Annotated in this window: 62 protein-coding genes and 1 pseudogene (2 of these 63 cut by a window edge); 32 read left to right on the top strand and 31 right to left on the bottom strand. The window is 72.1% G+C overall.

The window, feature by feature from the left end:
• A protein-coding gene (locus ACZ45E_RS13145) for a carbon-nitrogen hydrolase family protein (protein WP_468220007.1) crosses the window boundary here: on the top strand, window positions 1–188 show its end. 700 nt of this gene lie to the left of the window's left edge; 188 of the gene's 888 nt are visible here — the last part of the coding sequence; its start codon lies beyond the left edge, outside the window; it ends in the stop codon at window positions 186–188.
• A 101-nt stretch (window positions 189–289) separates the two neighbouring features.
• On the opposite strand, the gene ACZ45E_RS13140 is transcribed toward ACZ45E_RS13145, so the two are convergent.
• A complete protein-coding gene (locus ACZ45E_RS13140; RefSeq protein WP_468220004.1) occupies window positions 290–1294 on the bottom strand; it encodes a LacI family DNA-binding transcriptional regulator in 1005 nt (334 codons plus the stop codon).
• Between the two features lie 113 nt (window positions 1295–1407).
• On the opposite strand from ACZ45E_RS13140, the gene ACZ45E_RS13135 reads away from it, so the two are divergent.
• Both ACZ45E_RS13135 and ACZ45E_RS13130 read left to right on the top strand, forming a co-directional pair.
• Window positions 1408–2259, top strand: a complete 852-nt coding sequence (locus ACZ45E_RS13135; RefSeq protein ID WP_468220002.1) for a phytanoyl-CoA dioxygenase family protein — start codon at window positions 1408–1410, stop codon at window positions 2257–2259.
• Window positions 2260–2269: 10 nt separating this feature from the next.
• Window positions 2270–3679: a sugar porter family MFS transporter gene (locus ACZ45E_RS13130; RefSeq protein WP_468220001.1), complete on the top strand. Its 1410-nt coding sequence runs from the start codon at window positions 2270–2272 to the stop codon at window positions 3677–3679.
• Window positions 3680–3682: 3 nt separating this feature from the next.
• Here ACZ45E_RS13130 and ACZ45E_RS13125 read toward each other — a convergent pair whose 3' ends face one another.
• The 3 genes from ACZ45E_RS13125 to ACZ45E_RS13115 all read right to left on the bottom strand — a co-directional run bounded on the left by ACZ45E_RS13125 (window position 3683) and on the right by ACZ45E_RS13115 (window position 5786).
• On the bottom strand, window positions 3683–4636 hold the full coding sequence (locus tag ACZ45E_RS13125) for a YihY/virulence factor BrkB family protein (protein ID WP_468219998.1): 954 nt from the start codon (window positions 4634–4636) through the stop codon (window positions 3683–3685).
• Between the two features lie 210 nt (window positions 4637–4846).
• Window positions 4847–5047: a hypothetical protein gene (locus ACZ45E_RS13120; protein WP_468219996.1), complete on the bottom strand. Its 201-nt coding sequence runs from the start codon at window positions 5045–5047 to the stop codon at window positions 4847–4849.
• A gap of 130 nt (window positions 5048–5177) precedes the next feature.
• Window positions 5178–5786, bottom strand: coding sequence for a TetR/AcrR family transcriptional regulator (locus tag ACZ45E_RS13115; protein ID WP_468219993.1), 609 nt, complete (start codon window positions 5784–5786; stop codon window positions 5178–5180).
• Between the two features lie 171 nt (window positions 5787–5957).
• Here ACZ45E_RS13115 and ACZ45E_RS13110 point away from each other — a divergent pair, with 171 nt between their 5' ends.
• Window positions 5958–6917 carry an alpha/beta hydrolase family protein gene (locus tag ACZ45E_RS13110; RefSeq protein ID WP_468219991.1) on the top strand — a complete coding sequence of 320 codons (960 nt, stop codon included), beginning with the start codon at window positions 5958–5960 and terminating at the stop codon, window positions 6915–6917.
• 80 nt (window positions 6918–6997) lie between these two features.
• Here the strand turns inward: ACZ45E_RS13110 and ACZ45E_RS13105 are convergent, their stop codons facing one another.
• The 3 genes from ACZ45E_RS13105 to ACZ45E_RS13095 form a co-directional block, all read right to left on the bottom strand.
• Window positions 6998–7507: a hypothetical protein gene (locus ACZ45E_RS13105; RefSeq protein ID WP_468219989.1), complete on the bottom strand. Its 510-nt coding sequence runs from the start codon at window positions 7505–7507 to the stop codon at window positions 6998–7000.
• Between the two features lie 31 nt (window positions 7508–7538).
• A complete protein-coding gene (locus ACZ45E_RS13100) occupies window positions 7539–9116 on the bottom strand; it encodes a hypothetical protein (RefSeq protein ID WP_468219986.1) in 1578 nt (525 codons plus the stop codon).
• A gap of 134 nt (window positions 9117–9250) precedes the next feature.
• Window positions 9251–9799: a DoxX family protein gene (locus ACZ45E_RS13095; protein ID WP_468219984.1), complete on the bottom strand. Its 549-nt coding sequence runs from the start codon at window positions 9797–9799 to the stop codon at window positions 9251–9253.
• Between the two features lie 185 nt (window positions 9800–9984).
• On the opposite strand from ACZ45E_RS13095, the gene ACZ45E_RS13090 reads away from it, so the two are divergent.
• On the top strand, window positions 9985–10848 hold the full coding sequence (locus ACZ45E_RS13090) for an ATP-dependent DNA ligase (protein ID WP_468219982.1): 864 nt from the start codon (window positions 9985–9987) through the stop codon (window positions 10846–10848).
• Window positions 10849–10905: 57 nt separating this feature from the next.
• Here the strand turns inward: ACZ45E_RS13090 and ACZ45E_RS13085 are convergent, their stop codons facing one another.
• Entirely contained in the window at window positions 10906–11751 is an 846-nt protein-coding gene (locus tag ACZ45E_RS13085; RefSeq protein ID WP_468219979.1) for a prephenate dehydratase, read from the bottom strand.
• Between the two features lie 201 nt (window positions 11752–11952).
• On the opposite strand from ACZ45E_RS13085, the gene ACZ45E_RS13080 reads away from it, so the two are divergent.
• A complete protein-coding gene (locus tag ACZ45E_RS13080; protein WP_468219978.1) occupies window positions 11953–12402 on the top strand; it encodes a hypothetical protein in 450 nt (149 codons plus the stop codon).
• 182 nt (window positions 12403–12584) lie between these two features.
• On the opposite strand, the gene ACZ45E_RS13075 is transcribed toward ACZ45E_RS13080, so the two are convergent.
• From ACZ45E_RS13075 to ACZ45E_RS13065, 3 genes are read right to left on the bottom strand one after another with little or no spacing between them, the layout of a single operon-like run.
• A complete protein-coding gene (locus tag ACZ45E_RS13075) occupies window positions 12585–13502 on the bottom strand; it encodes a sucrase ferredoxin (protein WP_468219975.1) in 918 nt (305 codons plus the stop codon).
• 10 nt (window positions 13503–13512) lie between these two features.
• On the bottom strand, window positions 13513–14721 hold the full coding sequence (locus tag ACZ45E_RS13070; protein ID WP_468219973.1) for a cupin domain-containing protein: 1209 nt from the start codon (window positions 14719–14721) through the stop codon (window positions 13513–13515).
• A complete protein-coding gene (locus ACZ45E_RS13065; protein WP_468219971.1) occupies window positions 14718–14981 on the bottom strand; it encodes a BatC protein in 264 nt (87 codons plus the stop codon). The genes ACZ45E_RS13070 and ACZ45E_RS13065 overlap by 4 nt, the downstream gene beginning before the upstream one ends.
• A gap of 162 nt (window positions 14982–15143) precedes the next feature.
• On the opposite strand from ACZ45E_RS13065, the gene ACZ45E_RS13060 reads away from it, so the two are divergent.
• Window positions 15144–15653 carry a 2'-5' RNA ligase family protein gene (locus tag ACZ45E_RS13060; protein ID WP_468219968.1) on the top strand — a complete coding sequence of 170 codons (510 nt, stop codon included), beginning with the start codon at window positions 15144–15146 and terminating at the stop codon, window positions 15651–15653.
• On the opposite strand, the gene ACZ45E_RS13055 is transcribed toward ACZ45E_RS13060, so the two are convergent.
• Window positions 15643–16764, bottom strand: coding sequence for an ABC transporter substrate-binding protein (locus ACZ45E_RS13055; protein WP_468219966.1), 1122 nt, complete (start codon window positions 16762–16764; stop codon window positions 15643–15645). The two genes, ACZ45E_RS13060 and ACZ45E_RS13055, sit on opposite strands and share 11 nt — an antisense overlap.
• A 107-nt stretch (window positions 16765–16871) precedes the next feature.
• A complete protein-coding gene (locus tag ACZ45E_RS13050; RefSeq protein WP_468219963.1) occupies window positions 16872–18605 on the bottom strand; it encodes a SpoIIE family protein phosphatase in 1734 nt (577 codons plus the stop codon).
• Window positions 18606–19009: 404 nt separating this feature from the next.
• Here ACZ45E_RS13050 and ACZ45E_RS13045 point away from each other — a divergent pair, with 404 nt between their 5' ends.
• Both ACZ45E_RS13045 and ACZ45E_RS13040 read left to right on the top strand, forming a co-directional pair.
• Complete coding sequence (locus ACZ45E_RS13045; RefSeq protein WP_468219961.1) at window positions 19010–19447, top strand: phage holin family protein; 438 nt, start codon at window positions 19010–19012, stop codon at window positions 19445–19447.
• Window positions 19444–19872, top strand: a complete 429-nt coding sequence (locus tag ACZ45E_RS13040; protein ID WP_468219959.1) for a DUF3618 domain-containing protein — start codon at window positions 19444–19446, stop codon at window positions 19870–19872. The genes ACZ45E_RS13045 and ACZ45E_RS13040 overlap by 4 nt, the downstream gene beginning before the upstream one ends.
• A gap of 110 nt (window positions 19873–19982) precedes the next feature.
• Here ACZ45E_RS13040 and ACZ45E_RS13035 read toward each other — a convergent pair whose 3' ends face one another.
• Window positions 19983–20384: an STAS domain-containing protein gene (locus tag ACZ45E_RS13035; RefSeq protein ID WP_468219957.1), complete on the bottom strand. Its 402-nt coding sequence runs from the start codon at window positions 20382–20384 to the stop codon at window positions 19983–19985.
• A 226-nt stretch (window positions 20385–20610) separates the two neighbouring features.
• Between ACZ45E_RS13035 and ACZ45E_RS13030 the strand changes: the two genes are divergently transcribed.
• From ACZ45E_RS13030 to ACZ45E_RS13020, 3 genes are all read left to right on the top strand, one after another.
• Complete coding sequence (locus ACZ45E_RS13030) at window positions 20611–21024, top strand: ATP-binding protein (protein ID WP_468219955.1); 414 nt, start codon at window positions 20611–20613, stop codon at window positions 21022–21024.
• Between the two features lie 156 nt (window positions 21025–21180).
• The gene (locus ACZ45E_RS13025; RefSeq protein WP_468219952.1) at window positions 21181–22050 is read left to right on the top strand and encodes a SigB/SigF/SigG family RNA polymerase sigma factor; all 870 of its coding nucleotides are present in this window, start codon (window positions 21181–21183) and stop codon (window positions 22048–22050) included.
• Between the two features lie 32 nt (window positions 22051–22082).
• Entirely contained in the window at window positions 22083–22487 is a 405-nt protein-coding gene (locus ACZ45E_RS13020; protein WP_468219950.1) for an STAS domain-containing protein, read from the top strand.
• Window positions 22488–22516: 29 nt separating this feature from the next.
• Here ACZ45E_RS13020 and ACZ45E_RS13015 read toward each other — a convergent pair whose 3' ends face one another.
• The gene (locus ACZ45E_RS13015) at window positions 22517–22984 is read right to left on the bottom strand and encodes an ATP-binding protein (RefSeq protein WP_468219947.1); all 468 of its coding nucleotides are present in this window, start codon (window positions 22982–22984) and stop codon (window positions 22517–22519) included.
• Between the two features lie 214 nt (window positions 22985–23198).
• Complete coding sequence (locus ACZ45E_RS13010) at window positions 23199–23369, bottom strand: hypothetical protein (RefSeq protein ID WP_468219946.1); 171 nt, start codon at window positions 23367–23369, stop codon at window positions 23199–23201.
• Window positions 23370–23914: 545 nt separating this feature from the next.
• Between ACZ45E_RS13010 and ACZ45E_RS13005 the strand changes: the two genes are divergently transcribed.
• Window positions 23915–24337, top strand: a complete 423-nt coding sequence (locus tag ACZ45E_RS13005) for a PPOX class F420-dependent oxidoreductase (RefSeq protein ID WP_468219944.1) — start codon at window positions 23915–23917, stop codon at window positions 24335–24337.
• A 140-nt stretch (window positions 24338–24477) separates the two neighbouring features.
• A complete protein-coding gene (locus ACZ45E_RS13000; RefSeq protein ID WP_468220066.1) occupies window positions 24478–25404 on the top strand; it encodes an NADP-dependent oxidoreductase in 927 nt (308 codons plus the stop codon).
• 39 nt (window positions 25405–25443) lie between these two features.
• Here ACZ45E_RS13000 and ACZ45E_RS12995 read toward each other — a convergent pair whose 3' ends face one another.
• Window positions 25444–25836, bottom strand: a complete 393-nt coding sequence (locus ACZ45E_RS12995) for a VOC family protein (protein ID WP_468219941.1) — start codon at window positions 25834–25836, stop codon at window positions 25444–25446.
• Between the two features lie 196 nt (window positions 25837–26032).
• Between ACZ45E_RS12995 and ACZ45E_RS12990 the strand changes: the two genes are divergently transcribed.
• Window positions 26033–26800, top strand: a complete 768-nt coding sequence (locus ACZ45E_RS12990) for an SDR family oxidoreductase (RefSeq protein ID WP_468219939.1) — start codon at window positions 26033–26035, stop codon at window positions 26798–26800.
• A gap of 109 nt (window positions 26801–26909) precedes the next feature.
• Here the strand turns inward: ACZ45E_RS12990 and ACZ45E_RS12985 are convergent, their stop codons facing one another.
• Window positions 26910–27821: a LysR family transcriptional regulator gene (locus ACZ45E_RS12985; protein WP_468219936.1), complete on the bottom strand. Its 912-nt coding sequence runs from the start codon at window positions 27819–27821 to the stop codon at window positions 26910–26912.
• Window positions 27822–27954: 133 nt separating this feature from the next.
• Window positions 27955–28839, bottom strand: a complete 885-nt coding sequence (locus ACZ45E_RS12980; protein WP_468219933.1) for a sigma-70 family RNA polymerase sigma factor — start codon at window positions 28837–28839, stop codon at window positions 27955–27957.
• Between the two features lie 84 nt (window positions 28840–28923).
• On the opposite strand from ACZ45E_RS12980, the gene ACZ45E_RS12975 reads away from it, so the two are divergent.
• Entirely contained in the window at window positions 28924–29697 is a 774-nt protein-coding gene (locus tag ACZ45E_RS12975) for an SDR family oxidoreductase (RefSeq protein WP_468219931.1), read from the top strand.
• A gap of 179 nt (window positions 29698–29876) precedes the next feature.
• On the opposite strand, the gene ACZ45E_RS12970 is transcribed toward ACZ45E_RS12975, so the two are convergent.
• Together ACZ45E_RS12970 and ACZ45E_RS12965 are read right to left on the bottom strand one after the other, a co-directional pair.
• Entirely contained in the window at window positions 29877–31328 is a 1452-nt protein-coding gene (locus tag ACZ45E_RS12970; RefSeq protein WP_468219928.1) for an amidase, read from the bottom strand.
• Window positions 31329–31484: 156 nt separating this feature from the next.
• Window positions 31485–31961, bottom strand: coding sequence for a spore-associated protein A (locus ACZ45E_RS12965; RefSeq protein WP_468219926.1), 477 nt, complete (start codon window positions 31959–31961; stop codon window positions 31485–31487).
• Between the two features lie 276 nt (window positions 31962–32237).
• On the opposite strand from ACZ45E_RS12965, the gene ACZ45E_RS12960 reads away from it, so the two are divergent.
• A complete protein-coding gene (locus ACZ45E_RS12960) occupies window positions 32238–32918 on the top strand; it encodes a GAF and ANTAR domain-containing protein (RefSeq protein WP_468219923.1) in 681 nt (226 codons plus the stop codon).
• 290 nt (window positions 32919–33208) lie between these two features.
• On the opposite strand, the gene ACZ45E_RS12955 is transcribed toward ACZ45E_RS12960, so the two are convergent.
• The 4 genes from ACZ45E_RS12955 to ACZ45E_RS12940 all read right to left on the bottom strand — a co-directional run bounded on the left by ACZ45E_RS12955 (window position 33209) and on the right by ACZ45E_RS12940 (window position 35273).
• Window positions 33209–33760, bottom strand: a complete 552-nt coding sequence (locus ACZ45E_RS12955) for a GNAT family N-acetyltransferase (protein WP_468219922.1) — start codon at window positions 33758–33760, stop codon at window positions 33209–33211.
• Between the two features lie 50 nt (window positions 33761–33810).
• A complete protein-coding gene (locus tag ACZ45E_RS12950; protein ID WP_468219919.1) occupies window positions 33811–34086 on the bottom strand; it encodes a hypothetical protein in 276 nt (91 codons plus the stop codon).
• A 5-nt stretch (window positions 34087–34091) separates the two neighbouring features.
• Window positions 34092–34652 (bottom strand): DUF5994 family protein, encoded by a 561-nt coding sequence (locus ACZ45E_RS12945; RefSeq protein WP_468219918.1) that lies wholly within the window; start codon window positions 34650–34652, stop codon window positions 34092–34094.
• A 153-nt stretch (window positions 34653–34805) separates the two neighbouring features.
• Window positions 34806–35273, bottom strand: coding sequence for a DUF5994 family protein (locus ACZ45E_RS12940; RefSeq protein WP_468219916.1), 468 nt, complete (start codon window positions 35271–35273; stop codon window positions 34806–34808).
• A gap of 509 nt (window positions 35274–35782) precedes the next feature.
• On the opposite strand from ACZ45E_RS12940, the gene ACZ45E_RS12935 reads away from it, so the two are divergent.
• The 12 genes from ACZ45E_RS12935 (at window position 35783) to ACZ45E_RS12880 (ending at window position 46674) form a co-directional block, all read left to right on the top strand.
• Entirely contained in the window at window positions 35783–36517 is a 735-nt protein-coding gene (locus tag ACZ45E_RS12935) for a D-Ala-D-Ala carboxypeptidase family metallohydrolase (RefSeq protein ID WP_468219913.1), read from the top strand.
• A gap of 196 nt (window positions 36518–36713) precedes the next feature.
• Window positions 36714–37559, top strand: a complete 846-nt coding sequence (locus ACZ45E_RS12930; RefSeq protein WP_468219912.1) for a PP2C family protein-serine/threonine phosphatase — start codon at window positions 36714–36716, stop codon at window positions 37557–37559.
• Between the two features lie 160 nt (window positions 37560–37719).
• On the top strand, window positions 37720–38721 hold the full coding sequence (locus ACZ45E_RS12925) for an MASE1 domain-containing protein (RefSeq protein ID WP_468219911.1): 1002 nt from the start codon (window positions 37720–37722) through the stop codon (window positions 38719–38721).
• A gap of 130 nt (window positions 38722–38851) precedes the next feature.
• Window positions 38852–39850 (top strand): aldo/keto reductase family protein, encoded by a 999-nt coding sequence (locus ACZ45E_RS12920; protein ID WP_468219909.1) that lies wholly within the window; start codon window positions 38852–38854, stop codon window positions 39848–39850.
• Between the two features lie 117 nt (window positions 39851–39967).
• The gene (locus ACZ45E_RS12915; RefSeq protein WP_468219906.1) at window positions 39968–40492 is read left to right on the top strand and encodes a DUF1648 domain-containing protein; all 525 of its coding nucleotides are present in this window, start codon (window positions 39968–39970) and stop codon (window positions 40490–40492) included.
• Window positions 40493–40662: 170 nt separating this feature from the next.
• Complete coding sequence (locus ACZ45E_RS12910) at window positions 40663–42297, top strand: MFS transporter (RefSeq protein WP_468219904.1); 1635 nt, start codon at window positions 40663–40665, stop codon at window positions 42295–42297.
• A 190-nt stretch (window positions 42298–42487) separates the two neighbouring features.
• Window positions 42488–42973, top strand: coding sequence for a MarR family winged helix-turn-helix transcriptional regulator (locus tag ACZ45E_RS12905; protein WP_468219902.1), 486 nt, complete (start codon window positions 42488–42490; stop codon window positions 42971–42973).
• Window positions 42974–43128: 155 nt separating this feature from the next.
• Window positions 43129–44208, top strand: coding sequence for an AvrD family protein (locus ACZ45E_RS12900; protein WP_468219899.1), 1080 nt, complete (start codon window positions 43129–43131; stop codon window positions 44206–44208).
• Window positions 44209–44406: 198 nt separating this feature from the next.
• On the top strand, window positions 44407–44967 hold the full coding sequence (locus ACZ45E_RS12895; protein WP_468219897.1) for a hypothetical protein: 561 nt from the start codon (window positions 44407–44409) through the stop codon (window positions 44965–44967).
• Window positions 44964–45116: a hypothetical protein gene (locus ACZ45E_RS12890; RefSeq protein WP_468219895.1), complete on the top strand. Its 153-nt coding sequence runs from the start codon at window positions 44964–44966 to the stop codon at window positions 45114–45116. The genes ACZ45E_RS12895 and ACZ45E_RS12890 overlap by 4 nt, the downstream gene beginning before the upstream one ends.
• Window positions 45116–45820, top strand: coding sequence for a 3-oxoacyl-ACP reductase FabG (gene fabG / locus ACZ45E_RS12885; RefSeq protein WP_468219893.1), 705 nt, complete (start codon window positions 45116–45118; stop codon window positions 45818–45820). The genes ACZ45E_RS12890 and fabG overlap by 1 nt, the downstream gene beginning before the upstream one ends.
• A gap of 62 nt (window positions 45821–45882) precedes the next feature.
• Window positions 45883–46674, top strand: coding sequence for an AAA family ATPase (locus tag ACZ45E_RS12880; protein WP_468219891.1), 792 nt, complete (start codon window positions 45883–45885; stop codon window positions 46672–46674).
• A 54-nt stretch (window positions 46675–46728) separates the two neighbouring features.
• Here ACZ45E_RS12880 and ACZ45E_RS12875 read toward each other — a convergent pair whose 3' ends face one another.
• The gene (locus tag ACZ45E_RS12875; protein WP_468219889.1) at window positions 46729–47856 is read right to left on the bottom strand and encodes an NADH:flavin oxidoreductase; all 1128 of its coding nucleotides are present in this window, start codon (window positions 47854–47856) and stop codon (window positions 46729–46731) included.
• A gap of 155 nt (window positions 47857–48011) precedes the next feature.
• Complete coding sequence (locus ACZ45E_RS12870) at window positions 48012–48737, bottom strand: GAF and ANTAR domain-containing protein (RefSeq protein ID WP_468219886.1); 726 nt, start codon at window positions 48735–48737, stop codon at window positions 48012–48014.
• 351 nt (window positions 48738–49088) lie between these two features.
• Here ACZ45E_RS12870 and ACZ45E_RS12865 point away from each other — a divergent pair, with 351 nt between their 5' ends.
• Window positions 49089–49868: a DoxX family protein gene (locus tag ACZ45E_RS12865; protein ID WP_468219885.1), complete on the top strand. Its 780-nt coding sequence runs from the start codon at window positions 49089–49091 to the stop codon at window positions 49866–49868.
• A 106-nt stretch (window positions 49869–49974) separates the two neighbouring features.
• Here the strand turns inward: ACZ45E_RS12865 and ACZ45E_RS12860 are convergent, their stop codons facing one another.
• On the bottom strand, window positions 49975–50829 hold the full coding sequence (locus tag ACZ45E_RS12860; protein WP_468219883.1) for an alpha/beta fold hydrolase: 855 nt from the start codon (window positions 50827–50829) through the stop codon (window positions 49975–49977).
• 119 nt (window positions 50830–50948) lie between these two features.
• On the opposite strand from ACZ45E_RS12860, the gene ACZ45E_RS12855 reads away from it, so the two are divergent.
• Entirely contained in the window at window positions 50949–51362 is a 414-nt protein-coding gene (locus tag ACZ45E_RS12855) for a winged helix-turn-helix transcriptional regulator (protein WP_468219880.1), read from the top strand.
• Window positions 51363–51459: 97 nt separating this feature from the next.
• Here the strand turns inward: ACZ45E_RS12855 and ACZ45E_RS12850 are convergent, their stop codons facing one another.
• Entirely contained in the window at window positions 51460–51840 is a 381-nt protein-coding gene (locus ACZ45E_RS12850; RefSeq protein ID WP_468219879.1) for a MerR family transcriptional regulator, read from the bottom strand.
• A 126-nt stretch (window positions 51841–51966) separates the two neighbouring features.
• Here ACZ45E_RS12850 and ACZ45E_RS12845 point away from each other — a divergent pair, with 126 nt between their 5' ends.
• Window positions 51967–52980, top strand: coding sequence for an alpha/beta hydrolase family protein (locus ACZ45E_RS12845; RefSeq protein WP_468219877.1), 1014 nt, complete (start codon window positions 51967–51969; stop codon window positions 52978–52980).
• Here the strand turns inward: ACZ45E_RS12845 and ACZ45E_RS12840 are convergent.
• Window positions 52940–53035 (bottom strand): annotated as a pseudogene (locus tag ACZ45E_RS12840) (SDR family oxidoreductase); the annotation flags it as partial. The gene ACZ45E_RS12845 and the pseudogene ACZ45E_RS12840 overlap by 41 nt on opposite strands.
• 102 nt (window positions 53036–53137) lie before the next feature.
• Window positions 53138–53402 carry the final stretch of a serine hydrolase domain-containing protein gene (locus ACZ45E_RS12835; RefSeq protein ID WP_468219874.1) on the bottom strand. Its footprint extends 920 nt past the window's final position, so 265 of the gene's 1185 nt are visible here — the last part of the coding sequence; its start codon lies beyond the right edge, outside the window — the gene reads right to left on this strand; its stop codon occupies window positions 53138–53140.

Below are 53402 nucleotides of genomic sequence, written 5' to 3'. Positions count from 1 at the left end.
AGCTGGTGCTCACCGATGTGCTCGACCTCGCCGAGGCCCGCCGGGTCCGCTCGTACGGCACCGCCGGCCTCAGCCGCGTGTGGGACCCCTTCGAGGAGGGACAGGCGCCGCTCGAACTCCCCCTGTACGCGGGCCGGATCGACCCCGACCGGTGGCGTGCCGGGCAGGGCGGAAGCGGCCCCCGGTGACAGCGGCGCGCGCTCAGAGCCTGTCTTTGAACCCCCGTCTGCGCCCCGACCGCCGCTGCGCCCGCGCTTCGCGCGGACGACGGGGGTTCAAAGACAGGCTCTCAGGCGGTGCCACGCCTGACCAGCTGGTGCGGGACGATCAGCTCCTGCGGGGGGACCGCGTTGCCGGGGCTGTATATGCGGTCCGCCAGGCACTGCAGGGACCGTTCGGCGATCTGCCGCTTGTCGGGCGCGATGGTGGTCAGGGGAGGGTGGCTGTAACGGCCGTCCTCGATGTCGTCGAACCCGACGATCGCGACATCCTCGGGCACGCGCAGGCCCCGCTCGTGCGCCACGTGCAGGGCGCCCAGGGCCAGTTCGTCGCTGAAGGCGAACACAGCGTCGGGGACGTTGGGCCCGTCGAGGAGTTCGGTCATCGCACGGGCGCCGTCCGCACGGTGCAGGGCGGCCACCGGGCGCTGGGCGCCCGGGAGATGCGGCAGTCCCGCCCGGTCGAGCGCGCGGCGGTACCCCTCGGCCCGCAACAGGGCGGTGCCGTTGTGCAGATGGGGTTGCAGGCCGATGGCGGCGATGTGCCGCCGGCCGAGACCGATCAGACGGGTCGTCGCCTCGTCGGCGGCGGCGACGTTGTCGACGGCGACATGGTCGGCTGCCCCCTGCGGACTGCGCTCGCCGAGCAGGACGAGGGGCACGGCCGGTGCCGTGGCGGCCAGTTCGGCCGGATCCAGCGCCCAGGGGCTGATGATGAGGCCGTCGACCACGCGCCCCCCGCCCTGGGCGAGGAGCCGGCGTTCGGCGTCCGCGTCGCCCCGGGTCTGGTCGATGATCACCGTCCAGGAGCGGCGCTGCGCCTCGTCCACCAGCAGCCCGGCGAGTTCGCCGAAGTACGGTGAGTGCAGTTCGGGGATGGCCAGACCGATGATGCCGGTGCGGCCGGCGCGCAGGCTGCGGGCGGCGAGGTTGGGTTGGTAACCGAGTTCGTCGATCGCCTCCTGGACGCGCCGACGGGTCTCGGGAGCCACCGAGGCGGACCCGCTGACGACGTTCGACACCGTGCGCACGGAGACACCGGCTCGGACGGCCACATCTTTCAGACGACTGCTCACCGCGTCATCCTTTCATGCGACGCCCTGCCCAAAATAGCTGCGCCAGAGGTATTGCAACGTTGCATGCAACGATGCAATCTATGGGCGGAAGCACTGCTTGCAAGGAGGCAAGGATGACTGTGTCCGCATACCCCGGTGTCAGCCCCGCCGACCTGGACGTCGACGTGACGCAGGAGGTGGCGCACCTCTACACGGACGGCATCACCGCGCGGAAGGGGGCCTTCACCAAGGAGTGGGCCGACCGGCTGCGCGAGGACATCGAGGCGGCTTTCGCGGAGGCCCGCTCCCGGCCTGACGGCGCCGTGGGCCGCGGCCCCCACCGCTACTACGTGGAGATCCACCCGGAGCAACTGCGGGGCTTCGTCGACCTCGTCGACCACCCGTGGGTCCGCTCCGTGGCCACCGCCGTCCTCGGCCCCGACTACCGCATCGTCGAACTCGCCTTCGACGTACCGCTCGAAGGCGCGGTGAACCAGCCGTGGCACCGGGACTTCCCGCTGCCCGAGGAGACGCGCGCCGACCGCCGCCTCACCTCGCTGGCCTTCAACGTCACCGCGGTCGACACCGCCGAGGACATGGGCCCCTTCGAGATCGCGCCCGGCACCCAGTGGGACGACGCACCCGACTTCGAACACGGCATGTTCCCGCCGCGCGAGCGCTTCGGCCGCTACGAGGAGCGCGCCGTCCGCAAGTACCCGCAGCGCGGCGACATCTCGGCCCGCACCGCCCTCACCATCCACCGCGGCACGAAGAACGAGTCGGCCAAGGCGCGGCCCGTCCTCGTGCTGGGCCTCGACGGACCCGAGGCGGACAACGCCGACCGCCACGACACCGCCGTCACCCGGGCGTTCTGGGAGGCGCTGCCGGAGCGGGTCCGCCGCCACCTGGACTGCCCGGTCGTCGACCGGCTGACGCCCATCACGCAGAAGCACACCATCGAGGGCCTGGTCATGGGCGATGCCTGAGGCGGCCACGGTGACCGGTCGCCCGCCGGTCCACCTGCCGGGCGCGGGGCGGCCGCCGCTGCTCGTCTACGCGGTCGCCGCCGTCTCGGCGCTCGGCGGGCTGCTCTTCGGCTACGACACCGGCATCATCTCCGGCGCCCTGCTCCACCTGCGCGACGACCTCGACCTGTCCTCACGCGAACAGGAGATCGTCGTCAGCGTCATCCTGCTCGGCGCGATGGCGGGCGCCCTGCTCTCGGGACGCGCCGCCGTACGGCACGGTCGGCGCAGAGTGGTGGCGGCGGTCGCGGTGATCTTCGCCGTCGGCGCGGTGGCGGCCGCGCTCGCCCCCGGCGTGACGACGCTGGTCGCCGCCCGCTTCGTGCTCGGCCTCGCGGTGGGCGGCGCCTCCAACATGGTGCCCGTCTACATCGCGGAGCTGGCGCCCGCGGCGGTGCGCGGCCGGCTCATGGTGCTCTTCCAGCTGATGGTCGCCATCGGGCAGCTCATCGCCTATCTGTGCGGTTGGGCGCTGTCCGGCAGCGGCGGCTGGCGCGTCATGTTCGCCCTCGCCGTCATCCCCGCCGCGGCCCTCGCCGTCGGCATGCTGTTCCTGCCGGAGAGCCCGCGCTGGCTGATCGAGCAGCACCGCGGGGAGGACGCCGCGCGCACCCTGCGGCGGCTCCGGCCCGCCGGAGCGGACGTGGCGGCCGAGATCGCCGAGATCACCGCGGTGACGTCCGACGCCCCGGCCGGAGGGGGCAGTTGGGGACAGCTGCGCCAGCGGTGGCTGCGCCCCGCCCTGCTGATCGCCGTGGGCATCGCCGCCTTCTCCCAGCTCACCGGGGTCAACGCCATCGTCTACTACGCGCCGACGATCCTGGACGACGCGGGCTTCGGCGACTCGGTGGCCCTGCTCACCGGCATCGGGATCGGCGCGATGCTCGTCGTCGCGGGGGTCGTGGGCGCCATCGCGGTCGACAAGGCGGGCCGACGCCGCACGATGCTGTGGTTCCTGCCCGGCTCCGCGCTCGCCATGGGGGTGCTCGCGCTCGCCTTCGCCACCCCGACGGACTCCGCGGCGCAGCGCTGGACCGTGGTCGTCTCGCTGTTCGCGTACATCCTGTTCAACGGCGTGGGGATGCAGGCCGTCGTCTGGCTGATCGGCCCCGAGGTCCTGCCGCTGAGTGTGCGCGGCCCGGCCACCAGCCTGGCCACGCTGTCCGTGTGGGGCTTCGATCTCCTCATCGCCATGACCGCGCTGACGGCGATCAACGCCGTCGGCCGCTCCGGCACCTTCCTGTTCTACGCGCTGATGAACGTCGCCTGCATCGTCTTCGTCGTCCGCAAGGTGCCGGAGACGAAGGGCAGGAGCCTGGAGAGCATCGAGCAGGCCCTGCACAGCCCGCTGCCCTTCCGCGAGGCGCTGGAGAGGCAGTGAGGTTCACACGCCTGGATCGGGGTCGGCGGGGCCCGGGCGCAGGGCGCGGGCGGCTTCGAGCTGGGCTGCGAACGACAGGCCGAGAAACAGCGCGATGGAGGTGAGGTAGGCCCACAGGAGCAGCGACATGAAGGCGCTGAGCGGCCCGTAGACGGTGTCGAAGGAACCGCTGACCGAGAGGTACAGACTCAGCCCCCAGGTCAGCAGGGACCACAGCACCAGATAGACGGCCGCGCCGAACGCCAGCCACGTGTAGCCGGGTTGGCGGCGGCGCGGTGAGCGTCTGAAGATGACGCTCGCCGAGAGCAGGGCGAGCGCGAGGCCGAGCGGCCGGCGCAGGATCTCCCAGGCGGCGTCGGCTCCGTCACCGAGACCGTAGACGGAGACCGCCGCCGCCCCCAGGTCGCGGCCCGCGACCAGCATGATGAAGCCGAGGCCCAGCGGGAGCCCGGCACTGACCGCCATGACGAGCCCGCGCGCGTACTTCCTGAGGAAGGGACGGTCGCGCTCGTTGCCGTAGATGCGGTTGGCGCCGCGTTCCACCTGGCACATGGCGGTGGTGATGTTGGAGAGCGAGAACACGAGGGCGAACCAGAGGGCGACCTGTGTGCCCCCGTCCGCCGTGCGGCGGCTCCTGGCGAGCGCGTCGTCGACCACCGCGGCGCTCGGGCCCCGGGCGATCCGGTGGATGGCCACCTCCGCGAAGCGTCCGATGCTCTCGGTGTGCAGAGTCGTCGACAGGCCGACGAAGACGATGGCGAGCGGGATCAGCGCCAGCACGGTCTGCAGCGCAAGGGCCCGGGCATGGCTGAACCCGTCCGCGTAACGGAAGCGGACGAAGGCGTCGTGGAGCAGTTCGCGGCCGCCGTAGCGGCGCAGTGCCTCGTACGCCTCGTCGCCGGAGAGTTCGTCGCCCCGCATGTCCCGTGTCTCGGGGACCTTCGTCGCGGTCCCCATCTACCTGTCCTGCCGTACCGGGCGGACCCGGCCGGTGAGACCACGGGCCGGCGACGCCCCGTACGCGACGGCTGATGGCACAGTCTGCTCCCCACGTCAGCGCGGAACGCACCCGTGTGCGTTCCGCGCACACCACTGCCCCCGAATGCGTCGGGCAATCGGGGGCAGCGTGCGGCGTGGCGTCGGGCGGGGCCGTGTACCGGCCGGGGTCTACCGGTACTCCTCGCCGCCCCGCGGACGCTCGTAGCCCGTGCGGTCCTCCTCGGGGAGGAGCGGCTGGGTGTCGTCGTCCTCGCGGCGCCTCTCGCGCCCCGGCTCCTGCCGCTCGCGCTCGGGCTCCTGGCGGCCCCGCTCGTCCTGCGGGTCGAACGGGTCCGAGGTGGGGTCCTGGTAGTTGCTCCGGTCAGCCATGTCGACTCCGTCGGTCGTGGGGTTGTGTCGGACAGAACCCACGGTGCGGTGGCCGCCCGCCAAGCGCATTCCGGGGGAGCGGGGGTCACCCGACCGGGTGCACGGGCGACGGCGCGGAACCTCCGCGCGGCTACGGGTGTGGCGTGGCCGGCCCGGGGCCCCGCAGACCCTGGAGGAGCAGGGCGATCAGGCGGCGGGGGTCGTAGCGGGGGTCCTTGTCACGACCGACGCAGAGATTGCCGATCCCGCGCATCAGCTCGTAGGGCCGTGTGCCCGGCTGGATCTCGCCGGAGTCGACCGCGGCGTCCAGCAGTTGGGCGCAGACCGGCATCAGGCGGTCGAGGAAGTAGGTGTGCAGTGCGGCGAAGCGGTCGCTGTCGGACTGCAGGGCGTCGGCGAGGCCGTGCTTGGTGACGAGGAAGTCGACGAAGAGGTCGATCCACTGCCGCAGGGCGTCGAACGGAGTCGCGGCCTCGGTCAGCAGCGTCGGGCCGGCTTCGGCGCACGCCTCGATCTGGTGCCGGTAGACGGCGGTGACGAGCTCGGCCCGGGTCGGGAAGTGGCGGTAGATCGTGCCCATGCCGACGCCCGCGCGGGTCGCGATCTGCCGGATGGGCGCGTCGACGCCGGAGGTCACGAAGACCTCGGCGGCTGCCGTGAGCACCGTCTCCCGGTTGCGCTGGGCGTCGACCCGCTTGCTTCGGGGCGACGTCTCCCCCGTGGGGCTGTCGGTGGTCATGCCATGTCCTTCCTGAGCCGCTTGACAAAGCGGAGCAGTGTTCCGGATATTAGTGGAGCAGCGCTCCGCTTCAGGTTAGCCGAGGCGGACGCTTCCGATCTCCCCACCCCGCCCGCAGGCGCGGCATGCCCGGCGGGCGGGGTGGGGACCGCAGAAGGAGAACCGCACCTCATGAACGCCTCCGCCACCGCCGACCGCATTCTCGGCGCGCCCGCCCCCGTCCTGTCCTACAGCCCGGTGGTGCTGTCCGTACCGGGACGCCCGGTGGACCTCCAGGTACGGGTCTCCGCACCCGCGACCGGGAGCGGCCTTCCCGTCATCCTTCTCTCCCACGGCCACGGCCCCTCCAACAACCTCTCCTCGCTGAACGGCTACGGGCCGCTCGCCCACTTCTGGGCGTCCCACGGATTCGTCGTCGTCCAGCCCACCCACCTGACCTCAAGGACACTGGCCCGGCTGGTCGCCGACGCCCCCGGCGCGCCGTTCTTCCTGAACTCCCGCGCCGAGGACATGACACACATCCTCGACCGGTTCGACGAGGTCGAGAACGCCGTGCCGCAGCTCGCCGGGCGCGTCGACCGCACCCGGGTCGCCGTCGCCGGACACTCGCTCGGCGGATTCACCGCGAGCCTCCTGCTGGGTGCCCGTCTCACCGACCCCGACAGCGGGGAGGACGTGCGCCTCGTCGAACCCCGGATCAAGGCGGGCGTGCTCCTCGCCGCACCCGGCAGGGGAGGCGTGCTCAACGGGCCCATGGCCGAACAGCTGCCGGCCTTCCGGACCATCGACTTCTCCGCGATGACCACCCCCGCCCTGGTCGTCGCCGGCGACAAGGACGACTCCCGGCACTTCACGGACATGGGGCCGGAGTGGCACGCCGACCCGTACACCCTGGCCCCCGGCCCGAAGACGCTGCTCACCCTCTTCGACGCGGAGCACGGACTCGGCGGGATCTCCGGGTACGACGCCGCCGAGACCACCGACGAGAACCCCGAGCGGGTCACCGCCCTGGCCGGGCTCACCGCGGCGTACCTGCGCACTCAGCTGCTGCCCGGCGACCACGCCTGGCAGAGCGCGTGCGAGGAGCTGGCGGCCGGTCCCGGACCGGTGGGCCGCGTCGAGTCCAAGTAGCAAACCTCCCGGCCGCACCGGCATCCGCGACCCGTTCCGTACGGCTCAGCCGTCGCCCAGGAGAGCGACGCGCGTGCGGATCACTTGCGTCGGTGTTTGGCACCGTAGAAGGCCGAACGGGCTGCCCGGACCCGGGCGTTCTGCCGGTCGGTGTCGCGGGCCAGGGCGAGCGCCGAGCGCAGGACGTCCGGATCGGCCAGCAGCCCGCTGCCGTCCGGCGCGGTGCGCCACAGGAGGGAGTGGCGCTGTACGCCCGTGAGGGGATCGGCGTGCGGGGACGGCACGCTCAGCCCTGTGCCGCCCGTCAGGACGGTGGAGGTGTCCGGCTGGTCGGGCCAGCCGGACAGGGCGTCGGGCCGGGCCAGGATGTAGAAGACGGGGCGCCGTTCGACATGCTGTTCGAGCACCGGCACCTTCTCGGCCAGGCCGCCGAGCTCCCACAGCACCGTCAGACCGAGCGGCTGGGCCAGGCGCAGCGCGTCGAAGCAGCGTCCGGTCGGCAGGCACGCCAGATACGGCGGCCGCTCCCACTGCCGCTGCGCTTCCTCCGGATCAGGGTGGCAGGACGCCAACCACGTCTCGCCGTCCATGCGTTGAAGGTACGCCGCCTCGCCGTACCCGTCAGCCGGAACGCGCAGGCCCGACCTTGAAGAGGACCGTGCCGTGCGGCCCTCGGCGCACCTCGCTCACCCCCCGGTCCCGGGCGAACAGGGGCGCCTGCCCGGCCGTGGCGAGGATCCAGCGGACCCGGTACCGCGCCAGGATCGTCCTCCGGGCCGCCGGTGTGGTGCCCGCCGTGAACAGCGTGCGCTGCGCCTGCCATCGGGCGGCGCCGTCCCGGGGGTCGAGCGCCGGATCCGGCCATGCCGGGCTGACGAGGGACATGCCGTAGGCGGGGATGAGGTGGTCGAGGGGTTTCGCGGTGGCCGCGACGACATCCCCGCGGCGCATGTGGACGGCGGCCCAGCGCAGGTGGGGCCAGAGTTCGTAGGGGCGGGGCAGCAACTTCTGGGCTGTCGCCCTGTGCTCCCCGGGCACCAGCCAGACGAGGGGCGAGGACTGGGCCCAGATGCCGACCGCGCAGGCCAGAGCCGTCGCCGCGGCGAGCAGTCGGGTGCCGGCGGACCGGCGCCACCCCGTCATCAGCTCGACGGCGAGCGACAGCTGGAGGGCGATCATCGCGAAGACGAGCAGGCGGCTGAGGGTGTAGGCGCCGCTGAACCATCCGTACGCCACCACGGCCAGGGAGACAGCGGCGAGCAGGGCCAGGGGGTCGAGCCGGTCGCGGCGCAGCCGCGTCAGGGCCGCGAACAGACCCAGGGCGCCGAAGCCGCAGACGCCCCACACGTCCTCGTAGGCGCGGACGTGGACGGAGTCGAGCTGGTGGGAGCCGGCCAGAGTGAGGACGTTGTAGTAGGGCCACAGGGCCACGACCGTCAGCAGGAGGCCCGCCGCGGCGACGACGTGAAGGCGTTGCGCGACGGTCAGGCGCAGGAGAGGGCGGGCGAGGAACGCCGCGCAGCCCAGGAGGGCGCCCGCACCGGCGATCGTGTGGCTGATGAGCGTCACCGCGGCGGCCAGGCTGATGAGGAACAGCGGGACGGGGCGCGGATCACGGGCCCACCGGGCTGTCGCCGCCCACAGGTGCAGAGCCGCCCCGAGGGCGAAGTAGCTGGGGAAACCGCTGCTGAGCGCCACGGCGAACGCCGAGTGGTAACCCGCCCCCAGTTGGCCCACGGGCCCCCACAGGAAGAGCGCGGACACGATGGCCACCGGCGGCGTCCACCGGCCGGTGTCGAGGACGCGGGTCACCCGGCAGACGCCGCTCAACAGCAGCACCAGGTTGAAGAGGGCGCAGAGGTCGAGCGTCGCGAACGCCGACAGCCCCAGGAGCCGTCCCGCGCACGCGGCCGCCACGGTGTAGGGCGTGTAGTAGGGGCTGGAGCCGCCGGGGAGGTCGAGAAGCGGGTTGCCCGGGTGGAGCAGTGAGTGCTGCAGACGGTCGATCACCGAGGCGTGCTGCCCGTAGTCCCAGATCCAGGGCTCGACCTGGCCGACCCTCCAGACGTACGCGACGAGCGGTGCGCACAGGGCGATCGACGGCCACCAGTGCCGCCACCACAGGAGCGCCGCGGGCGCGAGCCGGGCGGAGGGCGTCCCCTGCGGTGGTGGACGGCGCCAGGTGGATGTGACGGACATACGCGCGGCTCCTCGGCCGACCCCATACGGACTCCGCGCAGGCTATGAACGTCCGGCGCGCCGCGTCGGCGCCGCGCCCCGCACGTCATCCGTTCAGCCGTTCGTCCGACAGCCGTCTCACCCCATGGGTGGCGTCAGTCGCGGATGAGCAGGACCAGAGCGGCGATGACGACGGCGAGCAGTACGGCGGCGGCGCCGTAGCTGAGGCGATGGGCGCGCAGGCCGGGCAGGAAGCGGTCCACGGCGAGCCTGCCCGGTCCTGTGAGGGCGAGGCCGGCGGCGCCGGCGAGGAGGAGGAGTTCGTACTCGACGCCCGCCGGGGCGAAGAAGCCGCCGCCCCATTTGACGGCCAGCGCGTTGATCATCGTGCCGAGCACGGCCGCGCCGGCGAGCGGCGTCAGGAGGCCGAGCACGAGGCCCAGGCCGCCGAAGGTCTCGCTGAGTCCGGCGATCACCGCCATCGTCTTCCCGGAGGGGTATCCGCTCTGCGCGAAGAACTGGCCGGTGCCGTCGATGCCGCCGCCCCCGAACCAGCCGAACAGCTTCTGGGTGCCGTGTGCGGCGACCGTCAGCCCGAGCGCGATCCGCAGGATCAGCAGCCCGACGTCGTAGGCGTGGGGCGACGTGCTGTCGCGGGCGGCGGAGGTGGTGGAAGCGGCCGGGCTGGTCAGCACGGGAGTCATGGGGCGCGGGTCCTTCCGAGGGAGACATAGGAACTTGAACTTTCAAGTGCGTCGACGAGCGTAGTCGATGCGTGAAACTTAAACAACGGAGGGTGGTCCTCCGCGCCACGGCGCGGAGGTGCGTGATCTCGACGAACGGCCTAGTCGGGCCTGCGGGTTCCGCCGTCCTCGGCAAGCCTTAGGACGTGGAGTTTCCCGTCGCTGTCGCGCTCGCCGAGTCCGTGTCCACGCTGCCCACCGGCCCGGGCTGGTGGTACGAGCCAAAGTTCGATGGCCACCGGCTCGTCATGTACCGAACCGAGGAGACGGTGAAGTGCCTGGCCCGCTCGGGCCGCACGGTCACCGCCGCGTGGAAGGACCTCGCCGTCGCCGCGCAGGCCGCGCTGCGCCCCGGCACGGTCCTCGACGGCGAGGCCGTCGTCTGGGTCGAGGGCCGTCTCGACTTCGCGGCGGCGCAGGCCCGGGGCAACTGCACCCCCCGCCGGGCGTCCGCGCTGGCGGCGGAGTACCCCGGGTACTACGCCGTGTGGGACTGTCTCGCGGTCGACGGCGTGGACCTGCGCGGCCGACCGTACGTCGAACGGCGCGCGGCCCTTCTCGACGTCCTCGCCGATGTGGGGCCACCCATTCAGCCGGTTCCGGCGACGGAGGACGCGGAGGTGGCCCGCGTCTGGTTCGAACAGCTCCAGGCGCAGGGGATCGGGGGCGTCGTCGCCAAGCGCGCCACGTCGCCGTACCGGTCGGCCCGGGTCTGGAAGACGGCCAGGTACAGCGAGACCGTGGACGCGGAGGTCGTCGGCTACGTCGGGCCCGGGGTCCAGCCGCGGCGGGTCGCGGTGCGGCTGCCGGACGGACGGCACGTGCTGTCGCAGACGCTGATCGCTCCGGTCGCCACCGAGATGGCCCGCCACATCACCGAGGCGGGGCCGGGCCGGCGGGCACGGACGGACGGCGGCGAGGAGTACACCACCACCGGGCAGGGGCTGATGGTGGAGGTCGTGGCGGGGGCGGCGCGGCCCGCCATGGTCACGGTCACCCGGGTCCGCTGACCCGCCCGGCCGATCGGGCGGCGCCGGGACGAGGGGTGGGGGGCGTCACCTCGGTCCTCAGACGGCGCGCCCCTCCAGGCGGTGCGCGTGGGCCGGATAGACGCCCAGGACGCGGACCTCGGAGGAGAAGAACCGCAGCTCTTGCAGGGCGAGTGCGACGCCCGGCTCGTCGGGGTGGCCCTCGACCTCGACGTAGAAGCAGCTCGGGTTGAGACCGGCGCCCATCTGGTAACTCTCGATCTTGGTGAGGTTCACCGCGTTGCTGGCGAAGCCGCCGAGCGCCTTGTACAGGGCGCTCGGGATGTTCCGCACGGCGAAGAAGAGGCTCGTCATCGTCGGCCCGGCGTCGAGCGGCGCGAACGTGGCGTCCCTGGACAGGACCACGAACCGGGTGGTGTTGTCCGGGTCGTCCTCGACCCCGGCCCTGAGCACGTCGAGGCCGTAGTGCGAGGCCGCGGCCGGCGGGGCGAGAGCGGCGTGGCGCGGGTCGCCCAGTTCGGCCACCTCGCGGGCGGCTCCGGCGGTGTCGTCGCTGACCAGCGTGCGCCAGCCGCCCTCACGCAGGATCTTGCGGCACTGTCCCAGCGCGTGCACATGGCTGCGTACGCACTCCACCTGGTCCAGGGCCGTGCCGGGGACGCCCACCAGGTCGAAGTGGATGGCGAGGAAGTACTCCCCGATGACGAACAGGCCTGACTCCGGCAGGAGGTGGTGGACGTCCGCCACGCGTCCGGCCGCGGAGTTGTCCACGGGGATGACCGCCAGGTCGGCGGCGCCGAGCGTCACCGCGTCCAGCGCCTGTTCGAAGTTCGCGCAAGGCAGCTCGGCGCTGCCGGGGAACAGATGCTGGGTGGCGGCCGCCGAGTTGGAGCCGAATTCGCCCTGGTAAGCGACCGTCGTCACTGTCAGACACCTTCCAGCCGGGGACCGGCCTGATCGGGTAGTGAGACGCCTACCGTAGTCCGCTCGCGCCGAGGAGCCGCGGTGCTGTCCACAACGAGAGACGTCGGCGCCGCGCCGGGGCGCCTCGGTGGCCCTCACACGTTCGGTGTGATCCGGGCGCCGCCGCGGTACGCCACGGAGACCGGAGGGCAGCTACGAGCCATGAGCGAGAACCTCGATGGGCCCGACCGCGCGCACCGGCGGCCCGACGGTGTCAGTGACGCGACGGTGGAGGCGCTGGGCTCGGTGTCGAAGGCGCTGGAGACGGTGGAGCAGGCACGCGGCCACCTCTACGCCTTCCACCGGCTGACCGGCACCGCAGACCTCGAACTGGGCCGCGCGGTCGACCTGTTGCGAGCCGCGGGGCACGAGGAGTGGGCGGAGCGGATCGACCGGGAGCTCGTCGGCCGCAACGTGCTGGAGGGGCGGTGGACGTTCCAGGTCGTGGAGGAGTACAACGCCGCCTTTTATGAGCCATACAAAGACCTGGAGCGGCAGGTGCGCGACGACCTCGCCCGGGGGCGCGATCACCTCTACGAGGCGGAGATGAAGGAGGCCCGCCGGACGAAGGGGCGCCCCGGACACAACGCCCGCCCCGCCGACGAGGAATGACCCGGGGGAGCCGACGCGCGAGGACGAGCCGACGGGCCGGGGCGGCCGCGGGGCGCACCGGTTTCCGGCCCAGCGATTATTTCCCGCCGTCTGTAAGGGAGTTGCGGCGAAAGCGGGCCCCGCCCCGGATACGGTGGACGCAGGCTCAACGCCGCATCCCCCCGTATGCGGCGTTGAGCCGCCTACGAAGGGCCTCCCGGCGGCTGAACCCTGGCACACCGTTCCACCTCGTAGACGGCCGCCGAACTCATCGACAGGCCCCGGCAGGTCAGCTGCCTGAGCGGTGTGCGACGAGACCGTACGTCGACGTCGAACGCCGCGGAACCGGGCGGCCGGCCCGTGAGGCGGATCCGCCAGCGGTCCTCGGAGCGGGACGTCGCCTCGACCGCGTACGCGTGCCGCCCGGCCGGGCCGAACCGCCGGAGCACGGCTGCCACGGCGGCCTGCTGGGGCGGGAAGAGATCCGTGTAACCGCGTAGGTGCTCCGCGTGGACACGGTCGGCCAGGTGCTCCTCGACGACGGCGACCGACGACCGGGCGTCGAGATTTCCGTAGTAGACGCCGTCCGGCACGACCACGACATTGGCGGCGAACCGGTCACCACCGACATGCGTGCACTCCCAGACCAGATCCGGCCAACGCTCGCTCAGGGCCCGCCCCACGGGCCGGCCGCGCACCGCGCAGCACGCGTCGTGCATGCCGTGGGCGCAGACGAGGACGACGGGCGGACGGTCCGGTTCACCCGGGGCGCCGAGTGCGTCGACGATCCGGGCCAGATCCTCCGCGCGGTCCCACGTGCCCCAGCTCTGGCGGGCGGTGCCGTCGCTCTCGTGCCGCAGGACGGCCCAGCGCCTGGGCGCACCGGGCCCGCGGCGTCCGTGGCGCCTGATCAGAAGCACGCGGGCCCGCACCGCCCGAGCCGCGTCGAACACGAGTCCCTTGATCTCCGGTGGCAGAGGCAGGCCGTCGAAGCCGTTGGGCGGCCAGCCGCCCTGGTACTCGATGAGGACCCAGATGGAGCCGTACGGCGCGGTGCCCGCGAGCGCGTCGCCGCGCGCGCGGGCGGACTCGGCGCAGAAGAAGCGTGCTGCCGCGGTCACCGAGGCCACATCATCGTTCGGCGGGGACCAGGACACCCGCCCGCAGGAGCCTGTCGACCAGGTCGAGGCCGAGTCGGCCGGCGCTGTGGGTCCCACCGTCGAGCAGGCTGGCCACCGAGGGCAGGTCGGCCTCCGCGAAGTCGAGCCAGCCCACGCGCGTGGTCAGGCGCCGGCCGTCCAGCCGCGCCGCCAGGGCCTCGCGCAGCCGCACCGGTGAGCCGGGGGCGAGGGCGTCGACGGCCGCGAGCTGAGCCAGCGGTCCCAGCGGCGCCGGGCGGGACTGGCCCCGCCGGGCGCGGTGGAACAGCGGCGCGGGGTCGGCCTCCGTGAGCGCGGCGACGAGACGTTCGCGGACGAACCCGAGCTCGTCGGCCGGCTCGTCGACGCCGAGCGGCAAGGAGGCGCGCATCCGCGGGTCGTCACGCAGCAGCGCCAGCGCCGATCGGGCGAGCTGCTCGGCCAGCGCGTGGCGCGTCCAGACGTGGACCCCGAGCGTCAGGTGGATCGAGACGGCCCCCTGCGCTTGGGCGGCGTGCAGCCAGCCCCGCGGCAGGTAGAGGACGTCACCCGGCTCGAGAACGGTGTCGATGCGGGCCGTGCCCCTCGCGGCCTCGGCCACCGCGGCGCGGTGGCCGGTCCAGGGCTGGTCGCGCAGCGGGTCGGCGTGGACGGGTTCGTGGACGCTCCAGCGCTTGGTGCCGGCGATCTGCAGGACGAACACGTCATGGACGTCGTAGTGGTCGTCGAAACCACGGTTCTGCGGGGGAGTGACGTACGCGTTGGCCTGTACCGGATGCCCCAGCTCCGTGCCGAGCCGCTCACCGAACTCGGCGATCGGTTCCCACGTGCGCTGCAGCGCCTGCAGGACCAGCGTGGCGCCGTCGGCGAAGCTGCGCCACAGAGCCGTGTCGTCGAGTTGATCGGAGACGGTGGCGCCGACGCCGCCGGGCGCTGTGTACGACGACTCGGAAAGCGTGGAGCCGTCCTTGGCGACGCGCAGGAAGGGCGTACGCAGTCCGCGCCGCGAGATCAGCTCGTCCACGGCCGCCGCGGAGAAGAGGTCGGAGAAATCACTCGCCCCGCGCGTGAGCAGCGGTGCGCGCCCCCATACGTCGCGGGCGAACTCCTCGCGGCTCACCGGGCCGGTCAGGCGCGATTCCAGGACGCCGGCGCCTGGGCGGGCACCGGCGTCCCGAAGGGCGATGGGGGGAGTGCTCAACGGCCGCTGCCGGATCCGTCGGCGCCGCCGTCCGCGCCGCCGTCGTGGACGCCGGGGGTGCCGGCCGCGCCTCCGTCCGCGGGGCCTTCGGCTCCGCCGTCCGCGCCGCCGTCGTGGACGCCGGGGGTGCCGGCTGCTCCGCCGTCCGCGGGGCCTTCGGCTCCGCCGTCCGCGCCGCCGTCGTGCACGCCCGGCGTACCGGCCGCGCCACCGTCCGCGGGACCCTCGTGCTGGTTCGAACCCTGCTCGGGGTTGGTCATGGTTCCTCCTGAGAAACGAACAGCTGGCAGTGAGCGGGTGGCACCTTTTCGAACCCCCTCGATCACTAACAAACTCGCTCACACCCCGCGCACCGGCAACCGGAGAGGACCGGGCCCGCGCCGGACGCGACGCATGGCATGCTTCCGGCGGAAGGAGGGCCGATGGCTCGACCAGGAACGACGGCGCTGCTCGCGATGGTGCCGGCCGCGGAACCCCTGCTGGAACTGGCGGCGGGGCTGGACCCGCGATCGGTGCGGCCGGGGGTGCCCGCGCACGCCGCGCTGCTCTACCCGTGGCTGCCGGCCGACCAGGTCGGCGGGGCGGAGCTGGAGCGGCTACGGGCCGCGCTGCCCGTCGGCCGCGTCCCGATCCGGCTGGCCGCGACCGAGCGCACCTTCGGGTTCGTCTCCGTCCCTGTGCCCGAGCTACGCGCCCTGGCCACGGCCGTGCGCGGCGCGTTCCCGGCGCAGGCCCCGTACGGAGGCCGGTTCGGCCAGGACCCGCCGGTGCACGTCACCGTGGCCCTGGACAGCGAGCCGGAGACCGCCGCCGGCATCGCCCGCCGTGCCGCCGCCCTCCTGCCGATCACCACCGAGATCAGCACCCTGCACGCGGTCGCCCTCACCTCCACCGGCTGGCAGCACCTCGCCGCCCTGCCCCTCAGTGACTAGGACCGGTGCGCAGGACCCGGAAGCGGCCGGGTCCCGCCGGGTCCCGGTCGACGACCTGGACGGGCGTACGGGCCCACTGCCACACACCGAGGCCGGGCACGCGGGAGAACTCGATCCGCCCGCGCGTCCCGTCGACCGCGACCTCTCCCCACGCCCCGGCGACGCGCGCCCGGTCCGTGCCGTGTGAACGCAGCACGTCGGCGAGGACGGCGATCGTGTCGTAGCCCTCGAAGGCGACGAACGACGGCGCTGCGGCCAGCCGTGCGCGCAGGGCCGCCTCGACTCGCGCGCCGAGGGGGCTGAAGCGTTCGGGCAGATAGCGCAGGAACGGGACCCCGGCACCGTCCTTGTCCAGCGCCGTCGCCCACTCCGCGGACTCCGGTTGCCCGGCCGGGGCGCCGATCAGGAGCCTGCCGAGGCGCCGGTCGCGGCGGGCGGCCCTGACGATCGACACGGCCGGTTCCGGATGACCGACCAGAAGGAGCAGCGCTGTCGCGCCCTGCTCCACGAGCGCGTCGCACACGGCGTCAGGGGTGAGCGCCGTCGTGTCGAGTTCGGTGACGGTGCCGCCGTGAGGAGCGAGGCAGTCCCGCAGCACGCGGGTGCCGGTCGCCCAGTAGAGGCTCGGCTGGGCGGCCACGGCGATGTGGCTGTGGCCCGCCGCGAGGAGGAAGTCCGCGTAGACCCGCCAGCCACGCGACTGCGGCGGGCAGAGGCGCGCGACCCACTCCGTCGGCCCGTCGGTGAGCGCGTCGAGCACCGCTGACGAACAGAGGAACGGCAGGCCGATCGCGTCGGCCCGGGTGGCGGCCGCGCGGGCGACGACGCTGTGGTACTCGCCGGCCAGGGCGGCGACGCCCAGGCCGGCCAGTTCGTCGACGGCTGCCTCGGCCTTCCGCGGATCGGCCGCGGTGTCCCGGACCAGCAGTTCGAGGCGTCTTCCGTCGATCCCGCCCGCCTCGTTGACGTCGTGGACGGCCAACTCGAGCCCGGCGAGCAGGTGGTGACCCGCCTCCACCCAGCCGGGCCGGGTCAGCGGAGCGAGAGCGCCGATCCGCACGGATGCCCCGTCGCCCCGTACGGCATCGGTCGGGGAAGGTGGCGTCTTCATGCTGGGTCGTCTCCCGGGCGGGGTCGTCGAGTGCGGGACCGCCGGTCGATCGTAGGGGAGCGTCCTTTCCGTCGTCCCGGGTGGGGCGGCGGGACGAGGTGACGGCGTCAGCCCTGGGACGTCGGTGTGCGCAGCGCGAGCATGGCGACGTCGTCGTCGTTGTCGCCGGGACGGACCTGCTCGAGCAGGGAGTCGCAGAAGGAGTCCAGGGGGCGACGGGCGAGGGACGCCGCGTGCCGGCGCAACCTGTCCAGCCCCTGGTCGATGGAGCGGTGCGGGCTCTCGACCAGGCCGTCGGTGTAGAGGAGGAGCGTGGAACCGGGCGGCAGGACGGTGACGGCGTCGGGGCGGACCCGGGTGACCCCGGTGCCGAGCAGGAGGCCGTGCGCGTCGTTGAGGAAGTGGGCCTGTCCGTCCCGGTGGACGAGGAGCGGGGGCGGGTGACCGGCGTTCGTCCAGTGCAGGCGCCACACGTGGTCGTCGCCGCGTACGAGTCGGCCCAGGACCATGGTCGCCATGGACGCCTCGGCGATGTGCCTGATGGCCTCGTCGAGCTGGGTGACGATGGCGCTGGGCGAGGCCTGCGCCCGGGACCACGCGAAGGCGCGCAGCATGTTGCGGACCTGTGCCATGCCGGCCGCGGCGTCCAGATCGTGGCCCACGACGTCGCCGATGGCCAGCGCGTGCGCCCCGTCGGCCAGGGTGAACGCGTCGTACCAGTCACCGCCGACGGCGGAGGCGTCGGGCGCGGGCACGTAGCGCGCCCGCATCTCCACCCCGGGCACGGTGGGCAGCTGGGGCAGCAGGTGGCGCTGCATGGTCTCGGCGACCTTGCGCTGGCGCTCGTAGAGGCGGGCGTTGTCCAGCGCGAGACCGGCCCGGCGGGTGATGTCCTCCAGCAGCGGCAGGTCGGCGCCGGTGAAGGCGCCGGGGCGCCGTGAGCGGCCCAGGGTCAGGGCGCCGAGGATGTCGCGCAGGCCGCGGATGGGGGCTATGGCGGCGCTGTGCATGCCGGTCGTGATGAACAGGCGGCGCTGCTCGACCGCGATGCCCGAATCGGGCGGGCCCTGATAGGTGGCGGGGGTGGCCAGGGACGAGGCGGCACCGCGCAGAGCCCGCGAGAGGGGCATCGGGGACTCCTCGGGCACGGGGGGCATGGGGCCTTGCAGGTCGTCGCGTTCGACCAGGCCACTGCCCGCGTGCTCGATCACCAGGGCCCGCCGCACTTCGCCGCGATCGGTGACCAGGTCGATCACCGCCCAGTCGGCGAGGCGCGGCACGGTCAGAGCGGCAAGCCGGTGCAGGGCGTCGCCCACGTCCAGGGTGGAGGTGAGCTGCGTGGTCGTCTCCGCCAGCAGGGCCAGCCGGTCCAGCTCGGTCAGCGGCGCCGGGGCGTCGTCCTTCCCGCCGTGGACGGGGTCCCCCTGCCGCGGCCCGTGGAGCAGCACCAGCGCGCCCGCCGTCTCCGCGCCGAGCGTGAACGGTGTGACCACCCAGGACAACTGCAGGACGGTGCCGTCCTTGCAGGCGAACCATTCACCGTCGCCGTGCTCCGTGCTTCCGGCGAGGAGCGCCTTGCGCAGGCGGCAGCGGGTGCGCGGCACGGCCTGCCCGTGGTCGTCCCGGTGCAGCAGGTCGTGGGCGTCCTGCCCCACCAACCCGTCGAGCGGGGTACCCAGCAGGGTCTGGACCGCGTCGTTGACCGCGACGATCAGCCCGTCGTCGTCTATGACGAGAGCGGCCGCCGCCAGATCCTCCAGATAGGTCCCCCGCAGGGCGCCGGGGAGCCGTCGATACCTGCTCCCGGTAGACCCTTCCGTGCCGTCGTCGGCGACGTCCATGCGTGTCCTCGTTGATGGCTGCGACGCTGCTTCGAGACAACATTGAGTACCCGGTCCAGGCTAGGTCAAGCCGCGGCGCCTGTCGTCTGCCCGGCGGACACCGAGCAGTGGGTTCCGGGCTCGTGCCGCGTCGTGACGCTCCGCGCGCTCCGGACCACGCCCGTGAGGGCAGCGCCATCCACGTCGGCTCACGCTTCGGCGCCGAGCCGCCCACCGGCCGGCTCCGGATCACGGACAACACGACCGTGCGCGCCGGCACGTACGGACTCCACCCGGGGCGTAGTGACCCGGCCCGGCGGACTGCCCACCGGGTCACCGCTGAAGATCCTGTGAATGGTGACTCGGTGTGAGTGTCACTCCGGCGCAATCGGGGGTACGCGGTGGCCACGGAAAGGAGGCCCAGGATGGATGAGACAGCCAGGCGAACAACCGTCCACGCGCCCGGCCGCCCCGGCGAGGCCGAGGAACCGGTCGGCGAGCTGGTCCAGCGCGCCTCGCAACAGCTGACAGAGCTGGTACGCGGCGAGATGCGGCTGGCGCAGGCGGAGATGAAGGAGAAGGGCAAGCGGTACGGCAAGGGCGGCGGCCTCTTCGGCGGGGCGGGACTGGTCGGCTTCCTGACGCTCCAGGCGCTGGTCGCCACCGCGATCGCCGCTCTCGCGGTGCCGTTGCCCGTATGGGCCGCGGCGTTGATCGTGACCGGCGTCCTCGCAGCGGTCACCGCGGTACTGGCGCTGACCGGGAAGAAGGAGGTCAGCCAGGCCGCGCCGCCCACCCCTGAGCAGACCATCGACAGCGTGAAGGCCGATGTGGCCGAGATCAAGGAGAGTGCCAAACGATGACGCAGCCGCCCCACGACGAGCCCACCGCCACCAGCACCGAGGAACTGCGCGAACAGGTCGAGCAGACCCGGCACGAACTCGGCGACACGGTGCAGGCGCTGGCCGACAAGACAGACGTGAAGGCCCGTACGCAGCAGAAGGCCGCCGCCCTGAAGGAGCAGACGGCGACGAAGGCCTCCGAGCTGACGGCGCAGGCCAAGGCGAAGGCGTCCGAGGCGGTGCACGCGCTGCAGGACCAGCTGCCCGACGAGGCCAAGGACAAGGCAGCCGTGACCGCCGAGCAGGTGAAGGCCAAGGCGGCGCAGGCGCAGCGGGTGTGGCAGGACAAGGCGCCCGAGCAGGTACGGGACAACCGCGCCGCGCTGGTTGCCGCGGGCGCGGTCCTGCTGACCGCCTACGTCGTGCTGCGCCGCAAGAAGAAGTAGAAGCGGCAGGACATCAGGGAGACACAGGGGAGAGGTGCGCGGGGCGGAGGTCCTTCAGGACCTCCGCCGCCCGCCGCCTGCTGCCGGGGGACCGGCGGATCGCCACCGGTTCAGGGCGCGGGTTCGTCGGGCGCGGCGCTGTCGGCGTCGAGGAGTCCGTGGGCGCGCCGCAGGCTTTCGCCGCGGTCGGCGGCCAGGTGCAGGACCCCGGTGACGCCGGTGATCTCGAAGAGCCGCTGGACGCCGCTGTGGTACGGACCGGCCAGGACGAAGGGCCGCGCCGTCTGCTGATGCTCGGTGTGCGCACGCAGGATCACGTTGAGCAGCGTGCTGTCGGCGAAGGTGAGTCCGGCCAGGTCGAGCACGGTGGCCGCGGTGCTCGTGTCGGTCCGCGCTCGGGCGAGTACGGAGGTGGCCTCGTCCTGCTCCTCCAGTTCGATGGTGTTGCGGAACGAGACGACGGCCACCCTGTCCTGGTGGGTGAGTTCGATGCTCTGGCTGTCGGGAACCATCCTGTGACCCTCCCACATCCGCGACCCGCCATGGCAGGCGGCTCCGTCCACGGACGGTGCCGAAGCAGCAGGTCGCGGCCTGTTTTCGCTGCTGTGAACGCTCTGTGAGAAATATTGCGGCATTGGGGGGCCGTGGAGTGTGGGGGCTGGAGCGTTGGGCACGCGGAAGAACAGGGACGGCAAGAGAGCAGGATTTGCACGCGTGCAGAGAAAGGATCACGCCGTGATGAGCGTTCCCGAGACACGTGAGACGAGCTTTCCCGAGGCAGTCGAGGGGGAGGACGCCAGCTGTGCCGGGGCTCGGTCCGTTGTCCGGTCGGTGCTGATGGAGGCCTGTTGCGGGCTGCCGGGGGCCGCGGCACGGCGGTTGCGTGACGATGCGCTGCTGGTGGCGAGCGAGCTGACGGCCAACGCCCTCCTCCACGGCGGCGGGGTGACCCGCTTCAGCGCCTGCCTGCGCGCCGACGCGCTGGAGTTGCGGGTGAGCGACCGCAGCCGCGAGGTACCGGAGCAGGCACCGACGGCGCGCGGCCGCCCCGGTGGGTACGGCTGGATGGTCATCCAGCGTCTCAGCTCCCGCCTCGGCGTCGAGCTCGAACCCGGCGGAAAGACGATCACCGCCGCCCTCGCACTGCCCTGACCGAGCACTCCCTGACCAAGCACTGCCCTGCCCGAACCGGCCGCCGGCGCGATCCCGGAAAAAGTCGCCTGTCTGCCATGCATACGTCGCCGAAGGCGGGGTACTGGCACGCCCACGGGGAGAGAAGGTCGAACCGACATAGGTAGGGCGGGATACATGAACAGCGTGGCAGTTCGCGAGCAGACCCGGGAGACGGCCGCCGCGGCCGAGGAGAGTCTGATCCAGCGCGCTTACACGGATCCTTCTTCCATCGCGCCGAAGGATGCGCGTGAGGTCGGCCGGCACTTCTTCGACCGGCTCACCCAGCTCGAAGAGGGCACGCGCGAGTACAGCTACGTGCGCAACGTGCTGATCGAGATGAACCTCTCCCTGGTGCAGTACGCGGCTTCCCGGTTCAAGCACCGCGGGCCGCAGGAGATGGAGGACATCGTCCAGGTGGGCACGATCGGTCTGATCAAGGCGATCGACCGGTTCGAGCTGACCCGCGAGGTCGAGTTCACCTCCTTCGCCGTCCCCTACATCACGGGCGAGATCAAGCGGTTCTTCCGTGACACGTCCTGGGCCGTGCACGTGCCGCGCCGCCTTCAGGAGGCGCGGATCGAGCTGTCCAAGGCCACTGAAGAACTCCGTACGCGCCTTGGCCGTTCCCCCTCCACCGCCGAGCTGGCGGAGCTGATGCAGCTGGAGCCGGCCGAGGTCGCCGAGGCGCAGCGGGCTTCCAACGGCTACAACAGTGTCTCCCTGGACGCGGCCGTCAACGGCAAGGACGACGAGTCCGACACGATGCTCGCCGACTTCATCGGCATCGACGAGGACCGCTTCGAACTTGTGGAGAACTTTCACTCCCTCGCGCCCCTCGTCGCCGGCCTCGACGAGCGTGACCGCCGCCTGATCCACCTCCGCTTCGTGGAGGAGCGCACCCAGCAGGAGATCGGTGAGGAGCTCGGCTGCTCGCAGATGCACGTCTCCCGCCTGATCACCCGCGTGGTGAAGACGCTCCGTACGGGCCTCATGGCCAACGACTGAAACCATCGGGCAGAACAGCGACAGCGGAGTGCATGGGGAGCGGGACGTGTGCGAGGGTGCCCCTCATGACGTCTGACAACGAAAAAATACGCGTTGACCAGCAAGAACGTGTGACGGTGGTCACCGTGTGCGGGGCGTTGGACCTCAACGATGTTCCGGAGGTCGTGGACGCGTTCACCCAGGCCCTGTCCGACGGGTCGACCGAGGCGACCTTGATCGACCTGTCGGGGGTCACCTTCGCCGACAGCGCCTTCCTCAACCAGCTCCTGGTCACCTACTCCGGCCACGGCCTGAAGCACAGGCCGCTCGTCCTGTGCGGGCCGCTGACGCCGACCCTGGGCCGACTGCTGGAGATCACGGGCACCGATACGATCCTGCCGCTCGCCGCCACCCGGCCGGAGGCTCTGGCGCGCCTGCGGACACCGTCGGACAGGTGAGCCGCGGCGCGTCACGCGCCGCGGCCGGGTCAGGCGGCGAGACCGTTCGCGCTCGGGTCGAGGTCGAGGGTGGCGGTGATGCACTTGCCGACGGCGGTGGCCCGGATGGTGAGGGTCCGGGCGAGGATCGTGACGATCTCCAGCCCGTGCTGGCCGACGCGCTGCGGGTCGGCGGAGCGCGCCTCGGGAAGCGTCGGGTCGCTGTCCCACACCTCTACGTGGACCGACCCGTCGCTGACCCGCAACTGCAGCAGGGCGGGCCCGGGCGCGTACTTGACGACATTGGTGACCAGCTCACTGACTATCACCTGGGTGTCCTCGACCGTCCGGGAGGCCACCTCGATCCGGTGCCGCTCGCGCGCCTCGGTGAGGAAGCGGGCAGCGGCCTTGCGGGCCTGGGCTATACAGGTGGTGTCCCCGTCCAGGGCGACCGCCACCTCGAGCGGTCCCGCGTCCGCCGCCGCGGCGTCCGCACCCGAGTCAGGTTCTTCCGGCATGCACGGCCCCCGCTGCTCTCGCCTGCTGACCGGCGCCTGAACGAGCCACCGGCTTATCCCCTAGACGGTACCCGCATGGTCGGCCGGGTGTGCGGCTGCGTGCGCAAGCGGGCCGTCGGGGCGAACGATCAGTTCCGACGGAGGCCCGTCCGGTGCCACGGCACCCGCGGGGCGGATGGCGCGGCACCGGACGGGCCGGTGCCTATCGTGCTGATCAGTCAAGCACCATGTCGCCGAACCCGGTCACCAGCGTGGTGTCGTGGATGACGTGGACGTCGTTGTCGTCGAACCCGTCGGAGACACCGTCGGCGGACGCGAATCCCGCGCCACCGAGGACGGCGATGGCGGCCAGAACCGTGGCGGTGACAGCTGTACGCAAGCGCATGAGGCAGTCCTTTGCTTCGTGGGTGGAAAATGCAAACCAAGGCTTAACCGCATTGCTCGCGACCTACGCGGACCTGCGGCAACCCCACCCGTCTGTGTGTTCCATACGGCCGATGCGCGGAACGGTTCCAGAGACGCGAAAGCGACCGGGCACGGCCGTCCCGGGGCGTCTTCGGCCCCTCAGGACCGTTCCGAAAACCTGCTTCCCGTAAGAGCGCCCGCGTCTTCGGTCACGCCGCTCACCTGGTCATTCGCCCGGATCCGGGACGACTCGCGGCTCGTCACGCGCTCCTCCCGGAGGCGCCGCCCCGCAGGACGCTCGCGCGGCCGACCGGCGTCCTGGCCGCCGCGGCAGGGAGAGCGTTCGCCGGAGCGTCACGCTTGCGGGACGCGTTGGATGCGTATATGGCGGGCAGGCGGACCGCTGCGAGGGCCGACGGCCGACCGGCCGGGGTGCGCCGCCTCTGGCAAGCTCGGAGCTGATCACGTCGGACGGGGCGCGGCCCCCGCACAAGCCGCTCACCCGAGAACGCGAGGAGCACACGTATGTCCAAGCCGCCGCTGACACCCGAGGCCGTAGAGCTGCTGCGCCGCCCCAACCCGGCCGTGATGGCCACGCTGCGCTCCGACGGCACACCGGTCTCCACCCCCACCTGGTACCTGTGGGCGGACGGCCGCGTGCTGATCAACTTCGACGAGGGCCGGGTCCGCCTGAAGCACGTCCGGCGGGACCCGCGCGTGACCCTGACCGTCCTCGACGGCGACGACTGGTACACCCACGTCACCCTCATCGGCCGGGTCGTCGAGGTGTACGAGGACGAGGGCCGCACCGACATCGACCGCATCTCCACCCACTACACCGGCGCGCCCTACCCGGACCGCGTCCGCACCCGGGTCAGCGCACTGATCGAGATCGACCGCTGGCATGGCTGGGGCGCGCACCGGGACAGCGACCAGGCGACCGTGTGAACGCGCGGCCGGGCGCCGTCGGCACGGGTGGCCGTGTCGACTGTCTGCGGCAAACATGGGTACCGGGAGTTCCGCACTGAACCGCACGACGCGTCCGGCCGGAGTGAGACATGGGCAACGAGCAGAGCGAGACGGCCACGATGAAGGCCATCACCTACGACAAGTACGGGGACAGCGGTGTTCTGTCGCTGACCGATCAGCCCGTCCCGAAGGTGGGCCCCGGTGAGGTCCTCGTACGGGTGCGGTACGCGGCGGTGAACCCGGTCGACTGGAAAGTGATGTCCGGTGGCCTGGACGCCATGATGGAGACCGTTTTCCCGGTGGTCCCGGGCTGGGACGTCTCCGGAGTGGTGGAGCGCGTGGGCATCGACGCCCCGGAGTTCACGGCGGGGGACGAGGTCTTCTCCTACGCCCGCAAGGACTTCGTGCACGGCGGGACGTTCGCGGAGTTCGTGACGGTCCCGGTGCGCAGCCTGGTCGCCAAGCCGCGCTCGCTGAGCTGGGGCGAGGCGGCGGGCGTGCCGCTGGCGGGGCTGACCGCGTACCAGACCCTGACGCGGCTCGACACGGGCAGCGGCGACACGGTGCTGATCCACGGCGGCGCCGGCGGCGTCGGCACGTTCGGCGTGCAGATCGCCAAGGCGCTGGGCGCCCGCGTCATCGCCACGGCGTCCGAGAAGAACCACGACCGGCTGCGGGAGCTGGGCGCGGAGCCGGTCAGCTACGGGGACGGGGTGGTCGACCGGGTCAAGGCACTCGCGCCCGAGGGCGTGGACGTGGTCGTCGACTACGTCGGAGGGGTGCTGGACGTCACGCGAGCGGTGCTCCGCGAGGGCGGCAGGCACGCCTCGATCGCCGACCCGGACGTCACCGGGGCGGGCGGCCAGTGGATGTGGGCGCGCCCCGACGCCGCGGGCCTGCGCGCCCTGGCGGAGCTCGCGGACAAGGGGCAGTTGCGGGTGCCGGTGGCCGAGACCTTCCCGCTGGAGCGCGTCGCGGACGCCTTCGAACTCAGCCAGACGGGGCATGTGCACGGCAAGATCCTCATTCACGTCTCCGACGAGTGACGGACGAGGAGGCTGCGGCGCCGCGGACCCGCCGGTGACCTACCGCGGTGCGGTCGTGATCTGCAGCAGGTTGCCGCAGGTGTCGTCGAGGACGGCGGTGGTGGCGGGGCCCGTCTCCACGGGCTCCTGCGTGAAGCGCACGCCGAGACCGGTCAGACGCGTGAACTCGGCTCGCACGTCGTCGACCTCGAACTGGGCGAGCGGGATGCCGTCCTCGACGAGCGTGTCGCGGTAGGTCCTGGCGGCCGGGTGGGCGGCGGGCTCCAGGAGGAGTTCGGTGCCGCCGGGCTCGTCGGGGGAGACCACGGTCAGCCACCGATCCTTCTCGCCCAAGGGCACGTCGTGCTTCTTCACGAACCCGAGGACCTCGGTGTAGAAGCGGAGCGCCTTGGCCTGGTCGTCGACGAACACGCTGGTCAGGTGAATTCTCATGGGTGCTCTCCTCAGGGGGGACCGCAGCAACCGCAGCATAGGCAACCACTCACTTGCCCAACAAGCGGCCTAGCGGGGCGTCATAGGAGTCTCCTATAGCACCTGCTGCGATTTCGTCTTTGCCTCTCGTTCTTTTCCGGGTCTACCGTGAAGCGGCCGGTTCCGGACGGGACCGGAACGCGAGAGGACCGATGGAATGACCACGAGCGAGAATGTATCGACGCCGGGAGAACTCGCGGGCAAGCGCGCCCTCGTCACGGGCGGTTCCCGCGGAATCGGAGCGGCTGTCGTGCGGCAACTCCTGGACGCGGGCGCCGACGTGCTCACGACCGCGCGGTCGGCGACGGACACGGTGCCGGACGGGGCCACCTTCGTGCAGGCCGACGTGCGGACCCGGGCCGGCGCGGAAGCGCTCGCCGCGGCCGCGCGGGAAGCCCTCGGCGGGGTGGACGTCGTGGTCCACAACGCGGGCGGGGCGCGACCGCACGAGAGCGGCACGGCCATCCCCGACGAGGAGTGGCAGGACGCGCTGGACCTGAACTTCCTGGCGTCGGTGCGGCTCGACTCGCTGCTGGTACCGGGGATGCGGGAGCGGGGTTCCGGGGTGATCGTGCATGTCTCCTCGGCCGCGGTCCCTCTCGTGCCGCCCCCGTTCCTGCACTACACGGCGGCGAAGGCGGCGCTGGAGAACTACAGCCGGGGACTGGCCGCCGAGCTGGCCCCGTCCGGGATCCGCGTCAACACCGTGACACCCGGCAGGGTCGCCACGCCCGGCGGCGAAGCGACGCGGGAACAGTGGGCTCGCCTCGACCCGACGCAGGGTCCGGGCGCCCCCGTGCCGCTGGGGCGCGACGGCCGACCCGACGACATCGCCCACGCGGTGCTGTTTCTCGTCTCCGAACGGGCGAACTGGCTGACCGGAAGCAATATCGTTGTGGACGGCGGCGAATTCCCCCGCGGTTGACCCGCAGAATACGACCGGGAAAAGAGAAACCCGGGAAAAGGGAAACCCGGAAAAAGAGAAACAGGGGGGCGCAGGGCGCTCGCTCAATGGCCCGTTCTGCTTCCCTGAACTATTTCTCGGACGCCACCGCCGGCGGCGGCAGGAGAACGGGTTGGGACCAGGTCTCTTCCCGCAGGAGCCCGAGCAGGGCCGTCTCCGCCGGGCCCGCGTCGTGCCGGAGCACCCCGATGACCGGCTGGGACACGAGCGGGGAGACCGGGCGCACGAGGTGCTCGTGACCGGGGGGCACCGCGGAGGCCGGGACCAGCGTGACCCCCAGCCCCTGGGCGGCCCAGCGCACGGCCGTCGCGGTCTGGGACACGCGGGCAGCCGTGGTCGGAGTCAGACCGTTGCCCCGCAGGACGTTCAGCAGGATGCCGTCGAGCGCGCCGTCGCGGTCGAACCTCACCCAGGGCTCGCCCTCCAGCTCACGCAGTTCGACCCGGTCCGCGCCGAGGAGCCGGTGCCCGGCGCCCAGCACCACGACGAACTCCTCGTCGCCCAGGTGATGGGCGTCGGCCGGACTCCGCTCGCACGCCGCCATCAGGGCGAGGTCGAGGACGCCCCGGCGGCACAGCCGCTCCAGCTCGGCGGGGCTCGGCTCCTCGAAGACGGTCACCTCCAGCCGCGGGAAGCGGCGCCGCAGCGCACCGAGCGCACTGGGCAGCTGCCGCGAACCGAAGCCCAGCTGCGCCGAGACCACCAGCTCGCCCACCAGCTCGTCGGCGCCGGCCCGCGCCGTCGCCGTCGCCCGCCGGGACGCGCTCACCGCGACGGCGGCCTCCCGCAGGAACGCGCGGCCGACCGTGGTGGGCACCAGCCCGGTCGGCGTGCGGGCGAACAACTTCACGCCGAGCTCCCGCTCCAGGCCGCGGATCTGCTGGGACACCGACGGCTGAGCGACGTGCAGCAGCTCCGCCGCCGCGGTCACCGAGCCCTGCTCGGCGACGGCCAGGGCGTACTCGTACTGGCGAAGGCTCATCGGTTCCGGTCCTCTCGGCAATGGGCCGCGGCCCGCCCGCTGTGATCGTCGCCATGGTAGGTCGCGGGAGGGGTGCCTCCCGGTGGGGGAGACAGCGGCGACGGACCCGGCGGACCGCGGTGTCCAGGCCCGATCAGGCGACCGTCAGCTCCAGGGCGGCCAGCCGCTCCGGTTCGGCGATCACGTCGACGGCCGTGATCAGCCCGTCCTCGGGGTCGACGGTGAACGCGAGGACCAGGCGCAGCCTCCCCTGCGGAGCCATGACCAGACCGACCGCCCCGTCCAGGAACGCCGGGCCGGTGAACTGCGCGCGCCCGGTGGCTGCCATCGCGCCCTTGGCGACCGTGTGCGCGCCGAGGACGACGACCGGCTCCGCGGACGGGATCACCGCCGGATCCGCGGTGAGGACCACGTCCGGGTGGAGGAGGGCGACCAAGGACTCGAAGTCACCGGCGCGGGTCGCCGCGAGGAACGCGTCCACGGCCTGACGCCTGCGGGTGGTGTCGGGTGCGCTCGGAGCGGTGCCCCGGACCCTGCGCCGGGCGCGGCTGGCGAGCTGGCGGGCGGAGGCGGGGCTGCGCTCCAGGATCGCCGCGATCTCGTCGAAGGGGACCGCGAACAGGTCGTGCAGGACGAACGCGAGCCGCTCGTCGGGAGTGAGCGTGTCCAGTACGACGAGGAGGGCGATGCCCACCGCGTCGGCTGCCTCCACCTCCTCCTCGGGGCCGGGGCGGCCGTCCGGGCGGCCGGGCGCGGCCGTCTCCCACTCCTCCTCGCGGCGCGTGGCACGCGACCGGAGAGCGTTGAGGCAGGTCCGGGTCGCGATGGTGGTGAGCCAGCCGCCCGTGTTCACCACCTCGCTCGTATCGGCGGCGGACGCTCGCAGCCACGTCTCCTGCACCGCGTCCTCGGCCTCCGCGAGGGAGCCCAGCATGCGGTAGGCGACCGCCCGCAGGTGTGAGCGGTGGGCCTCGAAATCCTCGGCCCGAAGACTCTTCTCAAGATTTTTTCCGAGCATCTGTCACATCCCCCCTCCGTGGCGTGTCAGAGCAGCAGAACCGAGGCCCACACACCACGCGAACAAGTAACTGAGGGGTACATCATGACTGTTGACACGACGATCCTGGTCACCGGTGGCACGGGAACGCTCGGCCGCCACGTCCTCCCGCTGCTCCGGCAGGCCGCCCCCGGGCGCCCGGTGCGCGTCCTCAGCCGGAGCGAGCGGCCGGACACCGAAGGAATCACCTACGTCACCGGTGACCTGAAGAGCGGCGACGGCGTAGCGGCGGCGCTGACCGGTGTGGGCACGGTGCTGCACCTGGCGGGCGGGGCCAAGGGCGACGACGTGGTGGCGGCCAACCTCGTCGCCGCGGCCCGCGAGGCGGGGGTGCGGCACATCGTGCACATCTCGGTGATCGGCGCGGACCGGATGCCGATGGCCTGGTTCGCGACGCAGCGCGCCGCCGAGGAAGCGATCACGGGCTCCGGGATCCCGTGGACCCTGCTGCGGGCCGCCCAGTTCCACGACCTGGTGCACATGATGGTCTCCAAGATGGCCAAGATGCCGCTCGTCCCGGCGCCCGGGATGCGACTTGAGCCGGTCGACGTCCGCGATGTCGCCCAGCGCCTGGTCGAACTGGCCCTCGGTGAACCGGCCGGCCTGGTGGCGGAGCTGGCCGGCCCGAAGGTGTACACGATGGACGATGTGGTGCGCTCCTACCTGGGCGCCACCAAGCGCCGCCGCCCGGTCCTCGGGATGCGGATGCCCGGCAAGGCGGGCCGCGCGTACCGCGAGGGCGCGAACCTCGCCCCCGCGTCCCACGCGGTCCACGGCGACCGGACCTGGGAGGAGTTCCTGGCCGAGCGGGCCGCCTGAAGGGCGGGCGGCGCCCGGACGCGATGTGCGCGGTCGTGGCGCGGCCGTCGTACACCTGGCGGTACGCGCCCCTGGCCGGCGCGGCGACATCGACGGGCCCGGGCGGTAGCCGACATCGCGCGATGTTCTCAGCGACGGTTCCCCGGGACAGCTCTACGGGTGAGGACCCGGAGGCCGCTCTACCGCGGCGCCCGGAAGCCGCCGATCTCCCGCTCCAGCAGCTCGGCCAGCCGCAGCGGCGTGCGGTCCTCGTACATCGGGCCGATGAGCTGCACCCCCACCGGGAGACCCTCGGGGGACAGGCCCGTCGGAATGGCGGTGGCGGGCAGGCCGGGCATGGTGGCCAGGCCGGCCCAGACGAGCTGGTCGAAGTACGGGCGGCGGACCCCGTCGATGTCGATGAGGCGTTCCAGCAGAGCGGGATCGTGGTCGTGCGGGAAGGCGGGAGTGGGCGTGACGGGACAGACCACGGCGTCGAACTCGGTGAAGAACCGCCGCCAGACGTGCCGGTGGAGTTCGCGCCGGCCGTGCGCCTCGACCCAGTCGCGGTGGCTGAACACCATGCCGCGCAGTCGTGCGGCGGCGAGACCCTGGTCGTCCGGGCTCAACTCCGCGGCGCGGGCGCGAAGCTGCTCGTACGCATCGACGGGAAAGCGCGCGACGGACCCCGAGAACAGCAACTGCGTGTAGAGCGACGCGGCTTCGGCCAGGTCCGGCAGCAGCGCGCTGTGCCGTCGTACGCGGGCCCCGGCGTCGACCAGCGCGTCCGCCACCCGGTCGACACCCGCGCGTACCGCCGCCCCGGTCGGAACGGACGGATGCTCGTCGAGGACCAGGACCCGGAAGTCACCGAGCAGTTCGTGGCGCGCGGCCGGCAGCCTCAGGTCGTACGCCGTCCCGGACGTCAGCGGGTCAGGACCGGCCATCACGTCGAGCAGGAGCGAGAGGTCGCGGGCCGTGCGGGCCATCGGACCGACGACGGCGAGGTCGGGTTCGGTCGGCAGGACCGGTTCGGACGGCGGGACCATCCCCCGGGTCGCCGCGAGGCCGAGCGTCGGCTTGTGCGCGTAGACGCCGCAGAAATGTGCGGGGGTGCGCAGCGAACCGCCGATGTCGGAGCCGATGGACAGCGCGCCGAAGCCGGCCGCCAGAGCCGCCGCCGACCCACCGGACGAGCCCCCCGCCGTGCGGCCGTGGTCCCACGGGTTGTTGGTGGTGCCGTACAGGTCGTTGAAGCTCTGCACGTCCTGCAGCCCCAGCGGCACATTGGTCTTTCCGAGCACCACCGCGCCCGCGGCCTTGATCCGTGACACCTGCACCGCATCCTCGGCCGGTACGTGGTCACGGTGCTGCGGCATGCCCCAGGTCGTGGGCAGCCCGGCGACGTCATAGGACTCCTTGACGGTCACCGGGATGCCGAGCAGCGGCCGGTCCTCGCCGCGGGCGCGCGCCCGGTCGGCGTCGCGTGCGGCGGACCGCGCGCGGTCGAAGTCCCGCACACAGACCGCGTTGATCGCTTTGTCGTCCCGCTCGATACCGGCGATCGCCTCGTCGGTCAGCTCCGCCGAGGTCACGTCACCGGCACGTAAGGCAGTCGCGAGTTGTCCGGCCGTTCGCAGATTCCAGTCCATGATCCCGACCGTAGTAGCCCGTGAGAGATGCCAGGAAATGTCTCTTCGCACAAGGAGCTCGGGGCGGCGCCGGAGAGCTGCCGGGGCTCTGACGACGGCCGCCGTCGCCCGAAGGGGGCCCCGCGGCGTCCGGTGCGTGCGTCGGCCGGTGGTACGTCAGCGGGCCCGGTGGCCGGTCTTGAGCGCGCCGCAGTGACCGGTGGCCTTCGTGGAATAGGTGCTGATGCCGCCTTCCCACGTGACGCACTCGCTGCGGGCCTGGAGGTAGACGGGCCCGGCGTACGTGGTGAACTTGCCGCGGTCGGTGGCCGTACCGCCCTTCTCGGAGCTGAGCCGGGCGAACATGCTCACCGGGGCCCCGGGCTTGGTGCGTACGGTGACCACGCAGTTCTCGCCGGTCGTCGCGTTGTAGGTGAGGAAGGTCGTGCCGAGGTTCTCCATGTTGGCGGAGTCGATGACCTGGTGACCGGCTCCGCAGGCGCCGTTGTACCGGGCGACCGGGGCCTCGGGCGCTGCCGCGACCGCGACCGCCCCGGCCCTCGTGGGTGCGGCGGCGGAAGCGGGCGCCGCGAGGGTGAGAGCGCCTCCGGTGACGATGACGGCGACGGCGGCTGCGTGACGGACGAGCTGCATGGCTGTGCCCCTGAGATGTGATGGTGCTTCGGGTCGGAGGGAGCGTCCGGCCGGTCGATCGCCGTCCGCCCCACAGTGGGCGGGACCAGGAGATCCGGAGTTCGGTTGTGGTCCCACCGGTCAGCATTCTGTCACCACTTGTCACCTTTCTGTCACTGCGCCGCTCCCGCATGCCGTGATCGTCACGGCGCCCGCACGGAGCGGGGGAGAGGGCAGAACACGGGAGGGCGGCCTGTGGGAGGGTGAGGGCGATTCACCTTGGAGGTGGGCGGGGCCATGGCCGAACTGCCGCACGAGGAACAGTTGGCGGCGGCTTTCGTCGACCTTGCCGACACGTCGGTACGGGACTTCGACGTCATCGACTTCCTGCACACGCTGGCCGAGCACTGCGTGCACCTGTTGGACGTACGCGCCGCGGGCGTCCTGCTCGTCACCCCCGGTGGCGACTTGGTGGACGCGGCCGCGTCCGACGAGCGCACCCGCAAGCTGGTGACGGAGAGCATCGAGTGGGACGAGGGCCCGTGCCGGGACTGCTGTCGTACCGAGGCGCAGGTCCCTGACGTCGCGTTGGATTCACCTGCCGCGCGGATGCGGTGGCCCCGGTTCGCGCCGCGGGCCGCGGGACTCGGCTTCACCTCGGTCGTGGCCTGCCCCCTGCGCCTGCACGACCAGGTGATCGGAGCCCTGAACCTCTTCCGGGACCGGCCCGGCCCCCTGAGCGCCTCGGAGTTGCGGCTGGGGCAGGCCCTGGCCGACACCGCCACCATCGGCGTCCTGCACCAGCGGGCGGTGAGCGAACAGATGACGGTGAACGCGCAACTCCAGGCGGCCCTGGACTCCCGCATCATCATCGAACAGGCCAAGGGCTACCTGGCACACCGGCTCGGCACCGACGTCGAGGACGCCTTCGCCATCCTGCGCGGCCACGCACGCCACCGTCGCGTACGGCTCACCTAACTCGCCCGGCAGGTGCTGTTGGGCACGACCGATCCCGCGCTGCTCCGCCGTCCCGATCGGTGAGGTGGCCCCGCACCGCCGGGGGCGGGCGGTCATCCGCTTCCACATCACGTCCGGAAGGGGGCGGCCACGGTGACGCATCCGGTCATGACCGCCCATCTGTGTGCCCTCGGTTCGCATCGCCGAGGTCCACCAGGCCACCGGTCGCCGACCCTCCAACGCCAGCCTCAGGCACCCGGGTTCGCCGAGTCACCGAACCCCCAACTGTCTCCGCCCCCGGGCTTGCCCGGTCACCGCACCGGCCTGCGGGCCCACACCTCGCGCCCCGATTCCTCCGCGCCCGGCCCCGAGGCGGTCAGTTCCTTCCAGCCCCAGGCGCGGACCAGCTCCCTGACCCCGGCCGCCGCCCGGTCCCGGTCGACACCGATCACCACCAGGTCATGGGCGAGGCGGGAGAGCAGCAGCTCACCGAGGCGGGTCGCGACGCCGCCGCGGCGGTGCGTGGGCAGCACCATCAGTTCGGTGAACACGAACACCCGCCCGGACGCGGTGAGTTCCTCCGTCTCCGGCGACACCTCCACGGGATAGTCGGCCCACCATGCCCCGTCGCGATCGACACGGTGCCCGTACGCGCAGCCGACGAGGCCGGTGGCGTCGGCGACGGACATGTCGAAGCCCTCGTGCCGCACGTCCTGCTCGAAGCGGCGCAGGAACCCCGTCCGGTCCCGGTACTCGGCGCCGGCGGCGGCGGCGCGGTACGCCATGACGTACAGATCGGCGACGGCCTCACGCTGCTGCTCGGCCTGCCACCGGGTGAGTCGGCGCAGGTATACCTCGGCCATCCGGACTCCCTTCGCTGTCCCCTCGGTACAGCCCGGCTCAGCGGGTCCTCCTACGGCTGGTGCGGGCGCGGCGACGGTGCGACGAGAACCGGGCCGCGGCCCCCGTCACGGTGGTCGTGCCGGTCGGCGGAGGCAGCCGTAGGGACGGGCTGTCGGGGGAGCGTACCGCTGTTGCCCGGGTCGGCGTGAGCCCGTCGGCCGGGCAGGACGCGGACGCGGGAGCGCGACGCGGGTCTCCCGGCGTGCCGGGTGGCGCGGCGCTGGGTCACGTGCGCGGCGATGGCAAACAGCGTCAGGACGCCGGCCATGGTGAGTGCTGCGGCCACGGCCCTCACCGCCCGGTGGCGGTGGGGACGGCGCGGGTGGCCCGGACGGGGGGCGCGCCGCCCTCGTCCTCCCACTCTTCCCGGGCGCCCGGGACGCGGTCGTCCACGGGCGCGTCGTGCTGCCCCGCGGTCTCCGCCGCGACGAGATCGGTGGCGGTCAGCGGGGGCCCGTCGGGGTCGCAGGCGGCGGCCATGAGGTGGGCGGCGCTCGCGGCATCCGTCTCGGGCGGGATGATCAACAGATCCCAGCGGCCGGTCCCGTAGGAGAGCAACAGGAGCTTGTGCGGGTCGAGTTCAGGGGTGAACCAACCGATCTTGAGGACCCTGCCGTGGACGGTCGCCCGGCGCGGGACGACGGGCCAGAGCATCGGATTGACGGCGACGCGGGTGATGCGGCCCCACAGCGGGTCGAGTACGTCGGCCAGCGCGGGGAGTTCGGCGGCCAGATCGCGTGAACGGGGCCACCAGGCGCCGTCCAGCAGACCGTGACCCGTCGGGGTTTTCAGCGAGACCCGGGCGGCGGGATGCGCGGGGGTGGCGGAGGTGGGCGTGGTGGTCGCGGTCATGATGCGAACCTGTCTTCGGAGCGACATGACGGTCGTCCCCGAGGCCATGACTCACCGAGGACGAGACCTGCGCGGATGCCGGAATACGAAGGGCCCTGGGTGCTCCCATGCTACTCCCGCGGAAGGAATCGGTGACGCGTCCGGCGCCGAACGTCACTGCCCGGGCGGGCTTTCCGTCGCCATCAGGGCGGTGCCGTCGAGGCGCAGGGCGGGGTCGGCGGCCGCGGCCATCAACCGGGCGGCCACGTCGGCCGCGCTGTGCGGCGGCACGACGAGCAGGTCCCAGCGTCCGGCACCGTAGGAGAAGAGACGGATCGTGTGCGGGTCGAGGCCAGAGGTGAGCCAGGTGATGGCGACCGTGCGGCCCGTCACGGCGAGGGTGTGCGGCTGCGTCGGCCAGCTTCCGCGGTGGGACGACACGCGCGTCACGCGTCCGCGCGCCGCGTCGAACGCGTCGGTGAGGGACGCCAGTTCGACGGTCAGGTCGTCGCTGCGGGGCCACCACGCTCCGCACACCGGGCCCGCCGGAAAGGTCGGCGGACGCAGGGCGAGCCGGGCGGGCGGGTGCGGGGCGAGGCGCTCGGGGATGCTCGAACGGCGTTGAGGCGTCGGTGCGTTCAAGACGCACGTCCTTCCAGGGGTCGCCGTGACGGCGGAGCCCGGAGTCGTGGTGCGCCGGAAGCGACGTCGAGCCAAGTCGGCGTGCGAGGAGCACCCGGCACTCCCAGCGTACGGCCCGGCCCATTCCGCGTCGGCGGAAGTACGGTGAGGGGCCGAGGACATGCGTATGCCGGTGCCCGACCGCGGCGGCAAGGCGCCCTTCCCGGCGGGCGCCGACGTCGTCGGCCGGGCGCGCCGGGACCTGCTCGCCGCCCCTCGGACACGACCGCGGAGGCCGCGGAGGCCGCGGAGGCCGCGGCGCCGATCATGGCCCGCGCGGCGGGTGCTGGCTCTCGCACCGGCCGCGTGTGACGTGGACCGAGACGGCCGCACGGACGCCTCGGCGGGGCGTGCGCGGCCCCGCCCCGCACTCAAGTCGCTTACGCACCGGCCCTATTGACGCGCGTAGCCGGATCCGGGCAGTGTCGGGGTCTCTTGCATCTCCTCCCCCCTTCGCCCCAGGAGGCACTGTGCTCGGACGGCACTTTCGCGCCCTGCTCTCATTTGTCATGCTCGCGTCTTTAACGGTGCTCGGGACCGCGGTCACCACCGGCACCGCGCACGCCGACGACTGCTACACGTGGAATCGGACCCTCGGTCAGGGCGCCAGTGGCGAGGACGTCCGGCAGCTGCAGATCCGGGTCGCCGGATACCCCGGCCAAGGAGCTGTCCTCGGCGTGGACGGCGCGTTCGGCCCGGCGACCAAAGCCGCGGTCACCCGTTTCCAGAAGGCGTACGGCCTGTCGGCGGACGGCATCGCGGGCGCCCAGACCTTCAACAAGCTCTACGCCCTCCAGGACAGCGACTGCACCCCGGCCCACTTCACCTATGCCGAGATGAACCGCTGCAACTCCGACTGGTCCGGCGGCGCCGTCTCCGCGGCCGCCGCCAGGGCGAACGCGCTGCAACAGATGTGGAAGCTGGAGGCCCTGCGGCACGCCCTCGGCGACCGCGCCCTGACCACCAGCAGCGGCTTCCGCTCCACCGCCTGCAACAACGCCGTCGGCGGGGCCGCGAACAGCAACCACCTCTACGGCCGCGGCATCGATCTCGTCGGCACACCGTCCTACTGCGAGATCGTCAAGCAGGCCCGGAACCACGGCTTCAACGAGATCCTCGGCCCGGGCTACCCCGGCCACAGCACCCACGCCCACCTCGGCAGCCAGAGCGGGCGCTACTGGTCGGCGTCCTCCTGCGGAATCTGAGAGCAGACGGGGGTTCAAAGACAGGCTCTGAGGGCGCGCACGAGGCGACGGGCGGGCCCCGCCACAGCCGGCGGGGCCCTCTCCTGGTGCGGTCGGCGCCGGCCCCGGGCAGGGTAAGAGGGGAAACATTTCCGTGCGGCTCGCGGGCGACATGGAAGAACGCATGCGGGGGCCGCTCGCTGAACCGGAGTGATCAATGGTCCGTGGCGGCTCGTCCGGCGACGGCGAGGAGCTGCTCGACAGGCTCGGGACGATGACGGCCCGGGCGCGGGAGCTGGCGGAGAGCCAGCGGTCCCGGGTCGAGTTCGCCGTCGAGCTGCAGCGCGGCATGCTGCCCCGGGACCTCCCTCACCCGCCCGGCGTCCGCGTGGCCGTGGGGTACACGCCCGCCACGCACGGGCTCAACGTCGGGGGTGACTGGTACGACGCCTTCACCCTGCCGGACGGCCGCGTCGGCATGTCCATCGGCGACGTCCAGGGCCACAACATCAAGGCGGCCGCCTTCATGGGACAGGTCCGCGTCGGACTGCGCGCGCTGGCCTCCGTCACCGCGGACCCCGGGGAGCTGCTCCGCCGGACGAACGACCTCCTCACCTCTCTGGGCGCGGACCTCTTCGCCACCTGCACGTTCCTGCGGCTCGATCCGGTCACCGGCGTCCTGGAGTGCGCGCGGGCCGGTCACGTCCCCCACATCTGGGCGACCGCCGACGGCCGCTCCGGCATCGACGACGGGGAGGGCGGCCCCCCGCTCGGCGTGCTCGAAGGCGCGGAGTACCCCGTCACACGCCACCAGCTGACCGTCGGAGGCGTCTTCGTGCTGCTCACCGACGGCGTGGTGGAGGGCCCTTCGCTCGCTCTGGACGACGGGCTCGGACAGGTCGCGCGGCTCGCCGAGATCGCCGTCGTCGCGGGTCTGGGCATCGACGCCCTCGCCGCCGCGGTCATGAGGATGGCGGACACCGTGGGACACGAGGACGATGCCGCCGTCCTCGTCGTCGGCCACGACGGCGGCACCCGGGGAAGACTCCTGCCGGACACCTGAGACACGCGGGCCCGCCTGTCCCCGCCGGGCCAGGGACCCGCCCCCCGAGGCGGCTCGGGCCGTCCGCCGCACGCCTGTGCGACCGTGCCCGCCCGGGGGCTTCGTATGGCCGAGGCGGCCGGAGCGGTGTCTCATAGCTGCTGTGGCGGACGGTGGAGGGTTGCGACAGCCCGCGAAGGCGGCCCTGGAGACGCTGGCCGTGGCCGCGCTCTACTACGTGGCCGGGCGCCTCGGCCTGCTGGGCCGGCTCGGCATCGGAGGCGTGGTGGTGACACCCATCTGGCCGCCGACCGGTGTGGCCGTCGCCGCACTGCTCGTGTACGGCGTACGGGTCTGGCCGGGTATCGCGGTCGGTTCCCTCCTGGTCATCGCCTCCTTGACCACTCCACAGCCCATCACGCTGGTCAACGTGGCGGGCAACACCCTCGCGCCGCTGTGCGCCTTCCTCCTGCTGCGCCGGGTCGGGTTCCGGCTCGACATCTCGCGCCTGCGGGACGGCCTCGCCCTGGTCTTCCTGGGCGGACTCTGCGCCATGCTGATCAGTTCGACGATCGGCGTCGGGGCACAGGTGCTGACCGGGGCGCTGGACACGGAGGACTTCTGGTCCCTGTGGCTGGCCTGGTGGGTCGGCGACGCGATGGGGGTCCTGCTCGTCACCCCGCTGCTCCTCGTCCTCCTGGGCGCGGCGGGCCCGCTCCGGGTCCGGCGCTGGGTGGAGGGCGCCTGCCTGCTCCTGGCGGCCGCCGTCCTCGTCCCGCTGGCCGCCCTCAGCGCCATGAGCCTGCTCTTTCTCGTCTTTCCCCTGCTGATCTGGGCCGCGCTGCGCTTCCAGCTGCTCGGCAGCATGGTGTGCGCGCTGTTCGCGTCCGTCCTGACCACCTTCGAGGCGAACACCGGCAACGGCGCGTTCCTGCACATGAGCGACGTCGAGATCATGGCCAAGCTCCAGGCCTTCAACGGCGCCGCCGCCCTGACCGCCCTGCTGCTGTCCTCCCTGGTCACCGAGCAGCGCGCCACCCGCCGTTCCGTGCAGCGGGCCTGCGACGAACTCGCGGAGGTCCTCGACCACCTCACCGCGGGGGAGAACCCGCCCGGCGTGAGCGGCAAGCACGCGAGGGACGGGGAGAGCGAGACCGGCGATCCGAGTGGCCCGCGGATCTGAGGGCGGACGCAACCCCGCACGAACCGCCCCCCCCGTGCGGCAGGCGCCTTCCTGCCCGGCGCCCTGTGGCACTCCGGCATCGGCGGGTACCCATCCCCTGGTCAACCTTCGACGAAAACAAGGAGCATTCATGCGCTACCGCACCCTCGGCAGCTCGGACCTTCAGGTCTCGGAGATCTCGCTGGGATCCTGGCTCACCTACTCCGGCGGCGTGGAAGCGGACAAGACCCGTGCCTGCACCGAGGCGGCGTTCGAGGAGGGCATCAACTTCTTCGACACCGCCAACGTCTACGGCCAGGGAGCGGCCGAGACGGCGTGGGGCGAGATCCTCTCGGCCCGGCCGCGCGACTCCTACGTCCTGGCCACGAAGGTCTTCTTCCCGATGTCGGACGACCCGGCCGACCGCGGGCTGTCCCCGGCGCAGATCGCCCGGCAGATCGACGCTTCCCTCAGCCGCCTGAAGACCGACTACGTCGACCTCTACCAGGCGCACCGCTTCGACCCGTCCGTGCCGGTCGAGGAGACCATCGAGGCGTTCCAGAAGGTCGTCGAGCAGGGCAAGGCCCGCTATCTCGGCTTCAGTGAGTGGACCCCCGAGCAGATCCAGGCCGGCATCGACATCGCCGGGCCCGACCTGTTCGTCTCCTCCCAGCCGCAGTACTCCATGCTGTGGCAGGCCCCCGAGGCCGAGGTCTTCGGGCTGTGCGCCGCCAACGGCATCTCGCAGATCGTCTGGTCCCCCCTGGCCCAAGGCGTCCTGACCGGCAAGTACAAGCCAGGCCGGCCCGTCCCGGAGGGCAGCCGGTTCGCCTCCGCGGACATGGCGGTCTCGAAGGACCTCGTCTACAACGACGCCACCCTGGAGGCCGTCCAGCGCCTCGGGCCGATCGCCGAGGAGGCCGGACTCAGCCTGCCCACGCTGGCGTTGGCCTGGATCCTGCGCCGCGGCGAGGTCGCCTCCGCGATCACCGGCGCCTCCCGCCCCGAGCAGGTGCACGCCAACGCCGCCGCCTCCGGCGTCGAGCTCCCGGACGACCTGCTGGCGGCCGTCGACGAGGCCCTCGGCACGGCCCCCGTCACCGAACCCACCCTCGCGCCCGGCGCCCAGGCCGAGATCAAGCACCGCTGACCCGCACGCTCCTGGGCGCGGGCGGGCCGTTCGCCCGCGCCCGGCCGCCTCCGCCCGCTGCCGTGCCCGCGCCCACCGTCCTTCTCAAACCCGCGCTGCCCTCGCATGATCGGTCTCATGGCATTCCTCTCTCCTCCTCTCCGGCCGTGGCTGATCCCCAACGCTCTTCTCCTCGTCGTGCTGGCGGTCTGGGGTGTGCTCCGCTACCCCCGCCTCCCGGCCCGGATACCGAAGCACATCGGGGTCGACGGAGTGGACGCCTGGACGGACAGGTCGGTCGGCAGCGCGTTCGTACTCGTCTTCGTCTACGCGGGGGTGACGGTCCTGATGGCCTGCTGCGCGGAGTGGACGCTCCGGGTGACACCGCGCGATGAGCTGGCGCAGACCGGCTCCGCGCCGTTCGCCGCCATGTCGTCCCTGACGAACAGGCCCGCCACCCGGGCCTCGGCACGCCGGGTCGCGCGCTCGCTGCTGGTGTGCAGCGCCTGCATCGGCGTCTCGTTCCTCGCCGGCTGCGGAATGCTCTGGCGTGCCACACCGGATCCGCGTGTGCCCGAGTGGTTCTTCGTGGCGATGATCGCGCCGATCCTCGTCGGCAGCGCCGTGACGGTCGCCGCTGCCGTGAGCGACCGGAGGCGATGAGTCCGATTCGCGTCGTTCCCGCGGATCGGGCCTGATTTGGATGGTTTCCGGTCGGATCATGGCCGAGATGTGAACCCTCCATTGACAGGCTTCCGGACACTTCGTAGCTTCTCGAATCATCGGTAATTCCGATGATTTAATTTCTAGATCATTTAGATTTCGGGGGAACGATGTCCGGACGAACGACAGCGACCGGCGGGCGGGGGTGGACCCTGGCCGTGGTGTGCGTGGCCACGTTCATGCTGCTGCTCGACCTCACTGTGGTGAATGTGGCCCTGCCCGACATCAGGGACGCCTTCGACGCGAGCTTCACGTCGCTGCAGTGGGTGCTCGACGCGTACGCCCTGGGGCTCGCCGCGGTCCTTCTGACGGCCGGGTCCCTGGCGGACCGCCTGGGGCGCAAACGCGTCTTCAACGTGGGCTTCGTCGTCTTCGTCCTCGCGTCGCTCGCCTGCGGCCTCGCGAACGACGTCGCCGTACTGTCCGTGTCCCGGGGGATCCAAGGGCTCGGCGGAGCGGTGCTGTTCGCCGTCGGCCCCGCCCTGATCGGACAGGAGTTCCAGGGCAAGGACCGGGGCAAGGCGTTCGGGATCTTCGGCGGTGTGGTCGGGCTCTCCATCGCCTTCGGGCCGCTCATCGGGGGCGCGCTCACCGACGGGCTGAGCTGGCGCTGGATCTTCCTGGTGAACGTCCCGGTCGGACTGGTCGCCATGGCCGTTAGCGGGCTGCGGATGCGCGAGTCCCGCGACGGGTCGGCCCCGGCCGTCGACTGGTGGGGTCAGGTGCTCTTCACCGGTGCGCTGACCCTGCTCGTCCTCGCGCTGCTGCGAGGAGAGGCCGAGGGCTGGGGGAGCGCGCCCATCGTCGGCATGTTCGTGGGCTCCGCCGTACTGCTCGGGGCGTTCGGCGTCGTGGAGCGGCGCCTCGGCGAACGGGCCATGTTCCAGTTGTCGTTGTTCAGGAACAGGACGTTCAACGGGGTGTCCGTGGTGACGCTCCTCTGTGCCGCCGCGACGATGTCGGCGATCTTCCTCCTGGTGTCGTACGTGCAGAACGTGCTGGCGTACTCGCCGTGGGAGACAGGACTGCGGTTCCTGCCGCTGACCGGCACGCTGTTCGTCGCGGCCGCGATCGCGGGGTCGCTGACCACGCGGGTGCCGCAGCGACTGCTGATGGGGTCGGCCCTGGCCCTCATCGCGGGCGGTCTCGCCCTCGTCGCGCTGACCGGCCCGGACACCTCCTGGACCGCGCTGCTGCCGAGCATGTTCGGCATCGGCCTGGGGATGGGGCTGTTCAACCCGCCGCGTGCGTCGCTCTCCATCGCCGTGGCGGAACCGTCCAAGGCGGGCATGGCCTCCGGGATCAACGAGACGTTCCAGCAGGTCGGTGTCGCCATCGGGATCGCCGGTTTCGGCGCCGCGTTCCAGAGCCGGGTGACCGACCTGTTCGCCCAGTCCGACGCGGGACGTCAACTCGGCTCGTCCGCCCATGAGTTCGGTGAGGCGGTAGCGGCGGGCGGCGGCGCGGAAGCCGTCGGCCGGGCGCCCTCGGGGCTCGCCCCCGCGCTGGACGCGGCGGCCCGCACCGCCTTCGTGGACGGTCTGACCGACGTGATGTGGGTGTGCGCGGCCGTCGCCCTGGTCGGTTCGCTCGTGGGATTCCTCTTCATCCGCACCCGGGACCTGCACGAGAGCGCCAGGGGCGAGGCCGTGCCCACCGTGGACGTGGCACAAGGGGCCCCGGACGGGGAGAGCGCCGGCCGGCTGACCGTGGTGGAGCCCGCGCGCGCCGGAGGAGAGCGGTAGGCGGCCGGACCCGATGTCCTGGCGGTGGCACCGGCCTTGGAGGCCGATGCCACCGCCAGTACGCTTTGTGGCACCGACGATCGGCGCCAGGAATGTTCGGCAGTGCCGAACATCAAGCACCGCGTGCCGAGCACCGTGCCCGGCGCGAGCGGCAGCGAGCAGTAGCGAGCAACAAGGGGGAACAGCCCGTATGACACACGCGACGCCCACCCCGGCGCACCCCGCCGGGCTCGACTTCCCCCTCGTCCGCAGAACCGGCTACCTGCTGAACAAGGCCGGGTCGATCCTGATGGAGGACGCGGAGCGCGCGCTGGCCGAGCAGGGCATGCGCCTGCGCTACTTCTACGTACTCGCCGCGCTGGAGAGTGACCTGAGCCTCTCCCAGCAGGACCTCAGCAGGCTGCTCCACCTCGACCCCACGACCATGGTGGCCCTCATCGACGAGATGGAGCAGGCCGGCCATGTGGAGCGGCGGCGCAACCCCTCGGACCGCCGGCGGTACATCCTGCGCCTGACCGACGAAGGCCGTGCGGCACTCGCGCGCGCGGGCGGCGCCGTCGACGCGGTGGAGCGGGACTTCCTCGCGGCCGTGCCCGCGGAGGACCGCGAACGGCTGCGGACACTCCTCGGTAATCTGCTCGCCGACCGCTGGCCGCGCGTGATCGCCTGCGAATGAATGGAATTCCTGAATCCCTTTATGGAAAAGCCTTTGGGTGGATCTGTGGAGGGCGTCACACCTCCCTTATGAAGCGCTTTCTCCGTAGCTTGTCGTGTTAGTCTTTTTTCTGTCAGGGTCGCGCGACCCTGACACGGGGGAAGGTTTAACGGGGAATGAACTGCAAAGAGAGTGAAAAGAACGGCAAAGCTCTATTCTACGGATCTCTGGACAGCTGTGTCGGACCGGGCAGCACCCGTTTCTTCGGGAGCGGGTACAAGCGCGTCACTCAAACCCTCAGGGACATCGCGACCGACGGCAGTGACCGGCCGGGCGCACGCGTCACCGCACGCGGGGCGCTCACGTATCCGCAGGACTGGTCCCGCAAGACGGGCACCGGTGACCTGCGGCCGCACCTGAGCAGCATCGACGCGCTGGTGCTCGCCGCCAGCCTGGCCGAGGTGCACATCGCCCAGGCGTTCGGCCTCGGTCCGGCGCAGCGGCGCCGGGTCTGGCTGCGCCACGCGGACGTGCGGGCCGGCAGCAGTCCGCACGAGGAGCTCGCGGACTTCCCCGTACGGGGCAGGCTCCTCGACGTCGTCGACGCGGGCGTCCACGACGAAGCCGCCGAAGCCGAAGCCGAAGCCGACGGGTCGACCGGGGGAGTCCCCACGCTGGCCAGTACGTTCGAGTGCCGGGTCGGGCGGCTGAAGGTGCGCTGCACGCTCGTGCACGAACAGGGCGACGGCGCGGGGAAGCCCGCCACGTACGCGGACGAGAAGCAGGCCCTCGGGCCGGCGCGGACGCGTCACTACGGCACCGGCTACAAGCAGCACGACCAGCACGCCGAGCAGGTCCGCGTCGACCTGGAGCGGCAGGAGGTCCGGGTGCTCCAGCACGTCGTCGCCGCGGACGCGGAACCGCTCACCTGCGGGGCAGAAGCGGCCTACAGCCCGTCGGTCTCCCTGGTCGACGCGCTCGTCGGCGTGGCCCAGCTGGCCCAGATCCTGCTCTACGCGCAGGACGGCCTGTCCCGCGGCAACAGCGACACCCTCTGGATGCGGCGCTTCGTCATCAGCGCGCGCACACCGGTACGGCCCCTGGGGCGCAGCTTCGTCCCGACCGTGAGCACCGCGAGCAGCAGGGTGCTGTCCATGGACGACGCGCGCTGGCGCACCGCGGAACTGGCCGTCGACGACTTCGCGGGCATCGGCGGCCGCTGCTGGCTGGCCCACCGCCTGCCCGCCGCCGCGTAGAACCGCGCGGCGGAAACCGGAATTCGTCACCTCGATTCCTTTTACCGACCGAATTCATGTGTCGGGCCGGTATGTGCGGAGCGATGCCTTTACGCGCACGTTTCACGTCAGTAACACCAACGGGGGAAACACGTCATGCGCTTTACACCCACGCTCCGATTAGGAGACGTGCTCGTCATATTGGAAGGACCGGCCCGAATGCTCTGGGATGATTCCGGCGCCGGGCCCGGAAGGAGGAACTGGACACCGACGGGGCTGTGGCCCGACGAGGCACAGCGCGCCCTGGTGCGCGAGCACCTGGCCGGGCAGCGGCCGTTGCTCGTCCTTCTGGACGACGCCCGCCGCCGCGTGCCCCTGCTGCGGGAGGAGTGGCAGGCCGCGCCCTATCGGCTGGTCCGCGAGCTGATGGGGGCCCGCCGTGGAGAGCACATGGAGGACACGGACGAGCTCGTCGAGGTCCAACTGCCCTTCCTCGACTGGCTGCCGGAGGCGCACCGGGGGCGTGCCGAACGTTTCCTGGCAGAGAGCGACGCGGCGCTGTCCCGCACACCGACGGCGCTCCTGCCGCCGCTCCTGATCGAGGAACGGCGGCCAGGAGTACCACCGAGTCCGCGCTTCGCCCGGCGGCTGCTGCCGAACGCGCTGACGGCCGACCGGTTCGAGGCCGCCGTGCGGCATCTGTTCGCCGACGCCACGCGCCCGTGCACGGCCTCGGCGGCATCGACAGCGGGAGCGACAGTCTGCGAGGCGGCCCGATGAAGCAGACACCGCCCCACGACGAACCGCTCCAGCTCTTCCTCAGCCAGCGCGAGATCGGCCGGCTGCTCGCCGAGACCGCCGCACGGAACCTGGCCCGCACCGGACGACGCCCGTACGCGCCCGGCACCACTGCCCCGAGGAGCCATTGATGGGACGCTCGGTCATGGTCACCGGAGGAAACCGGGGCATCGGACTCGCCGTGGCCACCACCCTGGCAGCCGACGGCGACCGCGTCGCCGTCACCCACCGCGACAGCCCCCCGCCCGACGGACTGCTCGGCGTGCACGCGGAGATGACCGATCCGGCGAGCATCGACGCGGCCTTCGCGAAGGCGGAGGTCGCTCACGGGCCGATCGAAGTGCTCGTCGTCAACGCGGGCATCACCCGGGACGGCCTGCTCCTGCGCATGGACGAGAAGGACTTCACGGACGTCGTCGACGTCAATCTGCACGGCGCCTTCCGTACCGTGCGCCGCGCGGTACGCGGGATGATGCGGGCGCGCTGGGGACGGATCGTGCTGATGTCCTCCATGACCTACGCGTACGGGGCGCCCGGGCAGGTCAACTACGCGGCGGCCAAGGCCGGGATGCTCGGCATGGCCCGCTCCCTCGCCTGGGAGCTGGGCCCGCGCAACATCACGGTCAACGTCGTCGCACCGGGCCTGATCGACACCGCCATGAGCCGCGAGATCACCGATCGCCGACGCGAACACCTGCTGTCCATCACCCCGTTGGGGCGCGTCGGTGAACCGGCCGACGTCGCCGCCGCCGTGCGCTACCTCACCGGTGAGTCGGGCCGCTTCGTCACCGGAGCGGTCCTCCCGGTCAGCGGCGGCCTCGGACTCGGCGGCTGAGCGCCCCGCTCCTTCACACCCCGGCCGCGGCCGGGCCATCCACGACGGGAAGAGAACCCACCATGGGGAACACGAGCACCCCCGCCCCGCAGCGCGGTCTGCACCTGGCGATCTCGGGCACGTACTCCAGCGGCAAGAGCACCACGACGGAGACGCTGTCGATGGCGACGGGCATCCCCCGCACCCACGCGATGACCTCCCGGGAGATACTCCTCGACCTCGTCCCGGGCAAGCAGGTCCAGGAACTCAGCGCGATGGAGCTCACGATGCTCGGGCTGCGCCGGCTCGAGGAGCGCATCCACAACGAGGCGGGCGACGGACCGTTCATCTCGGACGGCTCCGTGATCCACGAGTGGATCTACGGCGAGGCCCGCATGCGGGTCGGGATCAACCCCGGGGCGAACCTGCTGCTGCGGACGGTGAAGAACGTCGCCGGGCTGCCGGTGAAGCGGTTCTACCGCCAGTACATGGACGCGTACGGCGCCGTCACCAAGGCCCGCGCCAAGCGGATCTACGACGCCTACGTGCATCTGCCGGTCGAGTTCGAGATGAAGGCCGACGGCCACCGGCCCGTCTCCGAACCGTTCCGCAAGATGTCCGACGAACTGCTGATCGAGACACTGGAGGAGCTGGAGATCCCGTACCACGTGGTCCGCGGCAGCGTCCGCGAACGCGTGGAGCGGATCGTGGACCTCTTCGACCTGCCCCTGGTCATGCCGCTCGACGAGGCGATCGAGCGGGCCGGCACGAAGGTGGTCCAGGCCACCCGGGTGCTGGAGCAGGACGCCCGCTTCCACGAGGCCCAGCGGGTCAAGTCCCTGCGGCGGCGCCTGTCGTACGCGATCCGCTTCTGACCTCGGCGGACCGGCCGGTGGGCGACGTGTTCGCCCACCGGCCACCGGCACCGGCTAGCTCAGGGTCTTGAGCGCCGCGGTGTCGTACGGCTTCAGCTCGTCGAAGCGGCCCTGGAGCACCTTCGCCGCCCACTGCGGGTCCTGGAGCAGGGCGCGTCCGACGGCGACCATGTCGAACTCGTCGCGCTCCAGACGGTCGAGCAGGTCGTCGATGCCCTTGGTCTGCGACCCCTCGCCCATGAACGCACTGATGAAGTCGCCGTCGAGACCGACGGAGCCGACCGTGATGGTGGGCTTGCCGGTGAGCTTCTTGGTCCAGCCCGCGAGGTTGAGGTCCGAACCGTCGAACTCCGGGTTCCAGTAACGACGGGTCGAGGCGTGGAAGGCGTCGACGCCGGCCGCCGCGAGCGGGTTCAGGATCGCCTCCAGCTCCTCCGGGGTCTCCGCGAGCCGCGCGTCATAGGCCTCCTGCTTCCACTGCGAGTAGCGGAAGATCACCGGGAAACCGGGGGAGACCTTCGCGCGGATCGCGGCGACGATCTCGACGGCGAACTTCGCACGTGCCACGGGGTCGCCGCCGTAGGCGTCGCCGCGCCGGTTCGTCCCGGCCCAGAAGAACTGGTCGAGCAGGTAACCGTGGGCGCCGTGCACCTCGACGCCGTCGAAGCCGATGCGCTCGGCGTCCTCGGCGGCCTGCGCGAAGGCACCGATGACGTCGTCCAGGTCGGTCCGGGTCATCGCCCTGCCCGTGCCCTCGGTGCCGTCGATGCGGAGCCCGGAGGGGCCGACGGGCGAGGCGTCGGCGAAGGGCGGCTGCCCCGGCTTGCGCACCATGCCGATGTGCCACAGCTGCGGCACGATCGTGCCGCCCGCCGCGTGCACGTCCTCGGCGACCTTCGCCCACCCGGCCAGCTGCTCCGCACCGTGGAAGCGCGGCACCCGGTCGCTGTCGCCCGCCGACGCGTGACCGACGTACGTGCCCTCGGTGACGATCAGGCCCACACCCCCGGCGGCACGCCGGGAGTAGTACGAGCGAACGTCCTCGCCGGGGATGCCGTCCGGCGAGAACATACGCGTCATGGGCGCCATCGCGATGCGGTTCGGAACGGTCAGGCCGTTCAGGGCGACGGGCCGGGACAGGATCTCGGCGGCGCGGGAGACGGGCGGCACAGCGGCAGTCACAGAATGCTCCTAGTAGGTACCGGTCGGTATGTGCACAGGAAAGTAATCACCTGCGCCAACCGACTCACCTGCCACGGCATTCCGTCGCCCCCGGCGAACCGCCCTGTGATCCCCGCCACGACGTCCGGGGCCGGTGGCGAGGTGCGGCCCTCGGGTCAGGGGCGGGGCCGCAGGGTGGGCGCGGAGGGGGGCTGCCCGGTCAGGTTGGTGAGCAGTTCGGTGCACAGATCGCGGAGTTTGATGTTGCGGTGCTGGGAGGCGGACCGCAGGATGCCGAAGGCCTCGTCGGCGGTGCACCGGCGCCGGTCCATGACGACGCCGAGGGCCTGGTCGATGACGCTGCGGTACTTCATGGCCTCCTGCAACTGATCGGCGAATTCCTGCGCGTCGGTGAGGCGCTTGGCCAGGGCGATCGCACCGGTGGCCTGGGCGGCCAGCGCGCGCAAGGCGGTGAGATCGGCTCGGGCGAACGCGTCGGGCGGGGCGGCGTACAGGTTGAGCGCGCCGGCGGTGTGGGTGTGGGCGGCGATCGGCAGGGAGTAGGAGGAACGGATTCCGCAGGCGGCGGCGTAGACGGGATAGTCGCCCCACCTCGTCTCCGCCAGCATGTCGGGGACGCCGAGTTCTTCGCCGCTGCGCAAGGACTGGAGACAAGGGCCGTCGTCCTGGCCGTACTGCTTCTCGTCGAGCTTCGACGCCGAGGTCCCGGAGCTCACCACGGTCAGCGGGCGGCCGTCGCGCTCCAGCGTGAGACCCGCGCCCTGGGCGTGGGACAGCTCGAGCGCGGCGTCGGCCAGCGTCTGGAGAAAGTCTTCGAGTGAGTCGGTTTCCAGCAGCCACTGGGTGATGTGGCTGCTGTCGTACGCGTCATCGGCGCTCATCAGCGTTCCTTCGCACGGCCGGCGGCTTCTCGGACGTCGTCTTCGCGGTAATCGGCCTCCTGCTTCTTCCCAGGAGTACCACCTCGCGCTCGGCCGGGACCGATGGAGGGCGCATACACAGAGGTCGGCCGCGCCCGGTATCCGCGGCGTGGATCAGCGGCATCAGTACTCGCGATGGGCCGGGGGATTCCGCCGGGGGCCGAGTCGACCGCACAGTGTCGCGTACGTCATCGGCCGGTACACCGTGACGGCACGCAGCCGTGGTCCGCCAGGGCGCCGCCGTGCCCACGGCGCCCGGCACCTGACGGGGCGGCGACGCCCGCCCTGTCACCTGTGCGAGAGGACCCCTCCATGTCCGGACCCTGGTCAGCCACGCTGCGGCGCACTCTCGGCATTGCTCCGGTCCACCGCTTCCGGCCCGTCGCCCCGACGGTGGTACGCATCGTCGGCGGGGCCGTCATGGCGGTCCACGGCATCGACAAAATGATCGACGGGCCCGCCCGGTTCGGGGCGTTCCTGGACAGCATGAGCGTTCCCGCGCCGACCTTCGTGGGGTGGGCGGTGGCGGGCGGGGAGACCCTCGGCGGGTTGCTGCTCGCCGTCGGGCTGCTGTCGCGGTTGACGGCCCTGGTGCTCATCGCCCATCTGTGTGTGGCGACCGCGCTGGTCAACGCGGATACCGGGTTCATGACGCCGCAGCAGGGTCCGGCGAGCGGAGCGGGGGCGGAGTTCCCGCTGATGATGGTGGCGGCACTGCTCGCCGTCCTGCTGGCCGGGCCCGGGCCGCTCGCGCTCGACCGCGCTCTCGGCATCGAGGCCCCGCCCGCACCGACAGCCCGCCGCTCCTCGGACGCCGTGCCGCCGTCAGCGGTCCGCGCGTCACTCGTCAGCGGCGCGACCGGGGGAGCCGTCGGCGCGGGAATGAGCGGGCTGGTCAACTACCTGTTCGTCGGAGTGCCCGCCGGCGCCGGGGCGAACGCCGCCAACCATGCCGTCTCGGGGCTGATCAGCGGGTTCCTCGCCGGGTTCCTCGGGTTGCTGATGCACCAGCGCAGGTACGGCGCCGCCCCGCTCCCCGGGACGGGCGGGACGGACACCGGCGATCCCTTGCCCGGGCGGGCCGGAGGCTGACGAGGCCCGGCGGGGTTCGATGCGCCGACCGGGACGGTGACCGAGGTTCCTGTCCGGCGACGCCCGGGCGGTCCCCGCAACCCGGTTCGGGGCGGCGGCGGCCGGGTCACGCCGTCCTTGTCCCCCTCTCCGCGGCCAGGAACGGATGCAGCAGCGTGAGCAGCGCGCGCGGCCGGTGCAGCGGGATGATGTGGCCGCAGTCCTCCATGACGTGTCCGGTGAGATCGTCGCTGACCGGGCGGAGCTGGCGTTCCAGCGCCGCGCCGACAGGCCGGGCGCCCAGCGCCAGCGTCGGCACCGTGAGGCGGGCCCCGGCGACTTCCCGTTCGATCAGCGCCGCGCTCTCCGGCAGCGCCCGGTAGTACGAGAACGCGCGGCGCAACGCCTGGCGGCCGGTGTACGCCCGCACGAAGGCGTCCCGGAGGGCGGGGCGCACCCCGTCGCCGAGCGTGCCGGTGCGCAGGAACCAGTCGACGTAGTCGGCCTCGTGCCCCTCCAGTACGGTCTCGGCGAGGCCGGGCGCGGCGGAGTGGAAGCCGAACCACCACGGCGGCCCGTCGGCGAGGAACTCCTCGGCACCGGGCAGCCTGCCCAGCAAGGACTCCATGACGACCAGGCGGCGCACGAGGCCGGGGCGGCGCAGCCCGAGGAGGAAGGCGGGCGCGGCACCCGCGTCGATGCCCACCACCGCCGTCGAGGAGACCCCGAGCGCGGCGAGGAGCCCCGCCGCGTCCTCGGCCAGGGTGCCCGCGTCGTACCCCGTGGCGGCTTGGCCGCTCGCGCCGAACCCGCGCAGGTCCGGCGCGATGACGCGGTAGCGGCCGGACAGGTCGGCCATCACGTCCGTCCACACTTCCCAGGTGTGCGGGAAGCCGTGCAACAGCAGGACGGCCGGGCCGGATCCGGCCAGGGCGACGTTCAGTTCGACCCCGTTGACGGGGACGCGGCGCAGCTCGGGCATGGAGCACTCTCCAGGTGTGCGGGGCGGGGCGGTTCGGTGACGAAAGGTGACGTGGTCACCGTAGGGAACTAGCCTGGTCCGCCCAAGACGGCACTTTTCCTTCAGGAGGTGAGCCGCAGGTGACCACGTCGAGGTCTCCCGGCCGGGACCGAAAGACCGGTGAGCGCGGTGACGTGCTGGATCCGCGCTGCCCGACCCGCCAGTTGCTCGACCGCGTCGGCACCAAGTGGACGTCGATGACGGTCAAGGTGCTGGCCGAGGAGGACCCGGACGAGCTCCGCTTCGCGGAACTGCGGCGCCGGATCCCGGGCATCTCGCAGAAGATGCTCTCCGTCACCTTGCAGAGCCTGGCCCGCGACGGCCTGGTCGCACGCCGCGTGGAGCCCACCGTCCCGCCCGCCGTCCACTACCGGCTCACCGAACTCGGCCTGTCCCTCGAACGACCGCTGGCCGCGCTGCGCGTCTGGGCCGAGACACATATGCCGGAGATCGACCGCAACAACCGGCGCGCCGCCGAACTCCCCGCCGACTGAGGCCCGCACCGTCGCCGACGACATCCGGCGGTGGTCACACGTTTTTACTTCCAGTGCTTCGCCAGTAACCCGCCCGGAGACGGCATCACGGGTTTCCTCAGGCAGGGGGACCCGGTCGGCAGGAGCGCCCGGTGAGCAGATTGTCGGTCGCGGCGGAGACGACGGAATCGAGCCGGTCCCGGGCGTGCGTCAGCTCGGCGATGCGCCGGTCGGCACTGTCGCGCTCGGCGGCCAGCCCCTCCAGCAGCTCCGGGGTGGCCTGACCGTCGACGACGCGCGGAAGCAGTTCGACGATCGTCTTGCTGGAGAGCCCCGCGGCGTACAACCGCTGCACCAGCAGGACCCGGTCGACCGCGGAGCCGGCATAGCGGCGCTGACCGCTCGGGCTGCGCTCGGAGGTCAGCAGGTGCTGTTCCTCGTAGTACCGCAGGGCCCTGACACTGACGCCGGTGCGGGCGGCGAGCTCTCCGATGCGCATCGTCTCTCCTCGGCGAGGCACGCCGGGCGACGGGCCCGCTTGCCTCTGACGTCGACGTCAGGTTTTAGCGTAACTCGGGCCCCACCTCGGCCCGTACCGCCCCGTACTACGTGGAAGCGCAGCCTCATGAGCCAGCCCGCACCCGCGAGGACCGGCGTCCCGGACGCCCTCGCCCTCGCCCCCGCTCCGATCGTCTCGGTGAAGCCGATCGCGCTGCCCGCCCCGGAACGCGGCGCGGACCTGCACGTACGCGTGTCCGCCCCCGCCACCGGGTACGGCCTGCCGATCGTTCTCCTCGCGCACGGATTCGGCTCGGACCTGGACGGCTACGCGCCGCTGGTCGACCACTGGGCGGCCCACGGCTTCGTGGTGATCCAGGCGACCCACCTCGACTCCAGGAGGTCGCACCTCGCCGCGGACGACCCCCGCAGGCCCGACCTGTGGCGCCACCGAGTGCGGGACATGAAGCGCATGCTCGATGATCTAGACACGCTGGAGGCGGCCGTTCCCGGCCTGGCCGGACGGGTGGACCGACGCCGGATCGTCGCGGCCGGGCACTCCTTCGGCGGGCAGACGGCGGCCGTCCTGACAGGTCTGCGGGTCACCGACCCGCGGACCGGGATCGCGGAAGACCTCTCCGACCCCCGGGTGCTGGGGAGCATCCTGCTGGCCACCGCGGGCAGCGGCGGCGACCATCTGTCGCCGTTCGCCCACGACAACCTCCCCTGGCTGCGGGAGCAGGACTTCTCCCGCATCACCTCGCCGACCCTGGTGGTCGCCGGGGACGAGGACGAACTTCCGCTCTCCACCAGGGGTCCGGCCTGGACCACCGACCCGTACACCCTGAGCTCCGGCGACAGGAGCCTGCTCACCCTCTTCGGCGGCCGGCACTCCCTCGGCGGCATCTCCGGCTACGAGGCGGCGGAGACCACTGACGAGAACCCCGCACGAGTGGCCCTGATCCAGCGGGTCACCCTCGCCCACCTGCGCCACGTCACCGGCGTCGACGACACCGACTGGGCAGCCGTCCGGACCGCCCTGGCGGCGGGTTCGCACCCGTTGGGACGGCTGGAGAGCACGCCGGGATCCGCCAAGAGCCCTACGCGAGACCGCCGTTGCTCCTCAGCAGCTGTCCGTTGATCCACTGACCTCGGGGTGAGCGGAGGAAGTCCACGAGATGCGTGGGGCGCCGAGGTCGCCGGTGAGACTGATGCCCCGGCCGGTCCCGGGTTCGCCGGTGCAACGGCAGCACGGCATCGTCCGCGCCCGGGGCCGTCGGGAGCGAGTGCTTTTGCGGCTACGGGGCAGAAGGCGCGCCCGCCCGGTACACGGCGTCGATCAGGGTCATCTTGCGGGGGTCGTCCGCGATGTGCGTACCCATCCGGTTCATGACGTAGCCGACGCTGATCCCCGCCTCGGGGTCGGCCAGCCCGAACGAGCCGCCGAAACCGTCATGGCCGAAGGCGCGCGGGTTGGGGCCGTACGAGCCGTTCCGGCCGCTCAGCCAGACGCCGAGACCGGTCTCCGTGTCGTGTGCGAAACCGGCGCCCAGGACCAGGTCC

The sequence above is a fragment of the Streptomyces sp. NPDC030991 genome (genome assembly GCF_055571235.1).
This window is presented reverse-complemented; position numbering and strand designations above follow the sequence as displayed.

Bases quoted from the DNA above. Each gene is read 5' to 3' on its own strand.
- ACZ45E_RS13135 (WP_468220002.1), top strand. From the start codon at position 1,408: ATGACTGTGTCCGCATACCCCGGTGTCAGCCCCGCCGACCTGGACGTC.
- ACZ45E_RS13125 (WP_468219998.1), bottom strand. From the start codon at position 4,636: ATGGGGACCGCGACGAAGGTCCCCGAGACACGGGACATGCGGGGCGAC.
- ACZ45E_RS13120 (WP_468219996.1), bottom strand. From the start codon at position 5,047: ATGGCTGACCGGAGCAACTACCAGGACCCCACCTCGGACCCGTTCGAC.
- ACZ45E_RS13115 (WP_468219993.1), bottom strand. From the start codon at position 5,786: ATGACCACCGACAGCCCCACGGGGGAGACGTCGCCCCGAAGCAAGCGG.
- ACZ45E_RS13110 (WP_468219991.1), top strand. From the start codon at position 5,958: ATGAACGCCTCCGCCACCGCCGACCGCATTCTCGGCGCGCCCGCCCCC.
- ACZ45E_RS13105 (WP_468219989.1), bottom strand. From the start codon at position 7,507: ATGGACGGCGAGACGTGGTTGGCGTCCTGCCACCCTGATCCGGAGGAA.
- ACZ45E_RS13100 (WP_468219986.1), bottom strand. From the start codon at position 9,116: ATGTCCGTCACATCCACCTGGCGCCGTCCACCACCGCAGGGGACGCCC.
- ACZ45E_RS13095 (WP_468219984.1), bottom strand. From the start codon at position 9,799: ATGACTCCCGTGCTGACCAGCCCGGCCGCTTCCACCACCTCCGCCGCC.
- ACZ45E_RS13080 (WP_468219978.1), top strand. From the start codon at position 11,953: ATGAGCGAGAACCTCGATGGGCCCGACCGCGCGCACCGGCGGCCCGAC.
- ACZ45E_RS13065 (WP_468219971.1), bottom strand. From the start codon at position 14,981: ATGACCAACCCCGAGCAGGGTTCGAACCAGCACGAGGGTCCCGCGGAC.
- ACZ45E_RS13060 (WP_468219968.1), top strand. From the start codon at position 15,144: ATGGCTCGACCAGGAACGACGGCGCTGCTCGCGATGGTGCCGGCCGCG.
- ACZ45E_RS13055 (WP_468219966.1), bottom strand. From the start codon at position 16,764: ATGAAGACGCCACCTTCCCCGACCGATGCCGTACGGGGCGACGGGGCA.
- ACZ45E_RS13050 (WP_468219963.1), bottom strand. From the start codon at position 18,605: ATGGACGTCGCCGACGACGGCACGGAAGGGTCTACCGGGAGCAGGTAT.
- ACZ45E_RS13045 (WP_468219961.1), top strand. From the start codon at position 19,010: ATGGATGAGACAGCCAGGCGAACAACCGTCCACGCGCCCGGCCGCCCC.
- ACZ45E_RS13040 (WP_468219959.1), top strand. From the start codon at position 19,444: ATGACGCAGCCGCCCCACGACGAGCCCACCGCCACCAGCACCGAGGAA.
- ACZ45E_RS13035 (WP_468219957.1), bottom strand. From the start codon at position 20,384: ATGGTTCCCGACAGCCAGAGCATCGAACTCACCCACCAGGACAGGGTG.
- ACZ45E_RS13030 (WP_468219955.1), top strand. From the start codon at position 20,611: ATGAGCGTTCCCGAGACACGTGAGACGAGCTTTCCCGAGGCAGTCGAG.
- ACZ45E_RS13025 (WP_468219952.1), top strand. From the start codon at position 21,181: ATGAACAGCGTGGCAGTTCGCGAGCAGACCCGGGAGACGGCCGCCGCG.
- ACZ45E_RS13020 (WP_468219950.1), top strand. From the start codon at position 22,083: ATGGGGAGCGGGACGTGTGCGAGGGTGCCCCTCATGACGTCTGACAAC.
- ACZ45E_RS13015 (WP_468219947.1), bottom strand. From the start codon at position 22,984: ATGCCGGAAGAACCTGACTCGGGTGCGGACGCCGCGGCGGCGGACGCG.
- ACZ45E_RS13010 (WP_468219946.1), bottom strand. From the start codon at position 23,369: ATGCGCTTGCGTACAGCTGTCACCGCCACGGTTCTGGCCGCCATCGCC.
- ACZ45E_RS13005 (WP_468219944.1), top strand. From the start codon at position 23,915: ATGTCCAAGCCGCCGCTGACACCCGAGGCCGTAGAGCTGCTGCGCCGC.
- ACZ45E_RS13000 (WP_468220066.1), top strand. From the start codon at position 24,478: ATGAAGGCCATCACCTACGACAAGTACGGGGACAGCGGTGTTCTGTCG.
- ACZ45E_RS12995 (WP_468219941.1), bottom strand. From the start codon at position 25,836: ATGAGAATTCACCTGACCAGCGTGTTCGTCGACGACCAGGCCAAGGCG.
- ACZ45E_RS12990 (WP_468219939.1), top strand. From the start codon at position 26,033: ATGACCACGAGCGAGAATGTATCGACGCCGGGAGAACTCGCGGGCAAG.
- ACZ45E_RS12985 (WP_468219936.1), bottom strand. From the start codon at position 27,821: ATGAGCCTTCGCCAGTACGAGTACGCCCTGGCCGTCGCCGAGCAGGGC.
- ACZ45E_RS12980 (WP_468219933.1), bottom strand. From the start codon at position 28,839: ATGCTCGGAAAAAATCTTGAGAAGAGTCTTCGGGCCGAGGATTTCGAG.
- ACZ45E_RS12975 (WP_468219931.1), top strand. From the start codon at position 28,924: ATGACTGTTGACACGACGATCCTGGTCACCGGTGGCACGGGAACGCTC.
- ACZ45E_RS12970 (WP_468219928.1), bottom strand. From the start codon at position 31,328: ATGGACTGGAATCTGCGAACGGCCGGACAACTCGCGACTGCCTTACGT.
- ACZ45E_RS12965 (WP_468219926.1), bottom strand. From the start codon at position 31,961: ATGCAGCTCGTCCGTCACGCAGCCGCCGTCGCCGTCATCGTCACCGGA.
- ACZ45E_RS12960 (WP_468219923.1), top strand. From the start codon at position 32,238: ATGGCCGAACTGCCGCACGAGGAACAGTTGGCGGCGGCTTTCGTCGAC.
- ACZ45E_RS12955 (WP_468219922.1), bottom strand. From the start codon at position 33,760: ATGGCCGAGGTATACCTGCGCCGACTCACCCGGTGGCAGGCCGAGCAG.
- ACZ45E_RS12945 (WP_468219918.1), bottom strand. From the start codon at position 34,652: ATGACCGCGACCACCACGCCCACCTCCGCCACCCCCGCGCATCCCGCC.
- ACZ45E_RS12930 (WP_468219912.1), top strand. From the start codon at position 36,714: ATGGTCCGTGGCGGCTCGTCCGGCGACGGCGAGGAGCTGCTCGACAGG.
- ACZ45E_RS12920 (WP_468219909.1), top strand. From the start codon at position 38,852: ATGCGCTACCGCACCCTCGGCAGCTCGGACCTTCAGGTCTCGGAGATC.
- ACZ45E_RS12915 (WP_468219906.1), top strand. From the start codon at position 39,968: ATGGCATTCCTCTCTCCTCCTCTCCGGCCGTGGCTGATCCCCAACGCT.
- ACZ45E_RS12910 (WP_468219904.1), top strand. From the start codon at position 40,663: ATGTCCGGACGAACGACAGCGACCGGCGGGCGGGGGTGGACCCTGGCC.
- ACZ45E_RS12905 (WP_468219902.1), top strand. From the start codon at position 42,488: ATGACACACGCGACGCCCACCCCGGCGCACCCCGCCGGGCTCGACTTC.
- ACZ45E_RS12900 (WP_468219899.1), top strand. From the start codon at position 43,129: ATGAACTGCAAAGAGAGTGAAAAGAACGGCAAAGCTCTATTCTACGGA.
- ACZ45E_RS12895 (WP_468219897.1), top strand. From the start codon at position 44,407: ATGCTCTGGGATGATTCCGGCGCCGGGCCCGGAAGGAGGAACTGGACA.
- ACZ45E_RS12890 (WP_468219895.1), top strand. From the start codon at position 44,964: ATGAAGCAGACACCGCCCCACGACGAACCGCTCCAGCTCTTCCTCAGC.
- fabG (WP_468219893.1), top strand. From the start codon at position 45,116: ATGGGACGCTCGGTCATGGTCACCGGAGGAAACCGGGGCATCGGACTC.
- ACZ45E_RS12880 (WP_468219891.1), top strand. From the start codon at position 45,883: ATGGGGAACACGAGCACCCCCGCCCCGCAGCGCGGTCTGCACCTGGCG.
- ACZ45E_RS12870 (WP_468219886.1), bottom strand. From the start codon at position 48,737: ATGAGCGCCGATGACGCGTACGACAGCAGCCACATCACCCAGTGGCTG.
- ACZ45E_RS12865 (WP_468219885.1), top strand. From the start codon at position 49,089: ATGTCCGGACCCTGGTCAGCCACGCTGCGGCGCACTCTCGGCATTGCT.
- ACZ45E_RS12860 (WP_468219883.1), bottom strand. From the start codon at position 50,829: ATGCCCGAGCTGCGCCGCGTCCCCGTCAACGGGGTCGAACTGAACGTC.
- ACZ45E_RS12850 (WP_468219879.1), bottom strand. From the start codon at position 51,840: ATGCGCATCGGAGAGCTCGCCGCCCGCACCGGCGTCAGTGTCAGGGCC.
- ACZ45E_RS12845 (WP_468219877.1), top strand. From the start codon at position 51,967: ATGAGCCAGCCCGCACCCGCGAGGACCGGCGTCCCGGACGCCCTCGCC.